At 51.9% G+C, this 57671-nt stretch carries 51 protein-coding genes (1 of these 51 running past the window's edge); 18 read left to right on the top strand and 33 right to left on the bottom strand.

Translation table 11 applies throughout. From position 1 onward, the window contains the following. The 5 genes from ACOSVP_RS14130 to ACOSVP_RS14110 form a co-directional block, all read left to right on the top strand. Positions 1 to 279, top strand: partial view of an SPOR domain-containing protein gene (locus ACOSVP_RS14130; RefSeq protein ID WP_487348137.1) — the end only. It extends 342 nt beyond the left edge of the window; 279 of the gene's 621 nt are visible here — the last part of the coding sequence; the start codon falls outside the window, past its left edge; it ends in the stop codon at positions 277 to 279. A 91-nt stretch (positions 280 to 370) separates the two neighbouring features. Then, complete coding sequence (gene hslV, locus ACOSVP_RS14125; protein WP_487348136.1) at positions 371 to 922, top strand: ATP-dependent protease subunit HslV; 552 nt, start codon at positions 371 to 373, stop codon at positions 920 to 922. A 21-nt stretch (positions 923 to 943) separates the two neighbouring features. Then, positions 944 to 2266, top strand: a complete 1323-nt coding sequence (hslU, locus tag ACOSVP_RS14120; protein ID WP_487348135.1) for an ATP-dependent protease ATPase subunit HslU — start codon at positions 944 to 946, stop codon at positions 2264 to 2266. A 34-nt stretch (positions 2267 to 2300) separates the two neighbouring features. After that, a complete protein-coding gene (locus ACOSVP_RS14115) occupies positions 2301 to 2687 on the top strand; it encodes a gamma-butyrobetaine hydroxylase family protein (RefSeq protein WP_487348134.1) in 387 nt (128 codons plus the stop codon). A gap of 23 nt (positions 2688 to 2710) precedes the next feature. Continuing rightward, a complete protein-coding gene (locus ACOSVP_RS14110) occupies positions 2711 to 3337 on the top strand; it encodes a ubiquinone biosynthesis accessory factor UbiJ (RefSeq protein ID WP_487348133.1) in 627 nt (208 codons plus the stop codon). A 54-nt stretch (positions 3338 to 3391) separates the two neighbouring features. Here ACOSVP_RS14110 and ACOSVP_RS14105 read toward each other — a convergent pair whose 3' ends face one another. The 16 genes from ACOSVP_RS14105 to ACOSVP_RS14030 all read right to left on the bottom strand — a co-directional run bounded on the left by ACOSVP_RS14105 (position 3392) and on the right by ACOSVP_RS14030 (position 20084). Beyond that, positions 3392 to 4294 carry an NAD(P)-dependent oxidoreductase gene (locus ACOSVP_RS14105; RefSeq protein ID WP_487348132.1) on the bottom strand — a complete coding sequence of 301 codons (903 nt, stop codon included), beginning with the start codon at positions 4292 to 4294 and terminating at the stop codon, positions 3392 to 3394. A 63-nt stretch (positions 4295 to 4357) separates the two neighbouring features. Further along, positions 4358 to 5272 carry an enoyl-CoA hydratase/isomerase family protein gene (locus tag ACOSVP_RS14100; RefSeq protein WP_487348131.1) on the bottom strand — a complete coding sequence of 305 codons (915 nt, stop codon included), beginning with the start codon at positions 5270 to 5272 and terminating at the stop codon, positions 4358 to 4360. After that, complete coding sequence (locus ACOSVP_RS14095) at positions 5208 to 6011, bottom strand: SDR family oxidoreductase (protein ID WP_487348130.1); 804 nt, start codon at positions 6009 to 6011, stop codon at positions 5208 to 5210. Before ACOSVP_RS14095 ends, ACOSVP_RS14100 begins: the two co-directional genes overlap by 65 nt. Before the next feature lie 119 nt (positions 6012 to 6130). Next, complete coding sequence (locus tag ACOSVP_RS14090; RefSeq protein ID WP_487348129.1) at positions 6131 to 6679, bottom strand: carboxymuconolactone decarboxylase family protein; 549 nt, start codon at positions 6677 to 6679, stop codon at positions 6131 to 6133. A 19-nt stretch (positions 6680 to 6698) separates the two neighbouring features. Further along, a complete protein-coding gene (locus ACOSVP_RS14085) occupies positions 6699 to 7097 on the bottom strand; it encodes a (R)-mandelonitrile lyase (protein ID WP_487348128.1) in 399 nt (132 codons plus the stop codon). A 34-nt stretch (positions 7098 to 7131) separates the two neighbouring features. Beyond that, positions 7132 to 8547: a 3-hydroxyacyl-CoA dehydrogenase NAD-binding domain-containing protein gene (locus ACOSVP_RS14080; protein ID WP_487348127.1), complete on the bottom strand. Its 1416-nt coding sequence runs from the start codon at positions 8545 to 8547 to the stop codon at positions 7132 to 7134. A gap of 14 nt (positions 8548 to 8561) precedes the next feature. Beyond that, the gene (locus tag ACOSVP_RS14075; RefSeq protein WP_487348126.1) at positions 8562 to 9551 is read right to left on the bottom strand and encodes an NADPH:quinone oxidoreductase family protein; all 990 of its coding nucleotides are present in this window, start codon (positions 9549 to 9551) and stop codon (positions 8562 to 8564) included. Further along, positions 9548 to 11065 (bottom strand): 3-hydroxyacyl-CoA dehydrogenase family protein, encoded by a 1518-nt coding sequence (locus ACOSVP_RS14070; protein WP_487348125.1) that lies wholly within the window; start codon positions 11063 to 11065, stop codon positions 9548 to 9550. The genes ACOSVP_RS14075 and ACOSVP_RS14070 overlap by 4 nt, the downstream gene beginning before the upstream one ends. 14 nt (positions 11066 to 11079) lie before the next feature. Then, entirely contained in the window at positions 11080 to 12234 is a 1155-nt protein-coding gene (locus tag ACOSVP_RS14065; RefSeq protein ID WP_487348124.1) for a CaiB/BaiF CoA transferase family protein, read from the bottom strand. Between the two features lie 24 nt (positions 12235 to 12258). After that, positions 12259 to 13437, bottom strand: a complete 1179-nt coding sequence (locus ACOSVP_RS14060; RefSeq protein WP_487348123.1) for an acyl-CoA dehydrogenase family protein — start codon at positions 13435 to 13437, stop codon at positions 12259 to 12261. Then, positions 13437 to 14144, bottom strand: coding sequence for an SDR family NAD(P)-dependent oxidoreductase (locus ACOSVP_RS14055; protein WP_487348122.1), 708 nt, complete (start codon positions 14142 to 14144; stop codon positions 13437 to 13439). The genes ACOSVP_RS14060 and ACOSVP_RS14055 overlap by 1 nt, the downstream gene beginning before the upstream one ends. Further along, complete coding sequence (locus ACOSVP_RS14050; protein ID WP_487348121.1) at positions 14137 to 14907, bottom strand: enoyl-CoA hydratase/isomerase family protein; 771 nt, start codon at positions 14905 to 14907, stop codon at positions 14137 to 14139. The genes ACOSVP_RS14055 and ACOSVP_RS14050 overlap by 8 nt, the downstream gene beginning before the upstream one ends. Before the next feature lie 3 nt (positions 14908 to 14910). Continuing rightward, on the bottom strand, positions 14911 to 16530 hold the full coding sequence (locus ACOSVP_RS14045; protein WP_487348120.1) for a class I adenylate-forming enzyme family protein: 1620 nt from the start codon (positions 16528 to 16530) through the stop codon (positions 14911 to 14913). Positions 16531 to 16539: 9 nt separating this feature from the next. Beyond that, positions 16540 to 17319 carry an enoyl-CoA hydratase-related protein gene (locus ACOSVP_RS14040; protein ID WP_487348119.1) on the bottom strand — a complete coding sequence of 260 codons (780 nt, stop codon included), beginning with the start codon at positions 17317 to 17319 and terminating at the stop codon, positions 16540 to 16542. Between the two features lie 29 nt (positions 17320 to 17348). After that, on the bottom strand, positions 17349 to 18578 hold the full coding sequence (locus tag ACOSVP_RS14035) for a CaiB/BaiF CoA transferase family protein (protein WP_487348118.1): 1230 nt from the start codon (positions 18576 to 18578) through the stop codon (positions 17349 to 17351). A 306-nt stretch (positions 18579 to 18884) separates the two neighbouring features. Beyond that, on the bottom strand, positions 18885 to 20084 hold the full coding sequence (locus ACOSVP_RS14030; RefSeq protein ID WP_487348117.1) for an acyl-CoA dehydrogenase family protein: 1200 nt from the start codon (positions 20082 to 20084) through the stop codon (positions 18885 to 18887). Positions 20085 to 20286: 202 nt separating this feature from the next. Here ACOSVP_RS14030 and ACOSVP_RS14025 point away from each other — a divergent pair, with 202 nt between their 5' ends. The 7 genes from ACOSVP_RS14025 to ACOSVP_RS13995 are packed head-to-tail and all read left to right on the top strand — an operon-like array spanning position 20287 to position 27121. After that, positions 20287 to 21453 (top strand): thiolase family protein, encoded by a 1167-nt coding sequence (locus ACOSVP_RS14025; RefSeq protein ID WP_487348116.1) that lies wholly within the window; start codon positions 20287 to 20289, stop codon positions 21451 to 21453. 33 nt (positions 21454 to 21486) lie between these two features. Then, complete coding sequence (locus ACOSVP_RS14020; protein ID WP_487348115.1) at positions 21487 to 21957, top strand: MaoC/PaaZ C-terminal domain-containing protein; 471 nt, start codon at positions 21487 to 21489, stop codon at positions 21955 to 21957. Continuing rightward, entirely contained in the window at positions 21954 to 22742 is a 789-nt protein-coding gene (locus ACOSVP_RS14015; RefSeq protein ID WP_487348114.1) for an enoyl-CoA hydratase/isomerase family protein, read from the top strand. The genes ACOSVP_RS14020 and ACOSVP_RS14015 overlap by 4 nt, the downstream gene beginning before the upstream one ends. A 57-nt stretch (positions 22743 to 22799) precedes the next feature. Further along, on the top strand, positions 22800 to 23558 hold the full coding sequence (locus tag ACOSVP_RS14010) for an electron transfer flavoprotein subunit beta/FixA family protein (protein WP_487348113.1): 759 nt from the start codon (positions 22800 to 22802) through the stop codon (positions 23556 to 23558). Next, on the top strand, positions 23558 to 24484 hold the full coding sequence (locus ACOSVP_RS14005; RefSeq protein WP_487348112.1) for an electron transfer flavoprotein subunit alpha/FixB family protein: 927 nt from the start codon (positions 23558 to 23560) through the stop codon (positions 24482 to 24484). The genes ACOSVP_RS14010 and ACOSVP_RS14005 overlap by 1 nt, the downstream gene beginning before the upstream one ends. A gap of 2 nt (positions 24485 to 24486) precedes the next feature. Next, the gene (gene pcaF, locus ACOSVP_RS14000) at positions 24487 to 25689 is read left to right on the top strand and encodes a 3-oxoadipyl-CoA thiolase (RefSeq protein ID WP_487348111.1); all 1203 of its coding nucleotides are present in this window, start codon (positions 24487 to 24489) and stop codon (positions 25687 to 25689) included. A gap of 13 nt (positions 25690 to 25702) precedes the next feature. Further along, on the top strand, positions 25703 to 27121 hold the full coding sequence (locus ACOSVP_RS13995; RefSeq protein WP_487348110.1) for an aldehyde dehydrogenase family protein: 1419 nt from the start codon (positions 25703 to 25705) through the stop codon (positions 27119 to 27121). 89 nt (positions 27122 to 27210) lie between these two features. Here the strand turns inward: ACOSVP_RS13995 and ACOSVP_RS13990 are convergent, their stop codons facing one another. The 3 genes from ACOSVP_RS13990 to rpoN all read right to left on the bottom strand — a co-directional run bounded on the left by ACOSVP_RS13990 (position 27211) and on the right by rpoN (position 30424). After that, positions 27211 to 28497, bottom strand: a complete 1287-nt coding sequence (locus ACOSVP_RS13990) for an NAD(P)-dependent oxidoreductase (protein ID WP_487348109.1) — start codon at positions 28495 to 28497, stop codon at positions 27211 to 27213. Between the two features lie 86 nt (positions 28498 to 28583). Further along, positions 28584 to 28976 carry a Zn-ribbon domain-containing OB-fold protein gene (locus ACOSVP_RS13985; protein WP_487348108.1) on the bottom strand — a complete coding sequence of 131 codons (393 nt, stop codon included), beginning with the start codon at positions 28974 to 28976 and terminating at the stop codon, positions 28584 to 28586. 17 nt (positions 28977 to 28993) lie between these two features. After that, positions 28994 to 30424: an RNA polymerase factor sigma-54 gene (rpoN, locus tag ACOSVP_RS13980; protein WP_487348107.1), complete on the bottom strand. Its 1431-nt coding sequence runs from the start codon at positions 30422 to 30424 to the stop codon at positions 28994 to 28996. Positions 30425 to 30643: 219 nt separating this feature from the next. On the opposite strand from rpoN, the gene ACOSVP_RS13975 reads away from it, so the two are divergent. Further along, positions 30644 to 32329 (top strand): sigma-54 interaction domain-containing protein, encoded by a 1686-nt coding sequence (locus tag ACOSVP_RS13975; RefSeq protein ID WP_487348106.1) that lies wholly within the window; start codon positions 30644 to 30646, stop codon positions 32327 to 32329. Here the strand turns inward: ACOSVP_RS13975 and ACOSVP_RS13970 are convergent. The 9 genes from ACOSVP_RS13970 to ACOSVP_RS13930 all read right to left on the bottom strand — a co-directional run bounded on the left by ACOSVP_RS13970 (position 32323) and on the right by ACOSVP_RS13930 (position 43152). Beyond that, positions 32323 to 33348 (bottom strand): amidohydrolase family protein, encoded by a 1026-nt coding sequence (locus ACOSVP_RS13970; protein ID WP_487348105.1) that lies wholly within the window; start codon positions 33346 to 33348, stop codon positions 32323 to 32325. The two genes, ACOSVP_RS13975 and ACOSVP_RS13970, sit on opposite strands and share 7 nt — an antisense overlap. A 47-nt stretch (positions 33349 to 33395) precedes the next feature. Next, the gene (locus ACOSVP_RS13965) at positions 33396 to 34865 is read right to left on the bottom strand and encodes an NAD-dependent succinate-semialdehyde dehydrogenase (protein ID WP_487348104.1); all 1470 of its coding nucleotides are present in this window, start codon (positions 34863 to 34865) and stop codon (positions 33396 to 33398) included. 132 nt (positions 34866 to 34997) lie between these two features. Beyond that, positions 34998 to 36125 (bottom strand): C4-dicarboxylate TRAP transporter substrate-binding protein, encoded by a 1128-nt coding sequence (locus ACOSVP_RS13960; protein WP_487348103.1) that lies wholly within the window; start codon positions 36123 to 36125, stop codon positions 34998 to 35000. A 41-nt stretch (positions 36126 to 36166) separates the two neighbouring features. Beyond that, positions 36167 to 37474 (bottom strand): TRAP transporter large permease, encoded by a 1308-nt coding sequence (locus tag ACOSVP_RS13955; protein WP_487348102.1) that lies wholly within the window; start codon positions 37472 to 37474, stop codon positions 36167 to 36169. Continuing rightward, positions 37474 to 38028, bottom strand: coding sequence for a TRAP transporter small permease (locus ACOSVP_RS13950; RefSeq protein WP_487348101.1), 555 nt, complete (start codon positions 38026 to 38028; stop codon positions 37474 to 37476). The genes ACOSVP_RS13955 and ACOSVP_RS13950 overlap by 1 nt, the downstream gene beginning before the upstream one ends. A 274-nt stretch (positions 38029 to 38302) precedes the next feature. Beyond that, the gene (locus ACOSVP_RS13945; RefSeq protein ID WP_487348100.1) at positions 38303 to 39586 is read right to left on the bottom strand and encodes a TRAP transporter large permease; all 1284 of its coding nucleotides are present in this window, start codon (positions 39584 to 39586) and stop codon (positions 38303 to 38305) included. After that, on the bottom strand, positions 39586 to 40182 hold the full coding sequence (locus tag ACOSVP_RS13940) for a TRAP transporter small permease (protein WP_487348099.1): 597 nt from the start codon (positions 40180 to 40182) through the stop codon (positions 39586 to 39588). The genes ACOSVP_RS13945 and ACOSVP_RS13940 overlap by 1 nt, the downstream gene beginning before the upstream one ends. Before the next feature lie 79 nt (positions 40183 to 40261). After that, complete coding sequence (gene dctP, locus ACOSVP_RS13935) at positions 40262 to 41290, bottom strand: TRAP transporter substrate-binding protein DctP (protein WP_487348098.1); 1029 nt, start codon at positions 41288 to 41290, stop codon at positions 40262 to 40264. Between the two features lie 161 nt (positions 41291 to 41451). Then, on the bottom strand, positions 41452 to 43152 hold the full coding sequence (locus tag ACOSVP_RS13930) for an MFS transporter (protein WP_487348097.1): 1701 nt from the start codon (positions 43150 to 43152) through the stop codon (positions 41452 to 41454). 350 nt (positions 43153 to 43502) lie between these two features. Between ACOSVP_RS13930 and ACOSVP_RS13925 the strand changes: the two genes are divergently transcribed. Next, positions 43503 to 44303, top strand: coding sequence for a shikimate dehydrogenase family protein (locus tag ACOSVP_RS13925; protein WP_487348096.1), 801 nt, complete (start codon positions 43503 to 43505; stop codon positions 44301 to 44303). 75 nt (positions 44304 to 44378) lie between these two features. Here ACOSVP_RS13925 and ACOSVP_RS13920 read toward each other — a convergent pair whose 3' ends face one another. After that, on the bottom strand, positions 44379 to 45224 hold the full coding sequence (locus ACOSVP_RS13920) for an oxidoreductase (RefSeq protein WP_487348095.1): 846 nt from the start codon (positions 45222 to 45224) through the stop codon (positions 44379 to 44381). Between the two features lie 20 nt (positions 45225 to 45244). Next, positions 45245 to 45550, bottom strand: a complete 306-nt coding sequence (locus ACOSVP_RS13915; protein WP_487348094.1) for a carboxymuconolactone decarboxylase family protein — start codon at positions 45548 to 45550, stop codon at positions 45245 to 45247. 194 nt (positions 45551 to 45744) lie between these two features. Between ACOSVP_RS13915 and ACOSVP_RS13910 the strand changes: the two genes are divergently transcribed. After that, complete coding sequence (locus ACOSVP_RS13910; protein ID WP_487348093.1) at positions 45745 to 47859, top strand: acetate--CoA ligase family protein; 2115 nt, start codon at positions 45745 to 45747, stop codon at positions 47857 to 47859. A 79-nt stretch (positions 47860 to 47938) separates the two neighbouring features. Beyond that, the gene (locus tag ACOSVP_RS13905) at positions 47939 to 49567 is read left to right on the top strand and encodes an electron transfer flavoprotein-ubiquinone oxidoreductase (protein ID WP_487348092.1); all 1629 of its coding nucleotides are present in this window, start codon (positions 47939 to 47941) and stop codon (positions 49565 to 49567) included. Between the two features lie 6 nt (positions 49568 to 49573). Here ACOSVP_RS13905 and ACOSVP_RS13900 read toward each other — a convergent pair whose 3' ends face one another. Continuing rightward, on the bottom strand, positions 49574 to 52135 hold the full coding sequence (locus tag ACOSVP_RS13900) for a putative bifunctional diguanylate cyclase/phosphodiesterase (RefSeq protein WP_487348091.1): 2562 nt from the start codon (positions 52133 to 52135) through the stop codon (positions 49574 to 49576). Between the two features lie 87 nt (positions 52136 to 52222). On the opposite strand from ACOSVP_RS13900, the gene ACOSVP_RS13895 reads away from it, so the two are divergent. Continuing rightward, the gene (locus ACOSVP_RS13895; RefSeq protein ID WP_487348090.1) at positions 52223 to 53026 is read left to right on the top strand and encodes a substrate-binding periplasmic protein; all 804 of its coding nucleotides are present in this window, start codon (positions 52223 to 52225) and stop codon (positions 53024 to 53026) included. Between the two features lie 64 nt (positions 53027 to 53090). Here ACOSVP_RS13895 and argS read toward each other — a convergent pair whose 3' ends face one another. Both argS and ilvA read right to left on the bottom strand, forming a co-directional pair. Continuing rightward, on the bottom strand, positions 53091 to 54824 hold the full coding sequence (gene argS / locus ACOSVP_RS13890; protein WP_487348089.1) for an arginine--tRNA ligase: 1734 nt from the start codon (positions 54822 to 54824) through the stop codon (positions 53091 to 53093). Between the two features lie 260 nt (positions 54825 to 55084). Continuing rightward, positions 55085 to 56590 carry a threonine ammonia-lyase, biosynthetic gene (ilvA, locus tag ACOSVP_RS13885; protein WP_487348088.1) on the bottom strand — a complete coding sequence of 502 codons (1506 nt, stop codon included), beginning with the start codon at positions 56588 to 56590 and terminating at the stop codon, positions 55085 to 55087. Between the two features lie 263 nt (positions 56591 to 56853). Between ilvA and rpiA the strand changes: the two genes are divergently transcribed. Next, on the top strand, positions 56854 to 57525 hold the full coding sequence (gene rpiA / locus ACOSVP_RS13880) for a ribose-5-phosphate isomerase RpiA (RefSeq protein WP_487348087.1): 672 nt from the start codon (positions 56854 to 56856) through the stop codon (positions 57523 to 57525). Positions 57526 to 57671: the final 146 nt, after the last annotated feature.

Genomic DNA, 57671 nt, shown 5'->3' with positions numbered 1-57671 from the left:
GTGGATGCTTACGAGTATCAGCCACGTGAAGAAGAAAACTTCAGCTATATGATTCAAGCGGCTTCGTTCCGCGCCAGTGCCGATGCAGATCGCTTACGTGCGAAACTGATCCTAGCGGGTATGGATGCCACGATTAAGGCCAGCGAAAGCAAAGATGGCAGCATGTGGTACCGCGTTGCGGTGGGTCCTTTCACAACTCGTTCGGCAGAAAGCCGCGCCCAAGACAAACTGGCGCGTATGGGTCTTAACTCTTACACCTACAAAGTGCCAAACCAATAAACTTTGTAAAAGCGCCTGACGCTTCTAGTTGGGCGCTTGAAATCCTCACAGTTACCCCCATTTTGATAGTTAATCGAATGTGGAGTAAATCATGACTACGATTCTAACCGTACGCAAAGACAATCAAGTCGTCGTTGGTGGCGATGGACAAGTTTCCCTAGGCAACACAGTAATGAAGGGCAATGCCCGCAAGGTACGCCGTTTATACCGTGGCGAAGTCATCGCTGGGTTTGCAGGGGGCACGGCAGACGCATTCACCCTATTTGAGCGTTTTGAAGGCCAGCTGGAAAAACACCAAGGTCACCTAGTTCGCGCCGCTGTGGATTTGGCCAAAGACTGGCGTTCTGATAAAGCCTTACGCAAGCTAGAAGCCATGCTCATCGTGGCCAACAAAGACAGCACCCTGATCATCACCGGTAACGGCGATGTGGTCGAACCTCAACACGGCGCGCTCGCCATTGGTTCTGGTGGTAACTTCGCTGAAGCCGCTGCCCGCGCCCTATTGGACAACACTGAGCTAAGCGCCCTAGACATCGTTGAGAAGAGCCTAAACATCGCGGCCGACATTTGTGTCTTCACCAACCACAACTTGACCATCGAAACCATTAACATCGATGCCAAGCTTGAAGACCAATCTAAGTAACCGAATTTAAGAGATTAAAGCATGAGCAACATGACCCCACGTGAAACGGTCAATGCCTTAGACCAACACATCGTCGGCCAGCAAAGCGCTAAGCGCGCGGTGGCCATTGCCCTACGTAACCGCTGGCGCCGTATGCAGCTTCCGGATGATATGCGCGCGGAAGTAACCCCGAAGAACATCCTGATGATCGGCCCAACCGGTGTCGGTAAAACCGAAATCGCCCGTCGTCTCGCTAAACTTGCTAACGCGCCCTTTATCAAGATCGAAGCCACTAAGTTCACCGAAGTAGGCTACGTTGGTCGCGATGTGGATTCCATCATTCGCGACTTGATGGAAACTTCGATCAAGATGCTACGCGAGCAAGAAACCGAGCGTATGAAGCACAAAGCGGAAGACGCCGCGGAAGATCGTATTCTTGATGCCCTACTGCCTCCGGCACGTGGCTTTGAAGAAGAGTCCGCTTCTAGCTCAACCCGTCAGACATTCCGTAAAAAACTACGCGAAGGTCAGCTCGACGACAAAGAAATCGATATCGAAGTCTCCGATTCACCAATGGGCGTGGAAATTATGACGCCACCTGGCATGGAAGAAATGACCAGCCAGCTGCAAAGCCTGTTCTCTAACATGGGTGGCGACCGTAAAAAGAAGCGTAAGCTAAAAGTCAAAGACGCCCTACGTCAGATCCGTGACGAGGAGGCGGCTAAATTGGTCAACGAAGAAGAGCTGAAAGCTCGCGCCGTAGAAGCCGTGGAACAAAACGGTATCGTATTCCTTGATGAAATCGATAAGGTGGCGAAAAGCTCTGAGCGTTCCAGTGGCGAAGTATCACGCGAAGGTGTGCAACGTGACCTATTGCCTTTGATCGAAGGCTGCACCGTGAGCACCAAATACGGCATGATCAAAACCGATCACATTCTGTTTATCGCATCCGGTGCGTTCCATCTGTCGAAGCCTTCGGACTTGATCCCAGAACTACAAGGCCGTTTGCCAATCCGTGTTGAGCTGGATGCGCTCACCGTGGACGATTTTAAACGTATTTTAACTGAACCGAGCGCTTCTTTGACGAAACAGTACGTGGCACTGGCGAAGACTGAGAACATTAACATAAACTTCACCGACGAAGGCATCACCCGCATCGCGGAGATCGCTTGCCAAGTGAACGAACGTACCGAAAACATCGGCGCCCGTCGTCTACACACGGTGCTAGAGCGTTTGCTGGAAGAAGTCTCTTACTCAGCCAGTGACATGCCAGATGGTCAACAGGTGGACATCACCGCTGAGTACGTTAACCAACAGCTGGGCGAAGTGGCAGACAACGAAGACCTTAGCCAGTACATTTTGTAATTTGATAACCCTTTGAAATAGATCGAGACGCACCATGGCAACGCTAGTTCCAACAAAAATTCACTACCATAAACAATCCCGTGAACTGGAGCTGGCGTTTTCCGATGGCTCAAGCTATCGCCTCAGCGCTGAATACTTACGTGTGCACTCACCGTCAGCGGAAGTACGCGGCCACGGTGCGCAGATTCCGATTCTGCAACATGGCAAACGCAATGTGATGATCATGAACATCGAAGCGGCAGGTAACTACGCTTTGAAGATCACCTTTGACGATGGCCATGACTCTGGTCTGTATTCTTGGGATTACCTGTACAACCTAGGCAAAAACCACGATGAACTGTGGCAGATGTATCTTGATCGCCTCGAAAAAGAAGGTCGCAGCCGCGATTCTTCGGCGATCCAAATTCATCAAGTTCACTAACGAGCAACAAAAGAGCGAATGTCATGACGATTAGCCTTGCGGCCCTTGGTTCCATTGAGCACGCGGTGAATTATGCCCTCAAGCAAGATCCGCCGTCACAGCGCCACTTAGCCAAATTGGCCGGCCAACAGATCTTTCTGGAAGTTGAGGACTTTCACCTCATTCTACAGATTCATGTGCTGGAGCAAGGCGTCATGCTCGATCGCCCGGAAAGCATGGACGAGTTGGAGTTAGATCCTAAGCTTGATACCCATGTCAAAGGCCCATCTAGCGCTTATCGTAAGCTACTCGAAGGCGATGGTTTCTTTGATGGTGACCTACGCATTCGCGGTAACGCCCAAGCGCTGATGACCCTGCATAAGGTCATGCAAGGCTTTGAGTTTGATTGGGAAGGTATCCTTGCGGACAAGGTCGGAGACCTTGCGGCGGCAACGTTTGCCCGCTTAATTCGCACGCAATGGTCCGTTACCAAAGAGCTGGCCACCAATGCCCGCGTGCAGTTGGTGAACTACTTGCAATCCAACAGCCAATTACTGCCAAGCAAAATCGAGTTTGATCACTTTGTCGATGAGACCGAACGCCTTGGCATGCAGATCGAACGCTTTGAAGCCAAGTTAAAACTGGCGGAGCGCAAGCGTTCAAACCACTAAGAACCTCTTAGAACAACAAAGCCCGATCATTGAATCGGGCTTTTTTTTGCGCACCTAGGTGGCGCGTTTAAAGCTAGTATTCGCTTGCTCAGCAACATAGTCGGCAATCTCAAACAAATTCGCCCCGTCTCCTCGTGCCTCAGACGCCGCTTCGAGCATGTCCCGCGCCAACTGTCCAAAACGATTGGGTAAGGCCATTTCAGCGGCTAATCGGGACGCTAGATTGACATCTTTTAACATCAGAGACATTAAGAAAAAGGAATTCGCTTCGCCCTCGATTAACGCGGGTAAGATGCTTTCGCTGACCTTGCTGCGCGCACCACCACTGTTGAGGACATCGGACATGGTCTGCAAATCCAAACCATTGCGCCGTCCTAAAGCGATACCTTCTAACATAGCGAAGCGGTTACAGGTGCTGATGGTGTTATTGATCAGCTTCATCACCTGACCCGCGCCAATGTCACCACAGTGAAAAATATTCGGACTGATCATTGCCAAGATAGGCCGAACTCGTGCCATCACAGCGTCTTCACCACCGGTCATAATGGCAATGGTGCCCTGTTGCGCGCCAATGGCCCCACCAGAGACAGGGGCGTCCACCATGGCGACACCTTGCTCAGACAAACGCGCCGCCAGTATCCGCGTTAACGCCGGATCGCCACTGGTTTGATCGACAATCACGCTGCCAGGCTTTAACGCTTGGGCTAGGCCATCTTGGCCAAATAGCACTTGTTCAACGTTTTCTGAGCGCGGTAAACATAAAAAAGTCACCTCACAGGACTTTGCCAAGGCGGTTAAGCTGGTGGCGGCTGTAGCGCCCTGATTAACAAGTTCAGATACAGCGCTGGCGCTTAAGTCGAACACTGTTAATGGCGTGGACAGCAATAGCCGTTGCGCTAATGCTCCGCCCATCACCCCTAGGCCAATATAGCCTATGTTAGAGTTTGAAGATGGCATGGACATCCCTCCTTATCCATATGAGACAGGGAGGTTGCAGCAAGCTCTCCTCCCTCATCGCAATCAATACGCTTCTCGGTTCATGGACGGTAAGCCGTCGGCATTGATGTCATCTTCTACCGTGCCCAAAAAGTTCGCCGGACGCTTCTCAATCAGCGCCTGTAAGCCTTCTTCAAACTCAGCACTGTTTTGCGCCAGACTTTGCGCCAAATCTTCGTAATCCATCATCTCGGTAAGGCTGCTCTCGAATGATTTCAGCATAATCATTTTCGATAAGCCCAGTACATCGGCAGGCCCTTTAGCGTATTGATGCGCTAACGCTAAGCCGGCGGCATCCACTTCCTCATCCGCCACCACTTGCGCGACAATGCCATTATCGAAGGCCTCTTGGGCCGTCCACGTCGAATTGGTCAACAAGAACTGACGCGCTTTGGCCAAACCAATCAGGCGCGGCAAGGTGTACAGCGTTAAGCAATCTGGCACCACGCCTAAACGGGCAAAGCCGGACATAAACTTAGCGTTCTCCCCCGCAACAATCACATCACCGAGCAAGGCCACGCCAAGGCCACCACCAATGGCAGCACCGCGTACCCCGACCACGACAATGCGATCCAACCCCGCCAAGGGTGGGAACAAGGTGCTGGAATGACGGAAACGACGGTGGGACTGCCACGGCGATGAAGCATCGGTCAGCATGCGCAAGTCACCACCGGCACAGAAGGTCTTACCTTTACCGGTTAAATACACCGCACGAATGGTATGGTCATCTTGTACCTCACGCACAATGTCCCTTAGCGAAAAACGAATTTCGCGCGTTAACGAGTTATGTGCCGCTTCATTATTCAAACGAATAATCAGTACCGCGCCATCGCGCTCGGTTTCGACCTGTGGGTATTGTTTAATCATGGCGACCTCACTTGTCAGACGTTGATACGATAGGGCTGGCACGACCGCGGTTACGTCCACCGTCAACGACAATGTCCGCACCAGCGACATAGGAACCGGCATCAGAACACAAAAACACCGCCGCGTTGGCAATGTCTGCGGTTTTACCAAACTCCGCCAACGGGATGGATGACAGCTCTAGATCGCGACGACCAGCGTCTTCATAAATACGTTTCACGCCTTCGGTATCGCCAATCGCCCCAGGGGCAATGGTGTTACAACGAATACCGTCTTTGCCCCATTCGCTGGTCAGTGTCCGGATCAAGGACATAATGCCGGCTTTTGCGGCGCCGGCGTGGGCACAGCCAGGCCAGCCTTCTAAGGCACGCATGGTGGAAATAGCGATAAAGCGACCGCCAAAGGTGGATTGTTTCAAGGCAGGGTAAGCGGCTCGGGCACAGTAGTAGGTGCCGTTAAGGTCGATATCAATCACGGTCTTCCAAGCGTTGATCGACATTTCCGCCGCCGGCACAACAAAGTTACCTGCGGCATTGGCGATCACAATATCAAGGGAGCCATAGACTTCGAGTGCCGCTTGCACGGCGCGCTCAACATCCTCGTAGTTGCGAACATCAGCTTGAATCGCGATCGCGGTGCCACCCATAGCTTCGATCTCAGCCACGGCCTGTTGCAGTCTCTCTTCTTTACGGCTCGCCAATACCAGTTTGGCACCAGCTGCCGCAAAAGCCTTGGCGATACCAAAACCAATACCACCACCGCCACCCGTAATAAGAGCAACGCGTCCTGAAAGTGCTTCTTTCGAAAATGTCATCTTAGTTCCTCTTTCATTTATTCTGTATCCCGTGTGGATACTGACTTTGTCAGAAATGAAAGAAGCACCTGATATGCCAAAGCGATTCTGGGCAACGAATCGCTTTGCTTAAGAAAGGTTTATTTGCGAAAGGTTTTGTAGATATTCACGTAGCCGTGTTCAACCCGTTTATGGGCGTGACTGGCGGCTACCTCAGGGTCTAAGGGGGCAAAGCCATGACCAGCGACTAGACGATGCATAAAGGCTGCACGGGCGGTGATCGCAATCGCGTCCTGTAACGCCTGTTCCGGCCAGCCAGCACTTAAAACTGCATCCACGTCCGCTGGTGTCAGGCTATTCGGAGCAATAGAGAGTTTTTTCACGTAATGCAGTAACGGCTTGAGACGGGCAGCCAAAGGTGCCGCCTCAATGTCCTGCAACGCGCTTTCAAGCGCTCCTTGCTCAATGCCCCAGGCATAGGCCACGGCACTGTGTCCGGTAAAGACAAACTCACATTCCATCCAACCTGCAGCCAACGCGAGAATGACTTCTCGCTCGGCTTCGCTTAACGGGGAGGGTCCGTTCATCAGCGCTTGACTCATCTCTGAGAACGGCCCGTAGATATCAGGGTATTGCTTAAAGACCGCTGGCGGACCAGCGTTTTCTGGTAGGGATTTGAGAAATGACATGGTTCCAACCTTTCTGACTTTAACTGGGATTAAAGTCTCCGTCCAAGACATGCTCCATCCAAGTCACTGCGGAGCCGTCGATTGATTCTGTGATCGCTATGTGGGTCATGGCCGTGCTGTCGGTAGCTCCGTGCCAATGACGCTCATCCGCTGGGATCCATACCGAATCCCCTGCGGTCACTTCATAGCGCTGTTGCCCTTCTGATTGTACCCAACCTCGACCGGCAGTGATGATTAATATTTGCCCCGCAGGGTGAGTATGCCATGCGGTCCGTGCGCCCGGTTCAAAGGTTACCAGTCCCGTGGCAACCCGACCAGGGGCCTCCGAGCTAATCAAGACATCGCGTCTTACCACACCACTAAAGTTTTCTTGCGGCGCATGACTGGACGGTTGAGACGCACTTCGATTTACTTTCATTGTATAGACTCCTGATTACATGAAGGGTTGAGATTTACACGGCAAAACGCAGTGCCATGGAGGCACGATATCTTGGATCGCCGGTTAAGCCATGCAGCGCATCTAAAGTTGCCAGTACTCGCCCTATGCCGATTTCCTGTGCCCAAGCGATCGGGCCCTTTGGATAATTGACGCCGTAACGCATGGCATTGTCGACACCAGCCACCTCGGCTACCCCTTGCATCACCGCTTCGAAGGCTTCGTTGGCTAAGGTCGCTAAGGTGCGCATCACCACTAACGCAGGCCAATCCGGTAACTGCACTGCCACTATGTCCTGTTGTGCCAATGTGGCAACAAAGCGCTCTAGCATGGCTTGCGGAAAATCCTCCGATACCGCAAACGCTAAGCGAGTGCTTACGCCCAGTGCAACATAGTCATAAACCAGCGTTGGCTTAGCGCTGGCCTGCGCCAACTGACGCGCAGTACGGCCATCGGTGGGTACTAGGTCGACACCCTCGATCGACAGGGGTTGCCCTAATGTTAAATCTGAGATTGGCTCAGCGGCAGTGACCGCCACACTGGCAGGCTGTGGTTTCTCGGCGCCATCAGCATAGCTATAAAAACCTTGTTTCGATTTGCGGCCGAGATAGCCCGCATTGACCATCTCGTGTTGCAGGATCGAGGGACGAAAACGTGGCTCCTGATAATAGGCATCAAACACTGAGCAACACACGGCGTAGTTAACGTCATTGCCGATCAAGTCCATCAGCTCAAACGCCCCCATACGAAACCCTGCCCCTTGGGTCAGCAAGGCATCAAGGGTAGCAGGCTCAGCGACTTGTTCTTCACACAGGCGCAGTGCCTCAGCGTAATAAGGACGGGCCACACGGTTAACGATAAAGCCTGGGGTGGATTTCGCGTGCACGGCAATCTTGCCCCATGCTTCTGCAGTGGCATACACCAACTCGGCACAGGCGCTCGAGGTAGCAATGCCTGAGATCACCTCTACTAGCTTCATAATCGGTGCTGGGTTAAAGAAATGCATGCCCACCATACGCTCAGGATGTTGCAAAGTACGGGCAATGGAAGTGACTGAAATGGACGAGGTGTTAGTCGCTAAAATCGCATCCTCGGCAACAATCGCCTCTAACTCGGCGAACAAGGATTGCTTCACCTCTAGGTTTTCAACAATGGCTTCCACCACCAAGGCAGCAGGCTTCATATCGCTTAGCGTATTCACCACACTGATGCGCTCAACCAAGGCCAAACGCTCTGGCTCCGACATCTTGCCCCGCGCCACCAGTTTCACCAGTCCTTCGGCGATACGTGCTTTACCGGTCTCGGCAGCACCGTCAAAGGCATCGTATAACATCACTGGATGACCGGCCGCGGCCGCTAACTGTGCGATGCCAGCTCCCATGGTGCCCGCACCAACCACACCAATCACTCTATCTGTCGCTATCGAAGACATAGAAAAGCATCCTTTTATAATTTTAATATGATTTTGCCGCTCGCTTGACCTTGCTTGAGGGCCGCCAGCGCTTGGCTGTACTGTTCCAGAGCAAAGGTTTGACTGATCAAGGGTTCGAGCTTTTGCGCCTGCCAAAGGGAGAAAATATGTGCTTGGGCCTCACGTACCTGAGCAATTTTACGGGCACGATAATCGGTCCACTGCAGCCCCGAGACACTGATGTTTTTCACTAACAGATAATTGCCAGCGAACTGTGGAATGTCGCCCGAGGCAAAGCCCACCACGACGTAGCGACCACGCCACGCCAGCGCACGTAAGGCGGCCTTCGCCAGAGCGCCACCGACTGGATCAATCACCACATCCACGCCAGCGCCTTGTGTGGTCCGTTGTACCTGTTCGCGCAAGCTGTTCTGTAAATCGTCCATGTTTGAATCGAGCACCACGTCTGCGCCCATTTTGCGCGCCAGTTCCGCGCCAGAAGCTCCCCTTGAAGCAGCAATCACCTTGCTCGCCCCCAAAGCTTTGGCCAGTTGAACAGCGGCCATGCCAATCCCACCAGTGGCCCCTAATACCAGAACACTGTCACCGGCTTTGAATTGACCATTCTCCATCAGAGCAAAATAGGCCGTTTGATAGACCAAACCAAACGCCGCAGCCGTCTCATAGGACATGGCCTCAGGCATCGGGAAGCAAAACTCCGCAGGTGCCAGCACTTGTTTGGCATAGGTGCCATGTTCAGGCAGCACCAACACCCGTTGCCCCAATCGCTCTAAGGGCACCCCTTCGCCCACCGCAGCGATGCGCCCCGCTCCCGCCAAACCTGGCGAGAAGGGAAACTCGGGCAGCTTTTGGTACTTACCTTCCATGTAAAGAATATCGGGAAAATTGGTGTCACTGGCCTCAAGCTCCACCAACACTTCGCCAGCACTCGGCACAGGCGTTGGCAACTCACCAACCGTGGCAGCATCAAACTCACCGAACTGGGAGACGATCACCGCTTTCATGATGCCGCCTTAGCTTGTTGCTGCGCTTTCGCGACCACCGCTCGGCGCGCCGGTGAGTAGCCCGCCAGCCCTGTCATTTCGTGAATCGCTTGGCAGACATCGTAATGACGCGCTAGGCCGCCTTGGCTGACTCGTTCAATCGGACCAGTTGGGTAACCTAGGCCCATGCAGCAGGTTTTATCCATGTCTGCCGCGCTGGCCAAACCTTCGTCTAGGAAACGTAGCGCATCGTTGTATTTAGGGCGCACCAGACGATCGACAATACGGCCCGCCAAATCCTTACACACCACCACATCAAACCCCGCCACTTCAAATACGGCGCGTGCTGCGGCAATCGCCGTGTCGGCAGTATTCGGTTGGCGTACCAATTCGATTAAGTTGGATGGCGCGTCGTCACCATTGCGGTAGCGGGCAAAGCCCACCGCATTAGAACCTTCTTTGCCCATGTCCTCACCGGTGTGCACACCGAGACACTCGGTATCCAGCTCCACCAACACGGCTGTTTTTGTCGCATCCGCCTGATAGCCACCGCCTAAATGAATGGTCACCTCGGCATTGCTGATTGCCTTGCTGAGGAAAGCATCACCGGCAGCAAAAGAGCGACTTGCGCCAGCAGACTGAATACTAAAAGCCGGAGCCTTAGTGGCCTTTTCAACAGGCGCAGCGGTTAATAGCCCAGCACCGGATTTATTCCCCAGCTTGCCGGCCGCGACCAACCGACGTAGCAATGGCGGTACCGAAGCACGTACATCGAGGGTAATCGGGTAAAACGCCTCGCCGAGCAGCACTTGAGTGTCTAAACCAATCAAATCCAATAAGGTACAAGGGCCCATCTTGTAGCCAAGACCCGACTTGATCGCCGTATCAATGTCTTCTGGTGTTGCCAATCCCGCTTCGATGGCGCGGATCACATCATTGTTAAACGGCACTAACAAGGCATTCAGAATAAAGCCAGGCTTGTCTTGGGTTTCCACCGAAATCTGGCCTGCCGCTTCGGTCCAATGCCACGCTGCTTGGAAGGTCGCGTCCGAGGTATTGATACCACGGGACATTTCCACCAACTTCATCACTTGCGCTGGCAGACAGAAATGCATACCCACCACACGCTCTTCACGGCCACAACCGCCAGCGATTTGGGTAATGGATAAGGTAGAGGTATTGGAAGCAAAGATCGTCTCAGGCTTACAGATCGCATTCAGTTTGCCAAACAACTCCTGCTTCACTTCGAGCTTTTCAAAAATGGCTTCGATCACTAAATCGCAATCGGCCAAGTCTTGTAAATCCGTGGTATCACGCATACGCGCCAACGCCGCATCACGCTCTTCAGCGCTCATACGTCCTTTTTCCACCGAGCGACTGAAGAACTTATCCGCTGCTGCTCGTTGACGAGACAGACCTTCCTCGGACATATCAAAACAGAGGGTTTCAAACCCAGCGCGCGCTGCTACTAACGCAATGCCTGCGCCCATGGTACCGCCAGCGCCACATACCGCGACTTTGTTGATGGTCGTCATCGTAAATCTCCTGTTTAATTATGGTTGTCGGGCCGTTCACTACGGCGACGTACGGATAATGCTTCAGTGTGTTCGCCTAAACGGGGCGCTCGTGCGCAGCCGTTGGCTTGAATGGATAACAAGGGGGAAATCGGCGTCGGTAAGGCCATCATGGTATTCGTCCCTGCGCCACCTAGGGTGCGAGAAAACACGCCGCGGGACTCAAAGTGGGGATCACCGAGGGCTTCTTGTACCGAGCGGACAATGCTGCAACAGCAGTCCGCTTCGGCAAACTGAGCTTCCCAGTAGGACGCCGACTGAGCGGCGATCAACTGCGCCACCGCGGCACGCGTTTGTTGCACATCGGCCTCATGAGTACGCAGGCTCGCTGGCAAATCAATCACCTCACAGAAGGTGTCCCAGAATTTATCTTCCAGCGGGGCAGCGGCCAGCAAGCGGCCATCCGCCGTCGGATAGAGTTGATAACGAGGCGATGCGCCAGTCACTAAGGCATCGCCATTGCTCGGCCAGGCATTGGCCGCTTGACCATCGCCCATGGCCCAGTACAGAAACGGGAACAGGTTTTCCGCCATGGCAATATCAAGGTGACAGCCCCCTTGACCAGCATCCCGAGCTCGTAACGCTAATAGAATGTTCAGAAGTGCAGGATAGGTACCGCCGGCTAAATCCGCCACCAAGCCTGCTGGCAAGGTCGGCTGCTGCGCCGGCCCTGTGCTTAAGCTCAGTAATCCCACATCCCCTTGGAAATTCAGGTCATGTCCGGCGCGCTGGGCTTTGGGGCCCACTTGACCATAGCCGGAGATCGAGCAGTAGATGATGTCTGGGTTCTGTGCCTTTACCGCATCGTACCCAAGGCCTAAGCGCGCCATCACCCCAGGGCGAAATTGCTCAATCAGCACATCGGCTTCGGCGATCAGCGGGGCTAATATTTGCTTGGCTTGCGGATCTTTCAGGTCAAGCGCCAGACTTTTCTTCGCCCGGTTAAGTAAGGCAAAGTTAACGCTGCTCTCGCCCCATTTCGGGGTATAGCTACGCATCTCATCCCCCTGTTCTGGACGTTCGACCTTGACCACTTCCGCCCCTGCATCGGCGAGGAATAAACTCGCCATCGGGCCTGGTAATAAGGTCGAAAAATCCAATACTTTCAATCCCGCTAGCGCTCCAGACATGATCATCGCTCCTACTTGAACAGGTTAGCCGCGCGCTGCTTTATCGCGGAAACTGCGACCAATTAATTGGCGATGAATCTGATTGGTGCCTTCCCAAATCTGGGTGATTTTTGCGTCACGCATCAGACGTTCGGCGCGGTAATCTTGGCAATAGCCATAACCACCGTGGAACTGCACACATTCGATGGCCATTTTCATGGCTAGATCGCTGGCGCGCATCTTGGCAATGGAGGCTTCCATGCCAAAGTCCTTCGAGCCGCTGTCGACCAAGTCCGCGACATAGTCGATCCAACGCTCCAGCATCAGTAGCTCACTGGATAGATCCGCCAAGGTGAATTGGTTACCTTGGAAATCCAGTACCGCTTTACCAGATTGCACACGCTCGTTGCCATAAGCCACCATGTCACGAAACGCCGCTCGAGCAATGCCTCGCGCATGGGCCGCCACTGAGGGACGTGACTTGTTCAAAGACGCCAACAGAATGCGCAAACCATCTCCTGGCTCGCCCAACAAGTTCGCCCGTGGCACACGCACATTGTCAAAGCTCATGGCACAGGTAGCAGAACCGTTGTGGCCCATCTTGCGCTCCACTTTATCGATGATGTGACCCGCTGCCCCCTTCTCCAGCACCAAGACTGAGATGGCTTGTTTCGGATCTTCGATTTCTTTCCATTTACCAAACAGCAAGTACAAGTCCGCCACATTGCCGTTGGAAATAAACACCTTGGAACCATTGATAACGATGTCATCACCGTCCGGGGTAAAGGTGGTACGCATACCGGTGGCGTCTGAGCCAGCATTGGTTTCGGTAATGGCCAAGGCACCCAAACCGCCCTCGGCAATGCGTGGCAGCAAACGCGCGCGTTGCTCGTCATTACCAAAGTCCATCAAGGGTTTCATGCCATGGTAGTTGGTAGCATAAATGATCCCAGTCGAGGCACACGCCTCAGAAATAATAGACACCACTTCTAGATAGAGTTTGTAGGACAGACCAATGCCGCCATATTCTTCTGGGATGAAAATGGTGTTCAGCCCCAGCTCGTTAATGGCACGCACGTTTTCCCATGGAAATTCGTGGCTTTGGTCCACACGTTCGGCATTGGGCGCAATCACGCTATCGGTCATGCGTTGCACCTGATCCAGAATCATGCGCTCTTCGTCGTTCCAATCGCGGTAGGCGATTGCTTTGTCTAATAAGTTCATCAGTGATTCATCCCCTGTGCGCCATCGATATAAATTGTTTCACCGGTCATAAAGCCAATCTGCTCCGAGAAGATTGCCGCCACCAGCTTGGCGACGTCCTGGGCCTGCCCTGGTCCGCCCACTGGAATGCGACTTTTCATCCAGTGGCGCACTTTTTCGCGAGCCAAATAATCACGGTTCAAATCGGTTTCTATGTAACCTGGAGCCACGTTCATGACACGAATATTGTCCTGCGCCCATTCCACCGCCATACAACGGGTCATCGCCGCCACAGCCGCTTTAGATGCACAATAAGACAGGTTATCGGGCACCCCCATCTTGTCGAAAAAGGAGCCGATATTGACTATGGTGCCGCCATGATTAGTGGCCAAATGTGGGTACACCTCACGTGCCGCCACCATCACGGCGGTGGTGTTCAGAGCAATGGTCTTGTTAAAGTCATCGGTCGATAAGGTGGCAATCGAGCCTGGAATATGCACTCCGGCATTGTTAACCAAGCCCACCACAGGCCCTTGCTCAGCGATCGCCGCAAACACCTCGCGTACCGATGCTTCATTGGTAACATCACAGGCCATGGCTTGCCCGACAGCGGCTTCACCACTGCGCGATAGACACACCACATCAAAGCCGCGAGCATGCAATTCCGCTGAAATCGCCGCGCCGATGCCCTTCGAGCCACCAGTAACAATGATTTGTTGCTTACTCATCTTTGAACTCCGCTTTACGTTTCTCTTCAAAGGCCGCCATGCCTTCCTCGGCATCTTTCATGCGGTAGGCCAACGTCGATAGATCCGCTTCAATTTGTAAGCCTTGCTCTAATGGCACATCCCCTGCTCGTTGCACCGCACGACGGGCAAATTCCAATGCCGGTAAGCTGTAACGAGTAAAACGCTCCGCAAACTCAATACCTGCGGTCATTAAGTCGCCGTCCACCACCGCGTTCACCAAACCAATGCGCTCGGCTTCCTCGGCTTTGACATTGCGTCCGGTCATAATGATCTCCAGCGCTCGCCCTTCACCAACTAGGCGCGGTAAACGCTGCGTGCCGCCGTAACCTGGAATCAGACCCAGCTTGATTTCCGGCAAGCCAAACACCGCATTCGGGGAGGCCAGACGGAAGGTCGACGCCAAGGCCAGCTCGGCACCGCCGCCAAAGGCATAACCATTCACCAAGGCCACTGACGCGATCGGCAGCGCATCCAACTTAGCGAAGACCGCTTGGCCTAGTTCGGCACCACGCTTTTGCTCAATCAGAGGTCGTTGACGTAGCTCTTTAATGTCAGCGCCCGCGCAGAAGGCTTTCTCTCCTGCGCCGGTGATCAGTAACGCACGCACATTGCTCATGGTGGTGACTTCATCCAGTGCCGCGCCAATCTCTCGTAAGATCTGGAACGACAAGGCGTTTAACGCTTCGGGACGATTCAAGGTCAGAATGGCGAGATCACCATTACGAGTCAGTTCTACTGTCATGAGTTAATCCTTTTTCTGCTCAGTGAAACGCACGGCTTCAGGCACTAAATCGCCTTGCTTGACCATCTCGGTCAGTTCACGTTTGAGAATTTTGCCACTTGCCGTCAACGGCAATTCATCCAAGGCGGCGAACCATTCCGGCATATCAAATTTCGATAAACCACTGCGGTACAGATGCTCTAGCATCTCATCGGCCGTGACTTCGCCAATGATGGCAAGACAGACTTTTTCCCCTAAACGGTCGTCCGGCACACCAAAGGCGGCGGCTTTCTCGATTTTGGGGTGAGTCAGTGCGTGGGACTCGATATGAGAAGGGTAAATGTTGTGACCACCACGAATGATCAAATCCTTAATCCGCCCTTCGATGCGCAGATTGCCTTCGGCGTCGAACGATCCAAGATCCCCTGACAACAGGTAACCATGACGGTTAAAGGTGTTTTCCGTGGCCGTTTGATTGGCGAAATAGCCCAGCATCATGGCTGCGCCACGACCGCCGATATTGCCGGACTTACCCGGTGGCAGCGCCTGATCCGGGTTTTCCGGATCCCAAATTTTCACGTCATACGCGGGCCCGCCACGACCACAGGTGGAAATCCATACCGACTGAGGATCCGTTGGGTGCGTGAATTGGTGCGACGAACACTCGGTCATGCCGTAAATGTTCTGCGGCGTAATGCCCTGTTTGACGAATGATTCAGCGACAATTTCTGGAATCGGTGAGCCGGCCATATAGAACACTTCTACCTGACCTAAATGGTTAAGACCGGCTTTGCGCTGCTCGGCGAGGATGTCCATGGCATGGGTCGGCACCCCCAACACATAGGTCGCGCCCGTCTCAATGATCCATTCCATCGCCGACATGCCCTGCGGCAAATCATTGGTAATCAATTGCCCACCACATAGGAGCCATTGAGAGATCGCCACCCAAGCAATATGGTGCGATGAAGGGCTGAGCGTCAGAATGTTGGAGCTTTCGTTAAGCCCCCAACAACGCACTAAATCTCGAGCATTGGCCAGCAAGGTGTTAGTGGAATGCATGACACACTTAGGCTTACCCGTCGTCCCTGAGGTAAAGGCCAGATAAGCCACACTGTCAGGATTGTTATGGGGTTGTGGATCCATATTGGTAAGGTGCATAGGCAATGCACCCTGCTTGTAGACTTTGCGTAAGAAGGGTAACTCAGCCAACATGGCATCAAAATCATGTAGGTGACGATCGGCTCCCCAACCTTCTTCCGTGACCAGTGCTTTGGCGTCTAGCTCGGTCAGCAGATCGACAATCTCTGCACAGGTATAGCTGCGATGCAAAGATGGATTGCAGGCAATGCCTTCGCGGGCACAGGCTAAAAAGGTAATCACCGCTTCAACCTTATTCGACATCCAAATAGAGATCCGATCGCCCGCGTATATCTCGGCTTTGTGGAGCGAATCTGCCATCGCATCCACTCTGGCCTTCAATCCCATCCAATCAAGGCTAAGCTGGCCATCACGCAAAGCCATGGCTTCTGGTCGCTGTTTCGCATGTTTGGCTAACAGCGAATAAAAGGTGTCAGACTTCCACAGCCCACGTTCATAGTAAGCGCGGGCAGCTGCTGGGTCGTGTAACGTTAGAAACGGCTTCATAAGCAGTCCTCACTGACCAAATTTTGAAGAATCAGGCTTGCGGCGTTCATTGAAGCTAGCGTTCAGCTCCTTATGCTCTTCACTGCCCAAGTAATGAGAAAGCAACAGGTCATGAGTCACACGGGACAAACCGCTGACACCACCATGACGAGCATTGAAGGCACCTTTAATCGATGCCAAGGCAAAGGAGCCACGATCAGCGACTTCTAAGGCAAACTCTTTGGTTTTTTGCGGCAGTTCGGCGTCCGCGACGACACGGTTAATCAAGCCAATTTCTTGCGCGTATTGCGCGCTCATCTTAGGGTTAGCAAACCAAATTTCCTTGGCGCGTTTTTTCCCCACGAGATCTTCTAGATACCAGGTACCGTAACCGGCATCGAACGAGCCCATCATCGGCCCGACTTGGCGAAACACCGCGGATTCTTTGGCGATGGTCATATCACACACCATCTGCAACACATTACCGCCACCCACCGCGAAACCGTTGACGCTGGCAATCACTGGCTTTTGCAGCTTGTCGATGGCTTCGTACATTTCCAAGGTTGGCAAGGTGCCCGCGTACAGATGGGTTTTCTCCATGCCGTCTTTTTGGCCACCAATACAAAAGAATTTATCCCCCGCGCCCGTGATCACCACCACTCGGGTGCGGGTTTCACGGCGAATGCCCTCGATACAATCACGGATTTCATGGCACATGGTTTCGGTAAACATATTGCCGTTGTCTGGTCGATTAAGTGTGATCGTTCCAATTGGGCCATCTTCTTGATAAAGAATTTCTGTGAATTCCATAACACGGATCCTCTAATAGATTGTTGTCTTTATTTTGTCTGTGAGTTCAATTCCGCCAGTACCGCAGCAGTATGTTCACCGAGCACAGGGGGATTGGTGCGCGCCATACTGACCTTGTCATTGATGCGAATACCTAGTCCGATTTGTGGTACTTCTCGACCACCCTCGCGGCAACGATAAAACAGGCCACGCTCTTGTAGCGGACCGTCTGCCGCCACCTCATCAATGCGATTGATTGGCCCCGCAGGCACTCGTGCGGCGGCAAAAATATCGAGCCATTGATTGCGGGTTTTAGTCAGTAAGATGTCTTGAATGCGGGTCACGATGTCGGCGCGTAACTGGCGACGATCAGCGTTACTGGCAAACTCGGTTTGTGCGCCATAAGCAGGGTCGCCCACCGCGTCCCAGAAGCGCGCCCAGATGCCATCATTTCCCAGCCCTAAGTTCATCGGCAGATCCGCTGTCTCAAACGGTTGATAAATAGCAATTACACTGTCGGTACCGCCAGAGCGTACCGGCACTTCGCCAGAGCCTAAGTAAGGGGAAATACGACAAGTCAAAAAGCGCGTCATGCTTTCTACCAAGCTGACATCAACCAGATGTCCTTGGCCGCTTTTAGCGCGTTCAAACAGCGCCGCCATGGCAGCCATCGCCGCATCTTGTCCAGCCAACATATCCGCCGCTGGCGTACCAATTTTCTGCGGGCCACTGTCAGCCGCACCAGTGATGTCCATCACCCCCGAGTAGCCTTCAGCGATCAGGTCATAGCAAGTCAGTTCGGCGCGTTTACCGTCTAAGCCAAAGCCAGTGATGGAGACAAACACCAAGTCCTCACGCAGAGCTTTTAAGCTGTTGTAGTCCAAGCCTAATTTCTTTTGCACGGAAGGCGGCTGGTTGGTAACAAATACATCGGCACTGCGAATCAGGTCATACATGGCTTGCTTGCCCGCTTCGCTGCGCATATCCAGCACCACGCTTTTCTTATTACGATTGACCGCGGTAAACCAAAGCGCCTGTTCATCTAAGAATGGTGGCCCCCAAGCACGAGCATCATCCCCATGAGGGCGTTCGACCTTAATGATCTCCGCGCCGAAATCCCCCAGTAGCATGGTGGCATATGGCCCAGCCACCGAGGTGGTGATATCAACCACACGAATGCCTTCAAACATCGCAAAAGGTTTGCCGTCAGTGACCAGTGGCAGGTCGGCATAGGGAAGACGCTCGGCCTGCGTCTTGATATCGATTTGCTGTGGGTTCATATGTGCCTCCTTAACGTCATACCCATAGCAACGCACTCCACGTGCCAAACCGGAAATTCTCGTTAAGAAAGCTAAGCGTCCGCGATTAGGCGCAAAACCCACCTAAAACAGGCGAGTGAAAGGATAATTGTGTGGTGCTGAGCCAGCGGTGTCGTTATTTACGACACTCTTTGCGATACAGCTTGAAGACACTTTTATAAATCGTCTTTATCAAAGACACTTCACTGACATAAAAAAACGCCCGATGTGGATGACATCGAGCGTTTTGGAGAACAGTTCGTAACGATTCAGGTCGCGCGGCCAGCCTTAATCCGCACGCCCCATTTGACGCAGACCGGTTTTGCCATGATGACGATCGGCTACCTTGTAGCCCAGCGCATCTTCTGCAATCAGGATCTTCTGCACGTTGGCCGTACCCTCACCCGTAAACATCAAGTCGGCATAACGCTTATATTTAGCGATGCGATATTCGCTGGACAGGCCATAGCCACCAAAGATCTGCTGGGCCGTATCGGTACAGAACTTCGCTGTGGTCGAGGCGTGGAACTTGGCGATCGAGGCAATACGGTTGGTTGGCAAATCCATATCCATGGCTTGCGCTGCCTGGTATACCAAGGCACGACTGGCTTCGATTGCCACCGCCATTTCCGCGATTTGCGACTGCACCATTTGGTACTTACCAATTGGCTGACCTTTAATTTCACGCTCATTGGCGTACTTCACCGCATCTTCAAAGGCCCCAATGGCAATGCCTAGAGCTTTGGCACCAATGACCGCACGACCGCCTTGTAACGCACGCATGATGATTTTGAAGCCATCGCCTTCTTCACCGAGCAAGTTTTCTACTGGCACTTCAAATTCATCCAAGAACACCGCCGCACAGCGGAATGAATTGGACAAGCCCACATCAATCGGTTGCGCCGTGTAGCCCTTGTATTTCTTGGGTTCAACGATAAAGGCTGAGACCCCTTTAGCGCCCGCGGCAGGATCCGTTTTCGCGAGGATAATGCCCACATCACACTCATCCCCAAGCGTCGCCCACATTTTAGAGCCACTAAGCTTGTACACATTGCCTTCGCGGCGTGCCACGGTTTTCATAGCTCCGGCCGCATCAGAGCCGCCGCCGGATTCCGTCAGCGCCATCATACCGACGGTCTTACCCGCCAATAGATCCGGTACATATTTCTTAATCTGCTCATCGGTTCCGCCAAGGTAGATACAGGCAGGACAGTTACCGCCATTTTGGTTAAAGCCACCAAAGCGCACGTCATTGCGGGCAATCTCCTCAATAATGACCGCTGCCGCCAAGTAGCCCATGTCACTGCCACCCACTTCTTCAGGGAAGGTAGCGCCATAATAGCCCGCTTCACCGGCCTTACGGATCAAGTCACGTGGGAGCTCACCACGTTCTTCATAGCCATCCATAACAGGCATTACTTCGGTCTCCATGAACCGACGAATGGAATTGCGAACAGCTGATATTTCTTCAGGTAGCATTTCGTCCATCTTAGAAACTCTCCTCACGAAACTATTAAATAAAATTGTTTTTCACGCGTTGCCATCTTTTCACCATGGCATGCGCTTCACTCCGGTAAGACGCACTTTGTATGCCAGACTAACAGATTATTTATCAAACGCTTGCGCATCGGTTTGGCACAGCGGGTGCTTCTACTCCAAGAGGACATCACCTCAAGCATAAGGAGTGAGAATGACACTTAGAAATCGCGCCGTCATCGTTGGCATTGGTGAAAGTGATATTGGTAAGGTTCCTCACATGACGGGACTTGGACTGAATGCTCAGGCCGCCATTCGCGCCATCAAGGACGCAGGCATTAAGCCGTCTGAAATCGATGGTTTACTGACCGCCTACTCCTTCACTGAGCCCTACTTTATGTTGGGGTCGGTTTTAGCAGAATACCTGGGTATTCAGCCGACCTACTCTTCTTCCATCATCGCCGGTGGCGCTTCACCGACCGTGATGTTGCATCACGCCGCCCAAGCCGTGGCTACGGGCGCCGCGCAGGTGGTGCTGGTGTGTGCCGGCGAGAACCGCGCTACGGGCATGTCGCGGGATGAAGCCGTGGGCGCGCTAACGGCAGTGGGCCATCCTTACTTTGAAGCCCCTTATGGGGTGGGCATTCCATCGCTCTACGCCATGGTGGCGCAAGCTTATATGCATAAGTACGGCACCACCCGCGAGCAGATGGCGGCGGTGGCCGTTAATACCCGCGCCAACGCCCTGAAGCACCCCAATGCCCATATGAAAAAGCCGTTAACACAGGAAGACGTGCTTAACGCCAAGCCCATTTCTGACCCGTTTAATCTGTTCGACTGCGCACTGATTTCCGATGCCGGCGGCGCCTTTATTGTGACCTCTCCAGAATACGCCAAACGCTTGCCCAGCAAGCCCGTATATTTGGCGGGTATTGGCGAAGCCCACACTCATGAGCATTTGCTGTGCGCCCCTAGCCTCACGGAATTTGGCACTGAATTGTCCGGCCAACAGGCCTACAAGATGGCTGGGCTCGGCCCTGAGGATATGGACCTAGCCATGCTTTATGACTGTTTTTCCATTGTGCCAATCATCGAAATGGAAGAACTCGGTTTGGCACCGCGAGGAGAAGGCGGCGCACGCTTTGCGGCCGGCGATACCTTGATTGGCGGCTCGCTGCCGGTGAATACCCACGGCGGCATGCTCAGTCACGCCCATGCCGGCGCGGTCGGCGGCTTGATGGGCATTATTGAAGCCACTCGACAATTACGCGGTGAGGCCGGTGAACGACAAACCCCGAACGCCACGACAGCCTTGGTGCATGGTGAAGGGGGCATTTTATCGTCACACTGCACCGCCATTCTCACCGCCGAAGCCCGATAACCCATTTACAAGAACAACAATAAGGAGAGCATTATGTCTGCCAACATTCGCGGCATGTACTTCGAAGACTTTTATGAGGGTCAAGTCATTGAGACCCCTAAGCGCACCATCACGTCCACCGATATCGTTAATTTCTGTTGCTTATCGGGGGATTTTAATGGGGTCCATGCGGATCACGAATACTGCAAGACCACCCCCTTCGGTGAACCCATTGCCCACGCGCCTTTGGTGTACGCCATCATGGGCGGCCTGCAATACGCCAGCGGCACCAACGACGGCACGCTACTGGCGGTACTTGGCATTGATGAATGGCGTATGCACTCGCCGGTAAAACACGGTGACACCCTGTTTATGCGCTCCACGGTGGAAAGCTCCCGTCTGACCTCAAAAGGCGATCGTGGCGTGGTGTCGTTCAAACGTGAATTCGTTAATCAACATAACGAAGCGGTGCAAAGCATGAAGGCAACCTTTATGTACAAACGTCGTCCGGAGGCTGAGGCATGAATCAGGATCTGTTATTTAGCGTGGAAAGCGGCGTTGCCACGTTTACTCTCAACCGTCCCGACAAGCGTAATTCCTTTACCGACGACATGGTTGTGCAATGGGTGCAATGGCTCGAAGAGTGTCGCCATCGTGACGACGTCAAAGTCATCGTGTTCACCGCGGTGGACAAAACCTTCTGTTCCGGCGGTGACACCAGCGGTTTGGCAGAGAAAGCCAAACAAACACCGCTTGAAGCCAAAGAGCGCCTAATGACTTACACCCAATCCTTGGTACGTAAGGTCGCCGAGATCGACAAGCCGATCATTGCCGCGGTCAATGGTGCCGCCGTCTCTGGGGGCATGGACTTGGCATTGATGTGTGATGTGCGTCTCGCCTGTAGCTCCGCCAAGTTCGCCGAAACCTACGCCAAGATGGGACTCCTGCCTGGGGTGGGCGGCGCTTGGTTCCTACCGCGAATTATCGGCACCGCAGCGGCATTGGATTTGTTCTGGACCGCACGTTGGGTCGACTCCGACGAAGCGTTACGCCTAGGTATCGTCAATCGTGTCTTCAGTGACGACACCTTCCGTGACAGCGTGCGTGACTACGCCGAGACACTGGCTCAAGCCGCGCCAAATTCAGTACGTGCCATCAAACGTTTTGTTCACCAAGGCTTGAAAACCGACTTACACACACATTTGGACTCACTCAGTTCACTGCTTGCGGTGGTGCGAACCAGCAATGATCACCAAGAGGCCGTAGCCGCCTTTAAAGAAAAGCGCGCGCCACAGTTTAGCGGCACGTAATAGGCTCAGTGTGCGCCATTTAGACAAAACAAAAACAACACGCTCGTGGAGATTGTTATGAAAATCCTAGTTCCTGTGAAAAGGGTCATTGATTACAACGTCAAAGTACGTGTCAAAGCAGACGGCTCTGGGGTCGATCTCAGTAATACCAAAATGGCCATGAACCCATTTGATGAGATCGCCGTGGAAGAAGCCGTGCGTCTGAAAGAAGCAGGCCACGCAGAGGAAGTGGTGGTGGTGTCCATCGGTTTAAAGCAAGCCCAAGAAACCTTGCGTACCGCCCTCGCCATGGGCGCTGACCGCGCGATTCTAGTCATTGCTAGCGACGATGTGCACATGGATATTGAACCGCTGGCGGTGGCTAAGCTACTGGCCAAACTGGTCGAGCAAGAAAAACCCGATTTAATTGTCGCTGGCAAACAGGCGATTGATAACGATATGAATGCCACGGGACAGATGCTTTCTGCCCTGCTTGGTTGGAGCCAAGCGACTTTTGCTTCAGCCGTGTCCATTGAAGGCGATCGCGCTCAGGTCACCCGTGAAGTCGACGGCGGTTTGCAAACCATTGCCATCCAACTGCCCGCGATTATTACCACGGATTTGCGTCTTAACGAACCGCGTTACGCTTCTCTACCGAACATTATGAAGGCCAAGAAAAAGCCCCTCGACGAAGTCACGGCGGCAGAGCTAGGGGTCGACACCACACCACGACTACAAACTCTAAAAACCTCTGAGCCCCCTGTGCGTCAAGCCGGTAGCAAGCTGGCATCGGTGGATGAATTGGTCGCAAAACTAAAAGAACAAGGAGTCGTCTAATGGCTGTTTTATTGATTGCTGAAATTAACCAAGGTGAATTAGCCCTAGCCGCCACCGCCAAAGCGGTGCAAGCCGCACAGGCGTTAGGCGATGTCCATGTTTTGTGCAGCGGAGCATCCGTCGCACAGGCCGCCCAAGCCGCGGCCAGCATCACAGGTGTAACCAGCGTGTTGCTCGCTGAACACGGTTCTCTAGAACATAACTTAGCCGAACCCTGTGCAGCATTGATTGCCTCTTTGGGTAAGGAATACAGTCATATCGTCGCGGCGTCGACCAGTCATTCGAAAAATGTCCTACCACGTGTGGCGGCACTGCTTGATGTAATGATTTTATCGGATGTCTGTGCTGTCGTTGACAGCGACACCTTTGAACGTCCGATCTACGCCGGCAATGCCATCCAAACCGTGAAGTCCAACGACGCGATCAAGGTGATTACCTTCCGTACCGCCTCGTTTGATGCGGCACCACAAGGGGCGAGCGCGCCAGTTGAAACCATTCCATTGGTCGATCTACCGAGCGTTTCTGAATGGCTGGAAGAGCAGATTGTTGCCAGTGAACGCCCAGAACTGACGGCTGCCAATATCGTCGTCTCCGGCGGTCGCGGTGTGGCGTCACAAGAGAACTTTGCTTTGATTGAAGCGCTGGCTGATAAACTCGGTGCGGCGGTTGGTGCGTCTCGCGCCGCGGTGGACTCAGGGTATGCGCCAAACGATTGGCAAGTGGGCCAAACCGGTAAAGTGGTTGCGCCAGAACTGTATATTGCCTGCGGTATTTCCGGCGCCATTCAACACCTTGCCGGTATGAAAGACTCCAAAGTTATTGTGGCGATCAACAAAGACGAAGAGGCGCCGATCTTCCAAGTGGCTGACTATGGTTTAGTGGCCGACTTGTTTGACGTGGTACCAGAACTGACAGGGAAGCTATAACCATGAATGCTTACATATGTGACAGTATCCGCACGCCTATTGGCCGTTACGGCGGTAGCCTATCCTCGGTTCGCCCCGATGACCTCGCGGCCATGGTGATCAAGCAACTGATGCAACGTCATCCCAATGTCAATTGGGCCAGCGTGGACGAAGTGATCTTGGGTTGTGCTAACCAGGCCGGTGAAGACAACCGCAACGTGGCGCGCATGGCCGCTTTGCTAGCAGGCTTGCCGGTATCCGTATCAGGCACTACGGTGAACCGCCTGTGTGCCAGCGGTATGGACGCGGTCGCTAATGCGGCGCGTGGCATCAAAGCCGGCGATTACGACATGGTGATCGCCGGTGGCGTGGAAAGTATGAGCCGTGCCCCCTTTGTGATGGGCAAAGCCACTAGCGCCTTTAGTCGTGCTATGACCATGGAAGACACCACCATTGGTTGGCGCTTTATCAACCCGCAAATGGACGCCGAGTTCGGCACGGATTCCATGCCACAAACCGCCGACAATGTGGCCGATGACTACCGTATCTCCCGCGCCGATCAAGATGCCTTCGCGGCACGCTCACAGTTACGCTGGGCCAACGCCCACGAGCAAGGTCTCTTCGAGCAAGAAACCTTCCCCGTCGAAATTCCACAACGCAAGGGCGAGCCGCTTGTTTTGACTAAAGACGAGCACCCGCGCCCTACCACTTCACTAGAACAACTGGGCAAATTACGTGGCGTCAACGGCCCCGATAAAACCGTCACTGCCGGCAATGCCTCTGGGGTGAACGACGGAGCAGCGGCATTATTGATTGCTAACGAAGACGCCATCGCAAAACACGGTTTAACGCCCATGGCACGCATTGTGGCCATGGCCTCAGCCGGTGTTGAGCCACGCGTCATGGGCATTGGTCCAGTGGAGGCTACTCGCAAAGTTCTGGCACGCACAGGGCTTAGCATCGACGACATGGATGTGATTGAATTGAACGAAGCGTTTGCGTCACAAGCGCTCGCCACGCTACGTGAATTGGGCATCGCGGACGACGCCGAACATGTCAATCCCAACGGTGGCGCCATCGCTCTGGGCCATCCACTGGGCATGTCTGGTGCTCGGATTGTGATGACCGCAGCACGCCAATTGCAACGCAGCGGTGGTCGCTACGCCCTTTGCACCATGTGTGTTGGGGTTGGCCAAGGTACCGCCATGATTATTGAACGGGTCTAGGAGGACAGAACGCATGAAACATTATGGGCAATTTTACATCGATGGTCAGTGGCTAGATCCCATTTCTTCGACGCCGTTTGAGCTAGTCAATCCAGCAACCGAGGAAGTGTTTGCCAGCGTGGCACTGGGCTCAGCGGCGGACGTGGATCGTGCCGTGGCCGCCGCCAATAACGTCCTGCCAAGCTTTAGCCAAACCTCAAAACAGCAGCGTATTGCGCTGCTCGAACGCATTATCAGTGCTTATCAGGCCCGCGAAGAGGATTTGATGGCAGCACTGACAGAGGAAATGGGCGCGCCGGTGCGCCTCAAAGCACAAACTGGCGCCGGCTTAGCGGCACTTAAACAAGCCATTGCTACCCTTGAAGAATATGAGTTTGAGCATCGCGAAGGGGTCAATCTTATTCAGCACGAAGCGATTGGCGTAGCGGGTTTAATTACCCCTTGGAACTGGCCGATTCAGTTACTGTGCAACAAGTTGGCGTCAGCCTTTGCTGCGGGCTGCCCTGTGGTACTCAAACCCTCTGAATTCACACCCGTTAGCGCCGTGATTATGGCCGAGATCATTGATGCGGCGGACGTGCCTGCGGGGGCGTTTAACTTGGTCAATGGTGATGGTCCTGTGGTCGGTAACGCCATCGCCAAGCACCATGATATTGGCGTGGTGTCCTTTACTGGCTCCACCCGCGCAGGCATTTTAATTGCCGAAGCCGCAGCACCTTCGGTCAAACGCGTCACGCAAGAATTAGGCGGTAAATCCGCCAATGTGATTCTACCTGATGGCGATCTCAAAGCCGCGGCTGAATATAACGTCACCCGAGGTTTTTCGAACTCAGGGCAATCCTGTCACTCGCCAACCCGAATTCTGGTGCCAGAAGAAAGCTTGGAGGAACTGATTGGGTATTTAAAAGCAGCCGTAGCGGAACATATTCGCGTCGGTGACCCAACCGATCCAAACACCACTCATGGGCCGGTGGTAAACCGCGCCCAATACGAGCGCATTCAAGGCTATATCGAAACCGCCATCGCCGAAGGTGGTCGCCTGGTTGTGGGTGGTCTAGGTCGTCCTGCAGGTATTGAGCGTGGTTTCTTTGTCCAGCCGACAATTTTCGCGGATATCACCCCAGACATGACCATTGCTCGAGAAGAGATCTTTGGCATGGTGACCTCGGTGATCAGCTACAAAACGGTGGAACAAGCCATTCAAATTGCTAACGATACCGAATACGGTTTAGGCGCCTATGTGTTCAGTGCTAACCCTGAATTAGCGCTAGGAGTCTGCCGCCAATTGAAAGCCGGACGGGTGTTCTTTAATGGCGCACCCGCCAATACTTCAGCCCCGATGGGCGGTTATAAGAAGTCCGGTAACGGCCGTGAAATGGGCGTTTACGGTATGGAAGAGTATTTAGAAACCAAAGCCATTATTGGTTTTTAAATCTCTTGCCAATCGAGCTAAAAAAACCGTGTCTTCATGGAAGACACGGTTTTTTTTATTTCAGCGACATGAGCTCTGTTTCACTCACTTTAAAAGTGGATCTCGGCATTACGTTGATACAGTTGTGCCAATTCGGTGACGGAAGCCTCTGCCCCCAGCTCGCGCTGCGCCGTTTCGTACAAGGCGCGAACCTCCCCTAGCATCACAGTAGCGACCCCTTCATACATATTCAGCAATTCTAACTGGCGCATGGCGGCGACACAGTCACCGATACTAAGTGGTGCTGGTTCAGAGCTGCCACTCAGTTCAGCTAAGATCACTTCACAGGCCTGACTCCAAGCTGAGCCATTATTAAGAATCATGCCTAGGTCATCGAGCTCCATATTCAGCTTGCGTGCCAAGGCAAAGATCTCATACACAATTGCACGGTTGCAGGCACTTAACACCGTCTCAATCTGAGCCATCAAGTTTTCGGGTGTCACACGTTCGACTGTGGTTTTGTAATCAGCACCGCAGGCTTGCGCCATAAAGTCGATGACATCATCTAACTTGGCCATCGGCCCCACCAGATTAATGTTTTGCTGTAACACGCCTCGAGCCAACGCCGATAACGGCATGGGCACGTTTTCCGACATGCCCAAGGTCAATGCTTGGTTGCAGTCTTTGAGCATCAAGGTAAGAAAGAAGTCACCGGTAGAACGATCATTTAAAATCGCCGGTAATACCGTACGGCAGGTGAAATTGCCCGCTGGGCCAGCGTTCAAGGTGTCCGTAAGCTCCGCTAGAGATCCCCCTAAGCGCACACAAAGCGCCGCCAGTTCAAGGGTCGCCACACGAAACACCATGTTCATCATATTGTTTAAGGTTTTGACGGATTGAGCATCGCCGGTTTGATCACTGGCGCGATAAATCTTTGAAGTCATCGCTTTAAACAGCGGCATCGCTTCCGCTTGGGCACTGTCTGGCCCTGACACCATAATGGTAATAGTGCCCGCCTTGGCACTGGGCACGCCGCCCGCCACCGGTGCATCCAACATACGCACACCGATTTTATCCAAGCGTTGCGCCATCTCTTGGGTGGCTGCTCCCACACCACTGGTTTGGTCGATAAGGATTTTTCCTGCGCTCAGACCTGCAGATAAGCCCCCTTCGCCAAAAATAGCTTGCTCAACATTTTGGCTGCGCGGCAAACATAAGAAAATCACGTCGCAAGCGTGCGCGAGGCTGGCTAAGGACTCCGCAGCATTCGCTCCTTGTGCAGCCAATTGAGCCATGGCATCAGGATTCAGATCCCATACCCAAAGCTCATGTTCCTTGATGAGCCAATGGGCCAAAGAACTGCCCATGGCCCCCAGTCCAATATATCCAACCTTCATACAATGCCTCTTATTGTTGTTTTGCACTTATAGTCGGTGGCTTAGGCGCAAAGCCCTAAGCGTCATCCATTACTCAAGCCGTAAGATTAGGCGGGCAGACGGCGAAACATAGGCAAGGTATCGCCCGATGCCCCCAATTCATATACCACCTGCACCGGATCGCCAATGACTACCTCCAAGGCATCCTCGCCGCACAAGGTGGTGATCATTCTTGGACCTTCTTCCATCGATATGGCGGCAATGACATAGGGCACCTTCTCTGCAAAGGCAGGCAATGGCGCACGCCTTACTATGGTAAAACTTTCGATACGCCCTTCCCCACAACTTTGCTGCCAGGTTAACTCTTCGTGCCAACAGCTGGCGCAGTGATGACGTGGCGGGAACTGCACCGCGCCACAGGCAGAACATTTCTGAAACAATAACTGACCTTGCTCTGTGCCATTAAAAAATGGCTGCGAATCCGCATTTGCCAAGCTCATATCACTCTCCTTTGAAATCAGTGTTGTAGTTCAACCGCGTTGACTTTTTGCTGGCGTTTTCGAATTTGTGAGGATGGGATATTCATCATCTCGCGGTACTTGGCCACGGTACGACGGGCGATATCAATGCCCTGTTGTTTAAGGTGGCTGGCAATCGCGTCATCGGAATAAATCGCTTCGGATTTTTCACGGTTCACCAGGACACGAATTTGCTCGCGAATGGCTTCAGAGGAATGAGATTCAGCACCTTCGGTATCATTGATGGCATTGGAAAAGAAATAGCTCAGCTCAAAGACGCCACGACTGGTCATGATGTATTTGCCAGCGGTTGCGCGACATACCGTGGAGCGATGCACGCCAATGGCATCTGCCACATCCCGTTGACGTAGCGGTTTCAAACCCTCTCCTCCTAAGAAAAAGTCTTTCTGTTGGCGCACGATTTCGGTCGCGACTTTGAGAATAGTATTGGCCCGTTGATCCAGATTGCGCACCAGCCAATTGGCACTCTGCAAACAGTCCGTGACAAAACGAGTATCTTCTGAGTCCGTCGCAGCATTGGAGATTTCAGCGTAGTACTCTTTGTGCACCAGCACTTTAGGGAGCAGATCCGAATTCAGCTCGATCTGTAGCTTGCCTTCAGCATCAATCTTTAAATTCAGGTCTGGTTGTATGGTTTGTGAGATCTCATGATCAAACTCGGCACCTGGATGTGGGTTCAAGCTACGAATCACAGAGACCATATTGATGACTTCTTTGCGCGTCACCGCACAACGACGGGCCAGCTCTTCAAACTTCAAACTCGCCACGAGTTCAAGGTTGTCCAACAACACACCGAGTGCCTCGCTATAATCACCGCGCTGTTTGAGTTGCAAGGCCAGACACTCGCCTAGGCTACGTGCACCAACCCCTGCCGGATCAAATCGTTGTACACTCTCTAGCACCTGAGCCACGTATTCTTGTGGGATCTCGAGATCATCGGCGATAAAAAACAAATCGCTTTCCTTGAGATAACCATCGTGATTCATCGCCTCAACGATGTCGGCCGCCACCAAACGCTCTAACGGATCATTAATCACGAGGTTTACTTGTGACAGAAGATGCTCACGCAAGGTAATTTCAGAGACTTGCAAATCCTCAACCGAGGGGAACATCTCTGAACTTGAGGATTTCAGCGAACCGCTTTGTCTAACGCCAGCGCTGTTAACATTGCTTGGCATGCTGATTGGCGTGTCTTTTTCTTGCTCTGTTGCTGGCGCTGCAACCACCGCATCCGTCTCACCATATTCCATGCCGGAAATTTCAATCAGTGGATTTTTTTCCTCCTGTTCCCGTAAAAATGAAAACAGGTCTTCCTGATTAAATTTCAGTAACCGAATCGACTGAATCAACCCAGGTGTCATGGTTAGTGTCTGCTTGATCTGGGTAGACAAGTTTGGGCGAAGTTCCATAATCCCTCTCCATTGGTTCTTGTTATTTTTGTTCCCTTGTAAATACAAGATTCAAGCCAAACTTGGTCAATCCCGCTCTAACCCCGATGAGCAGTGGGTTTCGAGTGCAGTCTAAGATTCTTGATGAGATTTCTTTGTACAAGATGCATTCGTTGCGTACACTAAAACCGCTAAAAGTGTACATAACAACTACGATTAAAACTGATGGAACCAGGATTTATGGATATAAATACAAATCGCCATAGCATCAAAGGGGTCATCATCACTGACAAAATTGGTAATACATTGCTTGCGACGGGGGAGGCGAACGATAAACGCCTGAAAGCAATGATTAGCGATAATGATTGGTTAGCGATGACGACCGAGAAACGGATTCACCCAATTCTTCTCAATGATGTTAACTACATTGCGATAGTGACTCAGATTGAAGATGGATTTCTCATCATCCTTTCAGAACCAGCGTCCGATACCGTGCTGGACTTTATTATTCACGTGGACTTTGCCTACGACATCATTCATCACATCCTGACGGATCCGTATGATGCCATGGCCATCGTCGACGCCAACGAGAAGCTGGCCTTCATCTCACCCATTCATGAAAAGTTCTTTGGTCTGCAATCCGGGGAAGCCATTGGCAAACGGGTTCGCGACGTGATTGAGAACTCGCGTCTACACCAAGTGGTTCGCACTGGGGTGGCCGAGGTAGGCTTAGTGCACCGTATGAAAGGCAAAGAACGGGTCGTGTCACGTCATCCGATTCGACACGATGGCAATGTGGTTGGCGCCATTGGCCGCATCATGTTTAAAGGACCACAACAGTTAGAAGCACTGGCACGCCGCATCAATGACCTAGAAGAGGAAATTGCCACGTACAAGGCCAAAGAGCTGTCGACTGAGCATATGCCAGGTGAAGAATACTTGGATGCGATTGTCGGTCAGAGCTTCGCGGTACGCTCCCTAAAAGATCAAATTCGTAAAGTTGCTCCGCTGGATATTCCAGTATTGATTCAAGGGGAAAGCGGTACTGGCAAAGAGCTGGTGGCGCAAGCCATGCATATGCTCAGTGCCCGTCACGACGCTCGCTTGGTCACGGTTAATGCCGCGGCATTGCCAGACAATTTGGTGGAAAGTGAGCTATTTGGCTATGAAGCAGGCTCCTTCACGGGTGCTGATCGCAAAGGTCGCGCAGGGAAATTCGAGCAAGCCGATAAGGGCACCATTTTCCTCGATGAAATTGGCGATATGCCGATTGATGTGCAATCTAAACTGCTGCGCGTACTACAAGATCGCATTGTTGAACGGGTCGGTGGCGACAAGCCAAAACACGTGGATTTCCGCCTTTTCAGCGCCACCAACCGTGATTTAGAAGCCTTTATTGAGCAAGATAAATTCCGACTCGACCTGTTCTACCGTATTAGCCCAGTGGTCATTACCATGCCGACGTTGGCGGAACGGATCGAAGACATTCCTTTGCTACTCAATCATTTTGTGAACGATTTAGCCCAGCAATATAATCGTGAGCGACCAGAGATCGATATTGATGTGGCACACTTCCTAATGGATCAGGATTGGCCCGGTAATATCCGTCAGCTACGCCATGCGGTAGAACGCGCCTTTGTCTTCTTTGAAGGAGGCAAGCTACGGGTAGAAGACTTCGAGCATGCTGGCAAATTCCCAAGCAAAGCAGCACCTCGACCTACTTTGCCGAAAGGCAACGTGTCCCCTATCCAGCAGTCTGAAAATCAGCCGCTAGAAAGCACTGGTGCCAACCTGAAAGATTCCTTGGAAGCGCTGGAAAATCAACTGATCAATGACGCCATTGTGCACTTCAACGGTAATAAAAAGAAAGCGGCGGAGCACTTGGGCATTTCGCGCTCCTACCTGTATAAGAAGCTGGTTCAATAACCTAATAAGTTAGCGGGCAGCTGCATGTTATACACGCGGGCGGCATTGGTGTTGAATAGCGCGAGCTTTTCTTCACGACTGGCGCCTGCGACCGTTCTTTTTAAGGCATTCCACAAAGGCACATAACCACAGGAACGTGAGTCCGGCGGATAATTACTTTCCATAATACAACGCTCCACGCCAAAGGCTTCGATCGCCACTTCGACAAACGGCTGCCAGACTCGACACAGCTGTTCAGAAGTCACCAGTTCGCTTTGCTCATCCAAGCCAAAGCCCCATACTGGCATGCCCATACCACCAATTTTGCAGACGATATTGGGACGCTTGGCGGTTTCATAGAGCGCCTCAGACCATTCTTTAAACAGCTCACGCTGCTGCTCCTTGGTCATCTCTAAACCCATGGCCACCGTCATATGATTAACGATCAAGGTCGCCTCGGGAAAGGCATCGGCTAACGCTGCGATATCCGGCAGTTGTAGATGAAACCCGGTGGCATCATAGGTCAGCTGACGTTGGGCAAGCTCCGCGAAGCCCTTCTTAAAGTTGGGGTGCTGGAACACCCCTGCAGGGGGACGCCCAGTAAAGAAATAGCGATACGGGGCATCGGAGGGGTGATCCATGGTGATTTGGCGAATCCCCCGAAAACGCTCTGGCGCCGCACTGATACAGCGATCTAATAACTCGCCCACAGCCGCGCCCTGACGTAAGTCTGCATGACCCACAATGGCGGCGCACAAACGTAAGTCGCCATACGTACCACTGTCAAACATAGCGCCCACACCATTGGCAAACTCGACTTCACCAAGGGGTTGTAAGATTTCTGGAGCAGATTGTCGATAGAACGCGGAGGCCTCCACATACACGGAAGCCACCACCTTGTGCCCTGCTGTCACATCGTCTAAATATTCTTCCGTCATGTAGCGTAGGGCTGGTTTATCAAACAGATGATGGTGCGCGTCTATGATCGGCAGATCTGGGTCGATAATCGGTTCGTCTCGTCCTTCTAGGCGTTTACTCATAGGGGATTCTCCTACTCAAAAGCGTTGCTGGGTTGTGTGCGTGTTAACTACACTTTCACTTTTCTTTCCGTCACCGTTTTGATCACCGAGTAGAGATCCAAGGATTCCATCCCCCCTTCTCGCCCCATACCACTGTCTTTGACCCCACCAAACGGCGCATCCGCCCCTGGCGTCACAAAGTTATTAATCGAGACCGAGCCGCTCTCCAAGGCATTACTTAAGTAATCCGCGCGCTCGATGTCGTTGGTAAAGACATAGCTCGCCAAGCCCGCATCAAGGCTATTGGCAATCTCTAGCGCCTCATCCATTGAATCCACCGGCGTAATCGCCGCTAACGGGCCAAAAGGTTCTTCGGACATGATGGCCGCGTTAAGCGGTACATCGGCCAACACCGTTGGCGCAAAGTACCATCCTTGATGACCAAGACGCTCACCACCAGCCACCACGCGCGCACCACAGGCTTTAGCATCCGCGACTAACTGGATCATGGTGTCTAATTGACGCTCACTGGCCACTGGCCCCATTTCTGTGGTTGGATCGGAGCCAGGTCCCACTTTAATACGCTGCGCACCTTTGGCCATGGCGTCGACAAAAGCATGGTAAACGCTACGATGTACCAAGAAACGTGACGGTGAAACACACAGCTGACCGCTCATGCGAAACTTCGCTGCCAAGGCCATCTCTGCCACCGTTTCAGGGTTGACGTCTTCGTCGATCAATACCGGCGCATGGCCGCCCAGTTCCATCAACACTGGCTTCATGCCCTCGGCGGCAAGCTTGGTTAAGGCTTTGCCCACCGCCGTTGAGCCAGTCAGCGTCACCATACGGATAATCGGCGATAGAATCAGATTCTCCGACACTTGCGCCGCTTTACCATGAACCACCTGAAGTACCCCTGTTGGCAGACCCGCATCGATAAAACATTGCGCCATCATGCAAGTAGAGGCAGGCGTTTGCGTCGCGGGTTTGATAATCACCGAGTTGCCCGCGGCGATCGCACCACCGACTTTACGCCCTGCCGCACTGACCGGTACATTCCAAGGGGTAAAGGCCGCAACCGGTCCGATCGGCTCACGCACAACGAACTGGTACATAGGATGCGGTGTGGGTACGATGCGGCCATAATTACGTTGTAATTGCGCGGCATCCCATTCGAGAAATTGACTGGCGCGCAGCACTTCATTACGACCATCTTGATAGGTCTTACCGTGCTCTAATGAGATCACGACCCCGATCTCCTCGGCACGCTGTTTCATCAACTCAGCAGCCTTTAGCAGCACGGCGGCACGATCTAAGGGAGCGACTTTTTTCCAACTCAAAAACGCTTGTTTGGCCGCATTGAGCGCCCGTTCATAGTCCTCTTTGGTTGCTCCAGGCACCTGTGCCAAGACACTTTCATCAGCAGGGTTAATCACTTCACCGCAGGCTGGACGGTCATATTGCCATTCTCCATCGATCAATAGTCCAACCTGTGGGTATTGCGGTAGAGTATTTGTTTGCTTTGCTAGAGAGGTCATTCTTCACTCCAAATGGTTTCAATCGCAACGCTCAACTTGGGTAACACACGGCTTGCCAAGGGCGCTTCATCAGACATAGAGGGTGCGGCAAAAAAAGACGCAGCAGGAGGATCTCCTGCTGCGTAATGCGCACTAGTTAATGCCGTAGGTGGCAACATCCACCTTGTTAAAAATCTCTTGTTTAAGTAACGCGGAGACTTGGTTTGGATCATTGCGATCGATTTGTGCCAAAAGCCCTTTCCATTTATCCATAGCCGCCGTTAAATCAGTGATCAGCGGTGTAGGGTCCTGAATGCCACGTTTTTCAATGGCTGTCGTGGCAACAGTTGGCACGTATTCGGCGGTAAATTTGGTCAGTTCCTCAAGCGCTTCGGTTTCAGGCTGGACCAGATGCACCCCGGCTTGACGAGAAACCTCCCAAGCATGATTAATATTGGCATTCCATGCGGTCATAGAACGTGCGGTGGCATCGGCTAACGCATCAAACAACACCTTACGTTGCTCTGGTGTGCGGCTCTTCCAAAACTTTTGATTAAAGTAATAACCACCGTTGGCATTGGAGCCAAACGACAGCATGTACACGGACTTCGCCACTTCAGACAGTTTAAAGAAGTCTGTCAGGAACAAGGGTGTGCCTGCCGTGCAATCGAGTGTTCCACGCTGAATCCCCGTATAGATTTCGTTAGCAGGGGCACTCACCGCCACCCCACCGATACGATCGACAAAAGCGACTTGAGCATCGGATGAGGTGCGTATCTTGCGGCCTTTGAAGTCTGCTAACGAGGTTGCTTCAAAGCCACAGATCAAACTGTAGATACCAATCGAAAAGCCGGTAGCAAACACCAGGTCGAGATCCTCAACCTCTTTGCGCATTTGTTCGTTAAAGAATCCAAGCTCCGTTTTGGCAAAGGCCAACGCCATCTGATCGTCGGCCACAAAGGACATATCCGCCACGACAAAATCCACTGGCATTTTCGAAGGAATGTAAGCAGCGGTAATATTCGCCAGATGAGCAACGCCATTTTTGAGACCTTCCAAGGTCCCCTTCGCTGGTAACAGCGCTCCACCTGGGTAGACTTCAAATTTCATGGCGCCACCCGATTCCTGCGCTACCTGACCCGCAAAGTCACTCAAGAACTTATCATTTGCGGAGTTAGCGCCATTCCAAGTCGCCGCACGAAACGTCTCGGCATTGGCTGGTGCCGCGGCCATACCCATGGCAACGGCGAAACTAACACTACTAAGCCATTTCATTTTCATAATTTTTGTTCTCCTAATTGATGTGCTAGTAGAGCGTCCTGTCATCTCATCAGATCTGGCAGGAATAATGTGATCGCAGGGAATGCAATCAAAAGCGATAACGTAATAATGTCGGTTAGCAAGAACCAACCTGCCCCTTTGAACACGTCCGATAACGAAACTGACGATCCTAGAGCACTACGAATAACGTAAACGTTTAACCCAACCGGAGGGGTGATCATGCCGATTTCCAGCAGTTTGATGGTAATGATGCCGAACCAAACCATGTTGATGTCCAAACCCATCAGCAGCGGATGAATAATCGGAATGGTCAGTAACATGATGGAAACACTGTCGACGAACATGCCCATAATGATGTACAGCACCGCAATGGCTAAGATCACCGCGATCGGAGTATCAACAAACTCCAGTAGGAAATCCGCTAGGAACGAAGGCACTGCAGATAAGCCCATAAACACCGAAAACATGGTCGCGCCAATGGCGATAATAAAGATGGTCGCGGTGCCCTCTGCGGTTTCAATCAAGGCTCGAATAACCACCTGCCCGGACAAAGATCGACGCGCTAAGGCAATCACTAGAGCCAAGGCAGCACCGATGGCACCGGCTTCCGTTGGCGAAAAGATGCCCGTAAAGATGCCGCCGATAACGCCTAAAATAAGCGCAGGCAAGGGCCAAACATCCTTTAAAGAGGCCATGATTTCCGACCATGAGTAGCGACGTGTGCTGGCTGGCGCCAGTTTAGGGTTAAGACAGGCACGGATGGTGATCATTAAGATAAACGCCACCGCCGACAAAATCCCTGGCACCACACCAGCGATGAATAGCTCACCAATCGAACTTTGCGTAAAGATGCCATATAAGATCAGCAGAATACTGGGTGGGATCAGTGAACCCAGCGTACCCGCTGCCGCTACACAACCCGTTGCCAAGGAAGGCTGATAGTTGGACTTCAGCATTTCCGGCACCGCAATGCGCGAAAATGCTGCTGCGGTGGCGACACTGGAGCCAGATGCCGATGCAAACATGGCCGAGGCCACCACAGTCGCAGATGCCAAACCGCCCGGCACTCGGCCGAGTAAGATCCGTGCGTTCTGAAACAGCCCTTTGGTAAGACCGGCTTGCGCCGCGATATAGCCCATTAACAAAAACATTGGCACCGCACTCAAATTCCAATCGGCAATAAAGTTGCTTGGAATAGCGGTTAAAATGCCCCAGGCCGCACCCGAACTGGTTAAAAAGGTGATGCCCACAAACGCAACCACCCCCAGCACCACGCCAACTTGCATCCGCAAAACAATTAATATCAGCGCAATGACAATGCCTACAAAACCGATTTCTACGCGATCCATTAGTTAGACTCCTCAGGCAATGTAATGTCTTTGGTTGCGTGGCAAGCATTCTCCCAATCCTTGCGCACAAACAGTTGAACTAGGCGCAGCACACTGGCTAAGGCCGCCACACTAAAGCCCATAGGTAAAAAGAAGGCCGACGGCCAGATAGTGATTTTGATTTGTACCGACAGGTACTCTTGAATGGTGAAGGAGTGCCAAGCATCCAACGCCGATTGATACGCAAGCAGTGAAAAGAAAATGATTTGGCCGATAAGCGCCAAGCACAGCATTGCCCAACGCACGGCTTTGCCTTGGGTTTCATAAAGCAGATCCACCGAAATCCCAGAGTTACGCATTTCTACAAAGGGTAACGGTAGAAAGACCGCCGCGACCATGTAGTAGTGGGCAACCACTTCGGCCGTGCCGGGGATCGGGGAATTTAAAAAATATCGTAATGAAACATCAGCGACGACATGCAACATCATCATTGCGAGGAACGCACCACTGATAATAATGAGTAATTTGGCCAAGCGCTTCAGCGCCGTATCCACCGCTATCATTAGACTATCCACTGCCATCTCCTAACATTATTGATCTTATTTTTTGTTATAAGACGCACTCGACGTGCCAATTGATCAGCTCCCCCAAGGCAACAAATAAAAGACATGACGGTCGTTGCTCAAAGTGCCGACGCTCTATCGCCAGTGTCTTCTAACAAGACACATCAAGGGGCGATGCCCATTTCATAGACAGGGTTCAAAGCAAAAAAACGGTGATCAAGACAAACGTCCGATCACCGCAAAGTGAGGGCTGAAAAGGCAGCTGTTCCCAACGGAACAGAGGGCGTTAGCCCATCGTACTGGGCAGCCAGGTCACCAAAGAAGGGAAAGCGATCAGCACACCGACCAATAGTATGTGGGCAATAACATGGGGATAAGAGCCCTTAAAAATGTCCTGCACTTTCATACCGGTAGTAGCCGAAATGACAAACACATTTAAGCCAAGGGGGGGCGTCAATACCCCGATCTCACCCATGACAATGGTCAGTACCGCAAACCAAATAGGGTCATAGCCAAGGTGCTCCATCAAGGGCACCACAATAGGAATGGTGAGAATCAACATAGCAATCAGGTCCATAAAGCAACCTAACACTAGGTAAATAAGTAGCACTAGGATCAGCACCGTAAAGCGATCAATATCAGCCGCAGCAATAAAGTCGATGACGCCTTGGGTCGCTTGCGTCATAGTTAAGAAGTACACAAACAAGTGCGCCCCCGTGATAATCAGCGCCAACATACAGCTCGACTCGGCGGTGGAGATCGCGGCCTTTTTCACTTCTGGCCAACGTGCGCCACGCATGGTCGCCAATAATAGCGCGGTCAATGCGCCTAACGCGGACGCCTCTGTCGGAGTTGCCACACCGGTGTAGATCACCACAATCACTACGCTAAACAGCAGTACGAAGGGCCAAATTAGTCTTAGAGAGACGATTTTCTCGCGCATAGTGTAGCCATTGGCTGCCGGGGCATGACCAGGATTACGCCACATCAAAAACAGCACCGTCAACATGATCGTCAGGGTCACCAGCAAACCTGGCACCACCCCAGCGATCAGCAGATCCGAGACACTCATATCCGCCAGCAAGGCATAGATAATCATGGCGCCACTCGGCGGAATCAGCATCGACAAAGTGCCGGAAATCCCCACCACACCAGCAGCCAGTTTCGGGTCATAGCCCTGCTTGATCATACCTGGAATGGTCGTCGAGGCTAATGTCGCGGCCGCAGCGGTACTAGAGCCAGAAATCGCCCCAAAGGCCGCCCCTGTGATGGCCGTCGCATGAGCCAAACCACCGGGCGCTCGGCCCACCCAGATTTTCGCCACATCAAACATATCATCACCGATACGACTCACCATGATTAGGTTTGCCATAAAGATAAACATAGGCAGCATGACCCATTCATAGCTACTCACTGAGCCAAGTGGCGTCGCCGCGATCATACCACTCGCAAGATTCACCCCACCCACAAGATACAAACCTACAGCACCCGACAAGGCTAAAGCCAAGGCCACAGGTAAACCGACCATCATCAAGACAGCCAGCAGTGCAAAACCTAATGAAAGCGCCATCAGTCCACCTCCCCAACAGGAATTTGCGGTGCACTCACCATACAGTGACTCACCGAACTGCGAACCGACATGGCAGAGACTATGTGCGATAGCCCTACATGCAGAATGCGCGCAGTTAGCATTAGAAAACACAGACAATAAATGGCCTGCTCAACCCAAAAAGGCCAAGCAATCAGACCATAGGCCACTTTATCGTCGCGAAAACTTTCCACACTGGAAATGCCTACACGGTAGGCCATGATCCAAATCACCGGCATCACCAACAACAGTCCGACACCAATCAGAAACTGGCTCAATCGTTGTGGAATCATGGATGAAAACAGATCCACTGAAATATGCTTAGAGCGACGCAGTACATAGCTCGCAGGCAATAGCATCAGTAGCGGCAACATGTAATGTGAGACAAAATAAATGGTGATAATGATTGGACGATTGAAAAAGTAACGCCCTAAGGCATCACAAGCTACTAACAACATTACGCCGATCAAGCTAATGACCGTGATGTTTAAAAACACTTTTTCTAGGCTAAATAAGACCCGATCAAAGTGCTCCAGCATTTTAGACATTGCGCCCTTGTTTGAATTTTCTATCGACATGTGAACTCCCCCATTGCACCTTGTAAACCCCTAGGGACGCTTCGCCCCGATTGACGAAGCGTCCTGTGAAAAGGTGCGCCTATTGTCCCAGTGCCGCTTTGTACTGGTTGAGTGCTTCGGTGGCAGGAATACCATTTGCTTCAACGTCTTTCACCCAATCAGTGAGCACGGAAGCGGTGAGTTTTTCCATCTTTTCAACATCGGCTTCAGACCAATGGTGGAACTTCATGCCGTGATCGGCTTCCAGTTTGGCCATGGCAGCCATTTCGCTGCGATCAGAGAAGGCACAGAAATTCTCTTCGGCCGCTTTACCCGCGGTCACCAAAGCATTCTGAACCTCTGTTGGGAGGGATTGAAACTTAGATTCATTAATGGTCATAAAGATGCCTGGAGTACCAAATGAGAACCCAGTGACACCGTAGTTCGCCTCTTCATAGAACTTGTAGTTCAACACAGAATCGATTGAGCCAAGCCAACTGCTTAGGGTGCCACGCTGTAGCGACTGCGCGACTTCTGGCGAGGTGATGCCGACTGGCGTCGCCCCCAGTGCTACCACTGTACGCTCCATTAGGCCACCAGCATTACGCAGCTTAAGGCCCTGTAAGTCATCTAACGATTTAATTTCCACACGGGAGGCCGTTGGGCTGTAAGGTGGGTAAACAAAATAACTCAACACACGAACACCTTGCGGCTTATACATGGTTTCCCAAAGGATACCGCCAGGATCGCCGATCGCTCGCATGGCGCGGGTCGCCGCACAGGTCGAATGCACAAGATTCGGCGCTTGCAACATGTCCCAAAGCGGGATGTCCGCGCCAAAGTAAGCTGTCCCTAGGGCATAGATATCAATGGCACCATATTTCACTAGATCCAACGCTTCTTTGGCTTTGCCCGCCTGTTGCGCCGGATAAAATTCGATCTCAACGCTGCCATTGGTTAAGCGCTCTACTTCAGACATAAAGACGTTATCCCCCTCGATAACACCATTATGCGCTGCGGGTAGGAAGTCCCCCATACGCAACGTAATATCTGCCGCTGCAGCATTCACAGCCCCAAGAGCCATCACACTGGCAACGGTAAATAAGCCTAAAGTCTTTTTGTTTTTCATGGACTAACCCTCAATTATTTTTATTTGCAGTAGGACCCATTGTGAAAATGAATCATCCTTCTAGTTCATGACACTGGTACTAAAACCTTCTCAACAATTTTTTAAAAACATTCCAGCTAGTAAAACCCAGTACGCACCGGGCATGCCAAAACCCGCTCGAGTCAGGTTTCTTTCGGGCAAATCACAACCTGCTCCTGTCGCGCTGTGGTCGGCTGCTCTAGCTCGTACTGTACTTCAGGTAAGCCTTCGCCACGATGCAGACTGCGGATAAACTCAATCAGTTCCTCACCCGCAACCGTGCGACGGGCATGCAGGCGTTGGGCGTCAGCCCACGTGGGCACTTTAAATCGTTCAAACCAGATGTTTGGGTCCTGTATATCTCGCGTTAAGGTCCAGCCAGAGGCGCCATCACGCAGACGATCTCGACGTTTATTGTTCATACTGGAGACAAAGATAGGCGCATCCGCTTCATCAATTTGGTATTGAATAGTGGTGATAATGGGCCCACTTCTTAAATGGATGGCTAACTGTGGCGTCGGCGCACGCCATTTGTTAAGAGAGTCCAATTTCTCACCTTGCTGCTCACGGATCTTAAACACGTAACCCAGCAAGGCACCGAACAACAAAAAGACCGAAGCACCAATCAAGCCCAGTTGGGTCCCGACTAAGCCTGCTAACGCGCCCCAAACCAAACTACCTACCGCATTGCCGCCAAATACCGCCATTTGATAAATCGCAATACTGCGGCTTAACACCCAGCGTGGCGAGGAGATTTGTACAATGGAGTAGAAAGTAACTTGGATGAAGGTCCAGCCAATACCACCAAGCAAAGCGCCAATGGCTGATAGTATTAAAAAGTGACTTTCTGCTAAGACAATGCCAGCCAGGGCATAACCGACAAAACCAAGCGCCAGAAAGGCCTCTAGTGACAGTTTGGCACGCACTTTCGTAATGTAGAGCGAGCCAATAACGGCCCCAACCCCAAACGCTGCCAGCAAGATACCAAATGCCGTTACGCCACCACCTAATAAGTCTTTGGCCACTAGGGGAAGCAACGCCAGAATCGCGATCGCAGAGATATTAAACACCGCGGAACGCAACATAATAATCAGCAAGCTTGGCGACAGGGCAACGTACCTTAGCCCCGACATAATGGCCGTCGATAAGGATTCGGGGGGCAGATCGTTATCTGGTTTGTGCTTCGGCATGCCTTTGGCAGCGAAAAAAACGATGAGATTGCTAAACGCACTTAGCACAAAGGCAAAGAAGGCACCCGCCAAGGCGACGATCGCACCGCCAATCGCAGGTCCAACACTGCGCGCAATGTTGACGTTACTGGAATTCAGAGCAATCGCATTGGGCACATCTTTTTTGTCTAACAGCTGAAACACCATGGCTTGCCAACCAGGATAATAAAGCGCTCGTCCACTGCCTAACAACAGAGTACAGGCCAGCAAGATATAGGGCGTTAAGCCGTCGAAGAATGCTAGCAATGCTAGGATCACAGAGATAGCGAACAAAAAGCTCTGCGCCCATAGGGACATAATTCTCTGGCCAATCAAATCGGAAATTGCGCCCCCAGGAAGCGACAACAGCATGACTGGCAAGGAGATCGCGGTTTGCACCAAGGCGACCAACTCTGGCGTACCGCCTAACGACGCCATCAGCCAAGATATCGCTACGATTTGAATTTGCCAGCCAAGATTTACCGAAAAACCCGCCGACCAGTAAATCGCATACATACGGTTTTTAAAAAGACGCAGGGACGATGTCGATGCTTTCACTTCTGAATCCACCTCAGTTAAAGATTGTGAGTCACTACCCCCTTTGCAACGAAGGTGCCAGAGCTCAGGCCACGTCATATAAGGCCTCCAGCATGTGCGCGCTATCAACGTCAGTCGCAAACTGTCTAAGCAGAAGACAGACTGTCTTCCCAAACAACACTTTCCTATTCATGGTCATAGACTCTCACGATCATTTGCTTGGCCTGCCCTTCATCGCCGACGACGAGCAGAGATAGCGACATAGAAACATTCATTTTCATTAAAGAATGCCTCACTAGCCGCAATTGAGATGCCATTTTTGTAAGCAAGTGCTAAACACCCTGCAATCCCGTTCAGCGGGCTTGGGAAACTTGAATGGTGTCATTAATCTGGCATGAGAGGTGCTCCTCTTGAGTCATTGCCACTGCATCAGAACCAAGGAGTTTAGAATGACCATTCAGTTAAACGGCCGCACTCGCTTATACCCTCTTTTAGGCGACCCTATTATTTATGCCCGCTCTCCAGATTGGCTAAGTCATCATATGGCGAAGCGCGATATGAATATGATTTCACTGCCCATGGAAGTGCCCGAAGGTAAATTAGCCGAGGCCATCTCTGGTTTATCCGCCACACAAAATGTGGATGGTTTCTGTTTAACCATGCCCCACAAGGTCTCCGGCTACGACCATTGCGCCACCTTATCGGAAACCTCACAGATGTTGCGTGTAGTGAGCGCCGTACGTCGTAACAAAGATGGCTCATGGCACGGGCACACTACGGATGGTGATGCCTTTGTGAAGGCGCAGATTGATAAAGGCGCGACCATTGAAGGTGCCCGCGTCCTAGTTTTAGGCGCAGGCGGCGCAGGCAGCGCCATCGTGATTTCGATGCTGGATCACGGCGCTAAGGAAGTTGTAGTACATGACGTCAATCCCGCTCGGGCACAGCAGATCGTCAACAAGCTGCAAGCCAAAGCGGGCGATCGAGTGCGTACCGGTAGTGCTGATCCAACGGGATTTGATGTGGTGTCTAACGCCACGCCAATGGGCATGGATGACAATGACCCTGAACCTTTGGACACCTCTTTGCTGGATGCCTCAATGTTCGTGGGTGACGTGGTGGCAGGCCACGGCGAAACCAAGATCATCAAGGCGGCTCGCGCCGCAGGTTGCAAAACCGCGGATGGCGATGACATGGTGGTGGCAGTATTGGATGTGATGTGTGACTTCTTAGAAGATGCTTGGAAATAACCCTGCTGCGCGTCATAAAAAAAACGCTCGATGGCAACATCGAGCGTTTTTTTAGTGCTCATCAGATGATAATGGCTAGATGGGACGTGTCGTTGAGTAAGACACTTCGCGCCATTGTGCTAGTTCCTCGGCAATACTGCCGAGCTCTTTACTAATTGCCTCATGGGCATCTTGTCCAAGCGGTAATCGCATTGGTGGCTGCTCAGCATCGACCAGCGCACAAATGGCTGGGCCAAATAGTTCCGGATCATTGGGCTGCTTGCCGTGACGTGAGGCGCTGTAGTTAGCAATGATGGGCGCCACATCATTGTAATCGCCGCCTAATGTATCCAAGCCTTGGTCAAGAGATGAGCCAGCAAAATCACTACGAAAGCCACCTGGCTCAACTAAGGTTACATGAATACCAAGGTGCGCCACTTCCTTAGACAAGGATTCTGAGTAGCCTTCGACCGCAAATTTGGTGGCCGAATAAAAACTGAACCCTGGCGTGCCGATGAAGCCACCATAGGAGGATAAATTGATCACATGCCCTGAGCGCTGGCGACGCATAATAGGCAAGACCGCGCGCGTCATTTCCACCAAACCAAAAAAGTTTACTTCAAAAATAGGACGGTACTTGTCCGCGCCAGTGGCCTCTGCCAAGGCCACCAAACCATAGCCAGCGTTATTAACCAGCACATCAATACGGCCAAATGCCTCAAAAGCACGATTAATCACTGGACCAATTTGAGCATGATCTCGAGCGTCCAAGTGATACGCTCGGAAGCGTTCAGGGTAGCGCTGACAAAATTCATGAGCACCATCCGCGGCCATGACCGTCACCACCACATTATCACCGCGTTCCAATGCCGTTTTCGCCGTTTGGTAGCCCAAGCCTTTATCCGCTCCGGTAATCAGCCACGTTTTTACATTCTGAGTCATGTTTCACTCCCTCTTCGCTATTATTGTTGTTCAGTAAAAATATGCATGCCCGCTTTGGCGGTGTTCACGCCCGCTGGCCAGCCAGCATAAAAAGCGGTTTGCACCACCAAACCACGTAATTCGTCTGCGGTGACACCGTTTTCAATGGCTTTCTGCATGTGATGCTCCAGCTCGGCCTGCTTGCCCAATGCCGCGAGAATGGCACAGGTCACCAAGCTTCGATCCCGTGCCGTCAGCTCAGGTTGCTGCCAAATATCCTTGTACAACACCTCATCTCGTATTCTGCCGAATTGCGGCACTGCATCGTAAATCTCTGGTCTAGACATCTGCTCCCCCTTACCGTGTCTGCGTAACTAGGCATTACGCAGCGTCAACATGGTTTTCCGTGACACCATCGACGCACTCTTTATGCCAATATAAGGGAACGCTGGTAATCACTTGTCTTACCTTGCTTGGCGGCCAAAGGATTTAAGGTTGGCACGGCAAGTGCGTTTAGGCGGTTATCTACGAGAAAAATAAAATGGGAAGTAAAACTGCTATGGAAACAGAACTGTTAATACCAGCCCTAGATAAACTGTTCCGCCCCAAAAGTGTTGCCATCATAGGCGCATCACCCAAAGAGGGCTCACCACGAAACCGCATAGTAAAGGTGCTTTTGAAACATGGTTATCAGGGCAAAGTGTTCCCTGTCACCCCATCGAATGACAGTGTGGAAGGATTTAAAGCCTACCCAAGCGTAGCGGATCTGCCCGAAACGCCAGATGTAGCGTTAGTCATTACCCCCTCTGAAACCGTCCCAGAAATCATTCGTGACTGTGGCGCAAAAGGGATCAAAGCTGCGATTGTCTTTAGTTCGGGCTTTGAAGAGATCGATGAAGGCAAGGAGCTGGCGTTAGCGCTAAAACGTGCTGCCGAGGAATCCGGCGTGGCGGTCATCGGTCCCAACTGTAATGGCGCTTGGTCAATCAAAGAGAAGGCTATTTTAAGCTTTGGTTCAGCCGCTTTTAACATGGCACCGCCTGAGCATTCTAATATTGCCATCATCAGTCAAAGTGGTGCTCTAGCAGGCGCTATGGGCAGCTACCTTCAACGCAAAGGCCTAGGTTCTTCGTATATCGTTGCGGTGGGTAATGAAACCTGTGTCGATGCCTTAGATGTTCTGACATGGGTGATTGAACAAGATGACGTCAAGGTGGTGTTCCTCTACCTAGAGGGTCTTAGCAATGCTGGCCGCTTAGTCGAGCTAGCGGCACGTGCCCGCAATCGTGGTATTCAAGTGGTGGCTCTCAAGGCTGGCCGTTCCACCTTTGGCCAAGAAGCCACTGCTTCGCACACGGGCAAAATTGCTTCACCTCATGCGATTTACAAAGATGTCTTGGAGCAAGCGGGTGTTGTCTTGGTCAACACGTTAGCCGAGGCGATGTCGGCACTGGAAGTCCTATCCGTACTGCCCAATCCACGCTTGTCCGATGATGAGAAAAGCGGTGTCGTGGTGTTGAGTTCCTCTGGTGGGGCAGGCGCCCTATTAGCCGACCATTGTGAAGAGTATGACCTCAATATGGCGGTCTTTAATCAGCACACAGCTGAGCAACTAGAAGGCATCCTGCCGGCCTTTGCTCGTAAAGCCAATCCAGTCGATCTCACTGGGCAAATTCGTTCTAATCCCAATATGTTCCGCGACTCGCTCGCCGCGATCAGTGCCGACCCACGCACCGAAGCCATCATTATTCAATTTGCATCAAGTGGCTTGTCTGATCTAGCGTACAACGCTCAGGACTTCAAAGACGCGGCCAAACAAACGGGACTACCGATCATTATCAGTTTCTCCATGGAGCAAGTCAGCGCTGAGACCAAAAAAGAGTTTTATGACGCGGGTATTTATCTTGCCGAAGACCCTGGGTTCGCCATGCAAGCCTTAGGCTGGTGCTACGCCCGCCAACGCTACCAAGGTATCGACATCGCGCCTCGAAAAGCACCACAGCAAACATTATCGACACCTGTCACCTGGGAAGACACCATGTCTTATTTGGATACATGTGGTGTACCAGCCGCTAAGTGGCGCATTTTAACAGCCACTGAGAGTGCGGTAGACGTCTGCCAAGATATGAACTGGCCATTAGTGGTCAAAGCCTTACCATCTGAGGCGGAACATAAGACCGAGTTGGGCTTAGTGAAGCTGCGCGTCAGTTCTGCCGAAGAAGTGGCGCAGCATGCGGCCAGCTTCCGCGCCATTACCCAAAAACCAGATATGCCAGTACTGGTACAGGAGATGATCACCGATGGCGTTGAAGTGGTGCTGTCAGCCCTGACCAATACCGACTTTGGTCCTGTGCTGTCAATCGGCTCCGGTGGGGTCGCCATTGAACTGTACCGTGATGTGACTTACTTGGCTCTGCCCGTCACGGAATCTCAAGTACGCAATGCCTTACAGAAACTGAAACTTTGGCAACAGCTTGAAGGCTTCCGCGGTAGTCCACGGGCGGATATCGATGCCTTAGTCAAAGCGGCAGTACAGTTTGGCGACACCATAGTGGCTACTCCAAATATTGCCGAGGCGGAAATCAATCCGGTATTGGTACGCCCTGAAGGCCAAGGCATAGCCGCAGTCGATTTCTTGGGCAGCGCGAAGCCGTAACCGCAGTTAATGTTAGCGCTACTTGGTCATCTAAAAAGCAAAGCGCACCACCGTGCGCTTTCTTTTTAAGGAGGGATAGATGGATTATGAAGTAATGGAGTTTGATGTTCTGATCGTGGGCGCAGGCCCAGCAGGATTATCAGCTGCCTGTAAAATCAAACAACTCGATGACTCGCTCAATGTTTGTGTCGTCGAAAAAGGCGCCGAAGTCGGTGCCCATATTCTTTCTGGGGCGATCATCGACCCCAAGTCTTTGAATGAGCTGTTTCCTAATTGGCAAGACCTAGGCGCACCGCTTCATACCAAAGCAGAGCAAGACCAGATCGTATTACTGAAAGACGATCAAAGCGCCGTCACCATTCCCAATTGGGCCGCGCCAAAAACCATGCACAATCATGGTTGCTATATCGCCTCCACTGGTAATCTAAGCCGCTGGTTAGCAGAACGTGCCGAAGCGCTAGGCGTAGAAATCTTCCCAGGCTTTGCCGCCGCCGAACTACTGTATGACGACAACAATCGTGTGAAGGGCATTCTGACGGGTGCCATGGGGCTTGATGCTAACGGACGGGAAAAAGACAGCTATGTGCCCAACATGGCACTGGAAGCTAAATTCACCCTATTTGCCGAGGGATGTCGTGGCCACCTTGGCAAAGAACTGATTCAGCACTATGACTTAGCTGCTGGCAAAGATCCGCAGCATTACGCCCTTGGTCTTAAAGAACTGTGGAATATTGAGCCAGATAAGCACCAGCCAGGATTAGTGGTCCATGGAAGTGGCTGGCCGTTGACAGACGGCACCAGCGGTGGTTTCTTTCTCTATCACACAGAGAATCAGCAAGTCGTTGTCGGATTGATCGTCGATTTAAATTACTCTAACCCTTGGATTAGCCCATTTGATGAGTTTCAACGCTTAAAGCACCATCCGTTACTAGCACAATATTTAGAAGGTGGCAGCCGAGTGTCTTACGGTGCCCGCGCCATTGCCAAAGGTGGTTTTAACTGCCTGCCGGAAATGACCTTCCCTGGTGGTCTTCTGATTGGCTGTGATGCGGGAACACTGAACTTTTCCCGTATTAAAGGCGTCCATACGGCGATGAAGTCAGGCTTGCTGGCGGCAGAGGCCGTGGTCAACGCTATTGCCGCACAAGACACTAGCGCTACCACGTATAACGAGTTATTTAAACACTCTTGGCTGTATGATGAATTATTCCGCTCACGTAACTTTGGTCCAGCCCTACATAAGTTTGGCACCCTACTAGGTGGTGCTTTCAATACGATTGAGCAAAATATCTTTGCAGGTCGTTTGCCATTCACCTTGCATGACACGAAAGCCGATCATGAGGTGCTGCAGCATGCGCAAACCTGTCAGCCAATCGAATACCCTAAACCCGATGGTAAGCTGTCGTTCGACAAGCTGTCTTCTGTGTTTATCTCCAATACCTCCCATGAAGAAGAGCAGCCTTGTCACCTGCAGCTGAAAGATAAGACAGTTCCAAACACAGTGAATATCCCACTGTACGCAGAGCCTGCCCAACGCTACTGCCCCGCTGGGGTGTATGAAGTGCTTGAACAAAACGGCGAGCCGGCCTTACAAATTAATGCAGCTAATTGCCTACATTGTAAAACCTGCGATATTAAAGACCCTACCCAGAATATCCGCTGGTATGTACCTGAGGGCGGTGGCGGGCCATTGTACCCGAATATGTAAACTCAGTTACTCCTGCAACGCCTTCTCTTTAGAAGGCGTTTTTGTATGCACCAACCAGCTTTCCAAGCTCGCTGCCGGCATCGGCTTGGCAAAGCCGTAACCTTGCAGGTATTCACACCCCAAGCTGGTTAAGTAGGATACCTGATTTTCGGTTTCGACCCCTTCGGCCACCACTTCCATATGCAGGCCTTTGGCCATGGCGATGGTCGCGGACACAATGCATTCATCAGACTCATTGGTACCAATGCCGCGAATAAAGGATTGGTCGATTTTCAGATAGTTGGCTTCCAATTCACGCAGATAACTCAAAGAACAATAACCGGTACCAAAGTCATCGATGGCAATGGCGATATCATGGTGACGCAACAGATTCAGGTTCCGCACTAGCTGCGCAGAGCTCACCATCAAGGTGGTTTCCGTAAACTCCACCGCTAGCGCGTGACTAGGAATCTGGTAGCGTTGCATGGCCTCAATCAGTTCTAACGCCACATCAGAGTTAGACAGCTGCACGGCAGATAAATTAATCGACAGCGTTCCAACCTGTATCTGACGGGCACGCCAGTCCGCCAGCTGCTGTAACGCCGTATTAATGATCCAGCGCCCCAGCTCAATAATTTGGCCGCTATCCTCGGCAATCGGAATAAACTCAGCAGGAGAAATCCACTCCCCTTGGCGCTGCCAACGAATCAAAACTTCCACACCACAGACAGCGCCACGCTTAGCATCGATTTGCGGTTGGTAATACAACATTAACTGCTCTGGATCGTTTAACGCTTGTTCTAAATAACGTTGGATAGCCACCCGATGCTGCATACTTTCATCCATCGATTCATCAAAGAAACGATAGGTGTTCTTACCGGAATGCTTGGCACGATACATGGCCAAATCCGCTTGGCGCAGTAAGGATGAGGCATCGATCTGTGCAATATCGTGCATCGCCACCCCGATACTACAACTGACAGAGAAGGAGGTTTCCTTGTATTCAAATGGCTTTGCCAAGGTATTGACGATGCTTTGCGCCAGATGATGGACCTGTGCTTCTTTCATGGATGGGTGAATAAACAAGGCAAATTCATCGCCGCCAAGGCGCGACAATAAGGCTTCTTCTGGCATCAAACTGCGTAGCTTTTTCGCCACCCGTTTCAGCAGCACATCACCGGCATCATGGCCTAGGGTATCGTTGATTTCTTTAAAGCGGTCCAAGTCGATAAACATCAAGACAATCGAGCCATACTGGCGATTGGAGACACACTCCTCAAGACACTGTTCAAAGTAACGACGGTTAGCTAGCCCCGTCAGATCATCGTGCTGTGCCATATACAATACTTGCTGCTCGGCTTCTTTACGCACCGTGATATCTTCGTGCACAGCAATAAAATAAGACACTCGCCCTTTATTATCGAGGATCGGCGTGATGGTTTGCTCAACGGTAATTAGGTGACCATTTTTATGGCGGTTGACTAGCTCATTACGCCAGCTGTCACCCTGACAGATAGAACGCCATAGGCCTTCAAAGAAAGGACGATCATGCACACCAGAATTCAGTATCCGCGGCGTCCGGCCATGCACTTCCTTTTGGCTATAGCCGGTGAGATGGGTAAAGGCTTCATTGACCCATTCGATGTGGCCTTTCGGGTCGGTGATAAAGATAGCGTTGGCGGCGCTACGAATCGCCATACTAAGTAAATGGTTGTCGCCCTGCACCTTATCGCGTTTATGCTTCAAGACCAAATACATAACCAACATAGACACTAGCACTAGAGCCAGAATAGAGAAGATGGTACTCACCACTTGAGCATCATTCTGCCAATCCGCCAGCGCATCATGATCATAGGAACGTAATGAAATCACTAATGGGTAAAATGAGGTCGCCCGATAACTGTCGAGGTACTCCCCTTTGTCATCACGACCACGGGCCTCGCCCCAAGAACGCGCCATAATTTTATCGCGACGTTGCTCGGTTAAAGGCCCGGTATCTCCCAAAATAACTTCGCCAGTAAACAGGTACAAAGAGGCCTCACGGCCACTGCTAGAAAGGGATTGAAACAAACTTTTGTAGTAGTTCAAGTTAACTGAGCCAATCACATAGCCCACGATTTCGCCCTGTAGACGGTAGGGAACACAGATTGGCCAGTAGCTAAGCTCCGGCATATTGATCGGATCACCCCAAAAACGGCCTTGGTGCGGTGGCAAAAACAAGGTGTCCATATTCGAGACACGTTGTGTACATTCCGTTGCTTTTGCAAGCGGTACAAAATCCACATTACGCAGCTGTGGCAAGCCACGTAATAAACGATCCTTCAGGGTGTCCAGAGTATGCGGGGGACGATAGAGTACATTCGCCGCGAGAGTTTCCAAGGCACCGATCGCCGCTTGCGTCGAGCGAATCACTGAGTCTTCTAGGGTATAGGCCAAGGTCGAGCTGGTTAACGACTGCTCTGCCAAAGCGCGCTCATGACCACGACCGAGCAAACTCTGCAAACTGATCGCCATCACCAATAGAACAATGACTGTGCTGGCCACAATCACCGTTTGGGGTTGGATAAAATTAGATAGTCGTTTTAGCAATGTTGTTAACCTAGATCAGTTCATCAAATTCATAACTCAGCATAATAAGCGTAGCTTATCGTTTAAATTGACCTGAGGTGTTGACGTATGTCGTTAAGAACCAAAGCAAGCACTGTATTTCTCGGCTTTTTTGTACTATTAGCAGGACAAGTCATGGCACAAGAGAGCCCGACTTTGGCGGCCATCAAAGAGCGTGGTGAACTGAATGTCTGCATCTGGCCCGATTACTTCTCGATTACCTATATGAGTCCGCGCACCCAGCAGCTCGAAGGCATCGATATTGATCTGAGCCATGCCCTCGCCGATGACTTAGGCGTAAAAGTCAATTACGTCAAAACTCACTTTGGCCGTTTTATGGATGACTTGGACTCGAAAGCCTGCGATGTGGCCATGTTTGGTGTGGGTAATACCGAAGCGCGCCGTCAGCGTATCGACTTCACCCAATCTTACCTAGCCAGCAATATGTACGCGGTGACGACAAAGCAGCACCCTTTAATTAGCAGCTGGAGCGATATGGACCAAGACGGCGTGATTGTCTGTGTACAAAAAGGCACCTATATGGAAAACGCCATGCGCAAAAGCCTAAAACACGCCACCATTACCACGGTACAGCGTCCGAATGAGCGTGAAGGCGAAGTGCTCTCTGGTCGTGCCGATGTGTTTATCACCGACTACCCGTACGGCCAAAAGATGGTCAACGTCTACGACTGGGCCAAGCTGATCGCACCGCCGGGTAAAACCGAGCAGTTTGAATACGCCTATGCGGTGGCCAAAGGCGATCAGGCTTGGTTACAACGTGTCGATCAGTTTGTCACCGACATCAAGCAAGACGGTCGCTTGGCAAAAGCTGCAGTACACTACAACCTAACGCCAATTATGATCTCGGAATAATAGAGACAAAAAAGCCCGAACATGTCGCCATGTTCGGGCTTTTTACTGTCTTTAAGCGCTTGGCTTACATACGTTCTAGGGTTTCGATACCTAGTAGCTCTAGACCTTGCTTCAAAGTAGAAGCGGTGCTTAGAGCAAGTTGTAGACGGCTTTCTTTGACCGCGTCTTCTGCGTTCAAGATTGGGCAGGCTTCGTAGAAGCTCATAAAGATACCTGCAAGCTCGTACAAGTAAGCACATAAGAAGTGTGGCATACCGTCGTTGATTACCTGCTGGATCGCTTCTTCGAATTGGCAAAGCTTCACAGCCAAGGCGCGTTCTTGATCTTCTACAACAGTGATTGAAGCATTCAACGCAGATACGTCCATTTCTGAACGGCGCACGATACTCGCGACACGCGAGTAAGCGTACAACAAGTAAGGCGCTGTGTTGCCTTCAAAGCTTAGCATGTTGTCCCAGTTGAACACGTAGTCAGAGGTACGGTTCTTAGACAAGTCCGCGTATTTCACCGACGCAATACCGACCACACGGCCGATGTTACGCTGCTGGTCTTCTGGCATGTCTGGGTTCTTTGACGCGACCAATTGGAAGGCACGTTCTTGCGCTTCTTCAAGCAATGCCGAAAGCTTCGCCACGCCACCAGAACGGGTCTTAAATGGCTTACCATCGCTGCCCATGACCGTACCGAACGGCATATGCTCTAAGCTGGTTTCAGGCTTCACAAAGTTTGCTTTGCGAGACAGCGTGAAGATTTGCTGGAAGTGCAACGATTGACGCGCATCCACGAAGTACAGCACACGATCCGCGTTTAGCGTACCTTGACGGTAACGCAGCGCCGCCAAGTCAGTGGTTGCGTAAAGGAAACCACCGCCCGTCTTCTGTACGATGATTGGCGTGATCTCACCATCTTTGTTAGCGAATTCTTCTAGGAAGACACACTTCGCACCTTGGTCTTCTTTGATCAAGCCTTGTGCGTCCAGATCAGAGATCACTTTTGGCAGATCGTCGTTGTAAGCACTTTCTGGCTTCACATCTTTACGAGACAGAGAAACACCTAGCATCTGGTAGGTTTCTTCACAGTGCTGTAGCGATACTTCGATAAACTCGTTCCAAAGCTTCAAGCACTGCTCATCGCCAGACTGTAGTGACACTACAAGCTCACGGGCACGTACTGAGAAGGCTTCGTCTTCGTCGAAGCAGATTTTCGCTTCGCGGTAGAAGGTCTCAAGATCCGACAGGGCCATGCTCACTTCAGAGTTCTGTTCGCGCAAACGCTCCATGTACGCCAACAACATACCGAACTGAGTACCCCAGTCGCCCACGTGGTTCTGACGCACAACGTTGTGGCCAAGGAACTCAAGGGTACGAACGACCGCATCACCGATAACCGTTGAACGTAGGTGACCCACGTGCATTTCTTTGGCTAGGTTAGGGCCTGAGTAATCCACTACCACGGTTTGCGGGTCATTTACGGTGGCAACATCTAAACGTTCGCTGTTACGAAGGTCCGCAACCGTCAAGCCTAACCACTCGTTTTTCAAGAAGATATTGATAAAGCCTGGGCCTGCGATTTCGACTTTATCCGCCACATCGGAAAGGTCCAATTGTTCCAACACCTTGGTTGCGAACTCACGAGGATTGGTGCCGATTTTCTTCGCCGCCCCCATGATGCCATTGGCTTGGTAGTCACCAAATTGAACTTTTGCAGATTGACGAACTAGAGCCGGAGCATCGTCCGCCGCACCCGATGCGACCATAGCCGCTTGAATACGTTGATTAAGAAGCGTTTGAATATTCACAAGAAACCCATTTGTAAAATCACACAACCCTCCGACAAGGTCATGTCATCAACTTTCAAAGGGTATTGATAAAGAAGCCGAATGATCACAAGCATTAAGCCCATGGATGGGCGTTACACCTGTCGCGGGCAGGGATGCCCGTTCAGGCGGTGCTGTGATCACTCGGCGTATTTTACCAAGCCTATTCAGTCAATGACTTACTCACCAGAGGGTCGTCATGTCATTTGAAGTTGGCGCTATGATAACCGATTTTCGACTATTTAGCGAAAGAACAGCTTACACGCTGGGTTATCATTTTCGTCTTGGTAAGGGTAGCCTAGTTCGTCTAGGTAGCGCGTCACATCGGTCTCTTCGCCGACCGCTTGTAGGCCCACCAACACACGACCGTAGGCATCACCGTGGTTACGGTAGTGGAACATGGAAATATTCCATTGGCCGCCCAAGGTATTAAGGAATTTCAGCAAAGCACCTGGACGCTCTGGGAATTCAAAGCTGTACAGCAACTCGCCTTTTTCACTGCGCAAGTGACCACCGATCATATGACGTACGTGCACCTTGGCCGTTTCATCATCGGTTAGGTCGACGATTTCGTAATCTTTTAGATCGTGCAGCAGTTCTTCACGGCTGTGTGGGCTACCACCGAGCGCCACACCGACGAAGATCACCGCTTCTTTTTCATCGCTGTAACGGTAGTTAAATTCTGTGATTGAACGGCCAACCAATGCCTGACAGAAGTCTTTAAAGCTGCCTGGGGCTTCAGGGATGCGCACCGCGATGATGGCTTCGCGCTTCTCACCTAATTCCGCACGTTCGGAAACGTGGCGCAGACGGTCGAAGTTGACGTTCGCACCCGAGTTGATGGCAACCAGACGTTGGCCCTTCGCGCCTTCACGCTCGATGTATTTCTTCAGACCCGCTAGGGCACAGGCACCGGCTGGCTCTGTGATCGAACGCGTGTCATCGTAGATGTCTTTGATCGCGGCGCACATTTCATCGGTGCTGACAGTGATGACTTCATCAACGCAGTCTTTGGCGATTTCAAAGGTGTTTTTACCGATTTCCGCCACCGCCACACCTTCCGCGAAGATACCCACTGTTGATAGACGGGTTGGCTTGCCAGTGTCTAACGCAATCTTCAGACAGGCCGCATCAATCGGCTCGACACCAATCACCTTGATTTCTGGACGTAGGTACTTGATGTAAGCAGACACACCAGCGATCAAGCCACCGCCACCCACAGGGATAAATACCGCATCGATATCGCCTTCGATTTGGCGCAATAGCTCCATACCGATGGTGCCTTGACCGGCGATGGTGTCGATATCATCAAATGGGTGAACGTAAACCTGACCAGTTTGCTGCATGATTTCTTGGGATTTAGCAAAGGCGGCATCAAACGCATCACCAGCTAATACTACTTCCGCACCACGGGCACGAACCGCGTTCACTTTTACGTCTGGCGTGGTTGCAGGCATAACGATAGTGGCCTTGATGCCAAGCTTTTTCGCCGCTAGCGCAACACCTTGCGCGTGGTTACCCGCTGACGCAGCAATCACGCCCTTGGCGCGGTCTTCTTCAGAAAGCTGAATAATCTTGTTGTATGCGCCACGAATCTTAAACGAGAACACTGGCTGTAGGTCTTCTCGCTTCAAAATAATGTCGTTGCCAGTGCGTTCAGACAATTGTGTGGCACGGGAAACGGGCGTTTCTACAGCCACGTCGTACACCGGCGCCTGTAGAATTTTTTTGATGATCGTGTGAGGCATATACATTCCTGCTTTCTCTCCAAAGCACGCCTAGAATCGGCGTTTGCGGGGGTAACTCAACTAGTAACTCTGCTAAAAACGAACACGCAATATACTCTTTCCACCCATTAGGAGCAAAGCCTTGGGCGGGATTTGACGGCTTTTTGCCAGAACTCGGCAACTTCGTCCTAGAGGGGTAACAAAACATGGGGTAACTGACTATAATGTGCCCACCCTTAAGGGCAACTTTCTAACACACAATCACAGTCACAGGTTTACCCAGCATGACGCAAGACGAATTAAAACAAGCAGTCGCTGAAGCCGCGGTGGAATATATCCTTCCGCTACTTGAAGAAGACACCATTGTCGGCGTAGGTACCGGTTCAACAGCGAACATGTTCATTGATGAATTGGCCAAACACAAACATCTATTCGACGGTACAGTAGCGAGCTCTGAAGCCTCTGCTGATCGCCTAAAAGGTCACGGCATTCCTGTGTATGACCTAAACTCTGTGAGCTCAATCCGTGTGTATGTGGACGGTGCTGACGAGTCGAACGACCACCTTCACCTAATCAAAGGCGGCGGCGCGGCGCTAACACGCGAGAAGATCGTGGCAGCTTGTTCGGAAGAATTCGTTTGTATCGCAGACGAGTCTAAACTGGTGAAAGTGCTAGGCGATTTCCCACTACCTGTGGAAGTGATCCCGATGGCACGCAGCTACGTGGCACGTGAATTAGTGAAACTTGGCGGTGACCCAGTGTACCGTGAAGGCGTGGTAACGGATAACGGCAACCATATCCTAGACGTGTACAACATGCAGATCGTTGACCCAGTGAAATTGGAAAGCCAAATCAACGAAATCGTTGGCGTGGTCACAAACGGCCTATTCGCATCTCGCCCAGCAAATGTTCTATTGCTAGGCACCCAGTCTGGTGTGAAAACACTTAAGGCTTAGTTGTTCAGTTTTCTGAGTTCTTCAGAAAGCCCGAGACCAATTCTCGTTTTTTGCTCTATGCGCAAGCGCTAGAGGTCGCTTCAAAACGAAATTGGTCTCTGTCTTAACAGACATATCAGAATAATTGTTGAGGTCTAGTCCTCTGC

The organism is Marinomonas sp. HM11-D (genome assembly GCF_057626615.1).
This window is presented reverse-complemented; position numbering and strand designations above follow the sequence as displayed.

Excerpts from the sequence above, each read along its gene's own strand:
- hslV (WP_487348136.1), top strand. The coding sequence starts at position 371 with ATGACTACGATTCTAACCGTACGCAAAGACAATCAAGTCGTCGTTGGT.
- hslU (WP_487348135.1), top strand. The coding sequence starts at position 944 with ATGAGCAACATGACCCCACGTGAAACGGTCAATGCCTTAGACCAACAC.
- ACOSVP_RS14115 (WP_487348134.1), top strand. The coding sequence starts at position 2,301 with ATGGCAACGCTAGTTCCAACAAAAATTCACTACCATAAACAATCCCGT.
- ACOSVP_RS14110 (WP_487348133.1), top strand. The coding sequence starts at position 2,711 with ATGACGATTAGCCTTGCGGCCCTTGGTTCCATTGAGCACGCGGTGAAT.
- ACOSVP_RS14105 (WP_487348132.1), bottom strand. The coding sequence starts at position 4,294 with ATGCCATCTTCAAACTCTAACATAGGCTATATTGGCCTAGGGGTGATG.
- ACOSVP_RS14095 (WP_487348130.1), bottom strand. The coding sequence starts at position 6,011 with ATGACATTTTCGAAAGAAGCACTTTCAGGACGCGTTGCTCTTATTACG.
- ACOSVP_RS14090 (WP_487348129.1), bottom strand. The coding sequence starts at position 6,679 with ATGTCATTTCTCAAATCCCTACCAGAAAACGCTGGTCCGCCAGCGGTC.
- ACOSVP_RS14085 (WP_487348128.1), bottom strand. The coding sequence starts at position 7,097 with ATGAAAGTAAATCGAAGTGCGTCTCAACCGTCCAGTCATGCGCCGCAA.
- ACOSVP_RS14080 (WP_487348127.1), bottom strand. The coding sequence starts at position 8,547 with ATGTCTTCGATAGCGACAGATAGAGTGATTGGTGTGGTTGGTGCGGGC.
- ACOSVP_RS14075 (WP_487348126.1), bottom strand. The coding sequence starts at position 9,551 with ATGAAAGCGGTGATCGTCTCCCAGTTCGGTGAGTTTGATGCTGCCACG.
- ACOSVP_RS14070 (WP_487348125.1), bottom strand. The coding sequence starts at position 11,065 with ATGACGACCATCAACAAAGTCGCGGTATGTGGCGCTGGCGGTACCATG.
- ACOSVP_RS14065 (WP_487348124.1), bottom strand. The coding sequence starts at position 12,234 with ATGTCTGGAGCGCTAGCGGGATTGAAAGTATTGGATTTTTCGACCTTA.
- ACOSVP_RS14060 (WP_487348123.1), bottom strand. The coding sequence starts at position 13,437 with ATGAACTTATTAGACAAAGCAATCGCCTACCGCGATTGGAACGACGAA.
- ACOSVP_RS14055 (WP_487348122.1), bottom strand. The coding sequence starts at position 14,144 with ATGAGTAAGCAACAAATCATTGTTACTGGTGGCTCGAAGGGCATCGGC.
- ACOSVP_RS14050 (WP_487348121.1), bottom strand. The coding sequence starts at position 14,907 with ATGACAGTAGAACTGACTCGTAATGGTGATCTCGCCATTCTGACCTTG.
- ACOSVP_RS14045 (WP_487348120.1), bottom strand. The coding sequence starts at position 16,530 with ATGAAGCCGTTTCTAACGTTACACGACCCAGCAGCTGCCCGCGCTTAC.
- ACOSVP_RS14040 (WP_487348119.1), bottom strand. The coding sequence starts at position 17,319 with ATGGAATTCACAGAAATTCTTTATCAAGAAGATGGCCCAATTGGAACG.
- ACOSVP_RS14035 (WP_487348118.1), bottom strand. The coding sequence starts at position 18,578 with ATGAACCCACAGCAAATCGATATCAAGACGCAGGCCGAGCGTCTTCCC.
- ACOSVP_RS14030 (WP_487348117.1), bottom strand. The coding sequence starts at position 20,084 with ATGGACGAAATGCTACCTGAAGAAATATCAGCTGTTCGCAATTCCATT.
- ACOSVP_RS14025 (WP_487348116.1), top strand. The coding sequence starts at position 20,287 with ATGACACTTAGAAATCGCGCCGTCATCGTTGGCATTGGTGAAAGTGAT.
- ACOSVP_RS14020 (WP_487348115.1), top strand. The coding sequence starts at position 21,487 with ATGTCTGCCAACATTCGCGGCATGTACTTCGAAGACTTTTATGAGGGT.
- ACOSVP_RS14015 (WP_487348114.1), top strand. The coding sequence starts at position 21,954 with ATGAATCAGGATCTGTTATTTAGCGTGGAAAGCGGCGTTGCCACGTTT.
- ACOSVP_RS14010 (WP_487348113.1), top strand. The coding sequence starts at position 22,800 with ATGAAAATCCTAGTTCCTGTGAAAAGGGTCATTGATTACAACGTCAAA.
- ACOSVP_RS14005 (WP_487348112.1), top strand. The coding sequence starts at position 23,558 with ATGGCTGTTTTATTGATTGCTGAAATTAACCAAGGTGAATTAGCCCTA.
- pcaF (WP_487348111.1), top strand. The coding sequence starts at position 24,487 with ATGAATGCTTACATATGTGACAGTATCCGCACGCCTATTGGCCGTTAC.
- ACOSVP_RS13995 (WP_487348110.1), top strand. The coding sequence starts at position 25,703 with ATGAAACATTATGGGCAATTTTACATCGATGGTCAGTGGCTAGATCCC.
- ACOSVP_RS13990 (WP_487348109.1), bottom strand. The coding sequence starts at position 28,497 with ATGAAGGTTGGATATATTGGACTGGGGGCCATGGGCAGTTCTTTGGCC.
- ACOSVP_RS13985 (WP_487348108.1), bottom strand. The coding sequence starts at position 28,976 with ATGAGCTTGGCAAATGCGGATTCGCAGCCATTTTTTAATGGCACAGAG.
- rpoN (WP_487348107.1), bottom strand. The coding sequence starts at position 30,424 with ATGGAACTTCGCCCAAACTTGTCTACCCAGATCAAGCAGACACTAACC.
- ACOSVP_RS13975 (WP_487348106.1), top strand. The coding sequence starts at position 30,644 with ATGGATATAAATACAAATCGCCATAGCATCAAAGGGGTCATCATCACT.
- ACOSVP_RS13970 (WP_487348105.1), bottom strand. The coding sequence starts at position 33,348 with ATGAGTAAACGCCTAGAAGGACGAGACGAACCGATTATCGACCCAGAT.
- ACOSVP_RS13965 (WP_487348104.1), bottom strand. The coding sequence starts at position 34,865 with ATGACCTCTCTAGCAAAGCAAACAAATACTCTACCGCAATACCCACAG.
- ACOSVP_RS13960 (WP_487348103.1), bottom strand. The coding sequence starts at position 36,125 with ATGAAAATGAAATGGCTTAGTAGTGTTAGTTTCGCCGTTGCCATGGGT.
- ACOSVP_RS13955 (WP_487348102.1), bottom strand. The coding sequence starts at position 37,474 with ATGGATCGCGTAGAAATCGGTTTTGTAGGCATTGTCATTGCGCTGATA.
- ACOSVP_RS13945 (WP_487348100.1), bottom strand. The coding sequence starts at position 39,586 with ATGGCGCTTTCATTAGGTTTTGCACTGCTGGCTGTCTTGATGATGGTC.
- ACOSVP_RS13940 (WP_487348099.1), bottom strand. The coding sequence starts at position 40,182 with ATGTCGATAGAAAATTCAAACAAGGGCGCAATGTCTAAAATGCTGGAG.
- dctP (WP_487348098.1), bottom strand. The coding sequence starts at position 41,290 with ATGAAAAACAAAAAGACTTTAGGCTTATTTACCGTTGCCAGTGTGATG.
- ACOSVP_RS13930 (WP_487348097.1), bottom strand. The coding sequence starts at position 43,152 with ATGACGTGGCCTGAGCTCTGGCACCTTCGTTGCAAAGGGGGTAGTGAC.
- ACOSVP_RS13925 (WP_487348096.1), top strand. The coding sequence starts at position 43,503 with ATGACCATTCAGTTAAACGGCCGCACTCGCTTATACCCTCTTTTAGGC.
- ACOSVP_RS13920 (WP_487348095.1), bottom strand. The coding sequence starts at position 45,224 with ATGACTCAGAATGTAAAAACGTGGCTGATTACCGGAGCGGATAAAGGC.
- ACOSVP_RS13915 (WP_487348094.1), bottom strand. The coding sequence starts at position 45,550 with ATGTCTAGACCAGAGATTTACGATGCAGTGCCGCAATTCGGCAGAATA.
- ACOSVP_RS13910 (WP_487348093.1), top strand. The coding sequence starts at position 45,745 with ATGGGAAGTAAAACTGCTATGGAAACAGAACTGTTAATACCAGCCCTA.
- ACOSVP_RS13905 (WP_487348092.1), top strand. The coding sequence starts at position 47,939 with ATGGATTATGAAGTAATGGAGTTTGATGTTCTGATCGTGGGCGCAGGC.
- ACOSVP_RS13895 (WP_487348090.1), top strand. The coding sequence starts at position 52,223 with ATGTCGTTAAGAACCAAAGCAAGCACTGTATTTCTCGGCTTTTTTGTA.
- ilvA (WP_487348088.1), bottom strand. The coding sequence starts at position 56,590 with ATGCCTCACACGATCATCAAAAAAATTCTACAGGCGCCGGTGTACGAC.
- rpiA (WP_487348087.1), top strand. The coding sequence starts at position 56,854 with ATGACGCAAGACGAATTAAAACAAGCAGTCGCTGAAGCCGCGGTGGAA.